Here is a 57,671-nt window from a genome sequence, read left to right as displayed (position 1 = left end):
GGTTGGCTACAGGCGGCACTGGAAAAAACCGCAGCGGATACTGTCAACTTCGTCGTGTACGCTTTGCTGGGCGGTGGGGCTGGTCCGACGCAGACGGCGGGAGTAAGATCAACTGCCGAAAGCGGTACAAAAGCAACTGGTGACGCTGCCGGTAAGGTAGATGATCTTGCGTCAACTAAGGTCAAGTGGGTTGATGAGAATGCAGGTATGAGTTCGCGTGCCCGGGATTACAATGACTCAGCAACCGGTGCTCGCTCCAATCCTGCAACCCAATCTGGCCAAGCTCCTGCGCTAGAAAGAACAATGCCGGATGGATCAACAAGGTTGGTTAAATTCGATGGTGTGGATGGTGAAGTTTTAGTTGATCGCAAGATTTCGGTTGTAACGACAAGCAAATCGAAGGACCAGGCGCTTAGGCAGTCTGACGTGTTAAGTCAGAATGGTTTAACTGCGCGCTGGGAAGTACCTACACAGGCTCAAGCAAATAGAGCTCAGAAAATGTTTGATGAGCTGGGCATTAAAAATATTTCAGTGAAGGTGATTCGTGAGCCAGGAAATCAATAAGCACGTTGCGCGAGCCATTGTTGAGCTTGCTATATTTCTTGAGTTTTCGGGGGATGATGCATTAAATCCAGATGCTGCAATGCAGGGGCTTGAACAATTAGCTTCGACATTGCAAATGATGGACTTGGAATCTAAATCATCTTTGTGCTCACAGTTTAAAAGCATCGCAATAGAGTATTCAGATGAGCAGGCAGAGTTTGTGGAAAGCTTGGGCGAAGCGCTGGGGTTGATCGAGGAGTAGTTTGCTCATCAGTAAAAGCCCCAGATTTTACTGACATGCAATGACTTTGTATCACACTGACACCGGCCTTGCGCCGGTGTTTTTGCACCCTATCTGCACCCTAATTGCACTCTTTTTGCATCCTAATTGCACTCTTTTTGCATCCTATTTGCATCCTTTCTGCAGTCCTTTTGTCTCCTTTTTGTCTACCACCCTGACGACCTACGGTCTACCTGCTCAATACGCCCTTTTTCAACATGAATTTTCGCTCCTTAACAGGAGCAAAATCTCAATACACATCACGCACCTCTCGCGAGGTGGGTATTTTCTATATGTATCAATTAGTTATCCGGTTTCTGTCTGCTGGGTGCTGTTATACATTTGTAATACAAAACGAGTGTTTCACCCAGCAAGCACTGAAGTGAGTTGTATAGCATTTGTTATACACAGCGGCAGCCCCACAGAACTGGTCCTTTTTTCAAGGTTGGCCCGTTTTATTGGCCCGGCAAGCTGTCTCTTTTAGTCGCAGCTTGTGTCCAGCGCTTGGCGTCGTGCATGTGCAATACGCTACTGATCACTGTCTCCAGGGCTTCGCGCTCTTTGTCATCCAGCTTGGAAATGGCCTCAAACTGAAGTTTCAGGCGGTCATCCGGCCCACGTTCTCCCTCATCAAATAGCAGCATATCGGCGCTGACACTCAGAGCCAGAACGGTCCTTCGAAAGACTTCGATGGTCGGTTGTGTTGTGCCTGCTTCATAGCGCCGTAGCTGCGAAATATGCACACCAATGGTGTCAGCCATCTGTTGCTGTGTCAGTCCGCGCTCTTTGCGCAGGGCCGCCAAGCGTTGCGGGAAGCTCATGGGCAGAACCAGCGTTGGGAAATGGACCATGAGTCTATGCCTCGTTTTTTTGCCGCTTGACGGGAGATGGCATATTAGGATTAATTAAATATAGCTAATATGATTGTTGACGCATTTTAGAAGAAACCCGATGGCCCGCATCCCCGAAGCCGAACTGGAGCGCCTCAAGCGTGAGGTGTCGCTGGTTCGGCTGATCCAGTCGCAGGGCCATGAGCTGAAAAAGCGCGGCAAGGACTGGGTCATGTGCTGCGTGTTTCATGACGAAAGCACGCCCAGCCTGTCGGTCTCCGAGGAGAAAAACCTCTATCACTGCTTTGGCTGCGGGGCCGCAGGTTCGGTGATCGATTGGGTGATGAAAACTCAAGGCGTGTCGTTGCCGCACGCGGTTCAACTGCTGCGCAACGACGCGCCACTGGATAGCACGGAAAAAGTCGGTGTGACACGCAGCCATGCTCGACACCTCCCTTCTTTAGCTGCGGGCTCTTCTGATCTTGAAGCCGCAGCGCTGCTGCGTTCGGTGGCCGAGTTCTATCACGCCAATTTCAAACAATCCCCCGAAGCACTGGCCTATCTGGAATCTCGCGGCCTGAACCACCCTGAGCTGATCGAGCATTTCCAACTCGGTTATGCCAATAAAACCCTGACGTATCGCTTGCCCGCAGGCCATACCCAGGCGGGTCGGCAGGTGCGACAGCACCTGCAAGATTTGGGCGTTTTACGCTCTACCGGGCACGAGCATTTGAACGGTTGTCTGGTCGTGCCGGTGCTGGGCCTGGAAAGCGGCGCCCAGCCGGAGCAATCCGGGCGAGTGATGCAGCTTTACGGACGGCGGATGCAGCCGAACAACAAAATTCCCGCCAACCAGTCCCGGCATATGTACTTGGCCACGCCGTTACGCGGGGTTTGGAACGAGGCCGCGTTGCTGGCCAGCCTGGAAATTATTCTCTGTGAATCGCTGATCGACGCCATGACCTTTTGGTGTGCGGGTTTTCGTAACGTCATCAGCGCCTATGGCGTGAACGGTTTTTCTCAAGACCACTGGCAGGCCCTGAAATACCATGGCACGCAGCGGGTGGTGATTGCTTTCGACCGTGATTCAGCGGGAGACACGGCGGCAGAAAAATTGGCCGAGGAACTGCGTTCAGCCGGCATCGAAGTTTTTCGTTTGTTGTTTCCGCAAGGCATGGACGCCAATGCTTTTGCCTTGCAGGTGGAAAATCCGGCCCAGGCGTTGGGCGAGTTGTTGCAACAGGCGCTGTGGCAGGGCAAAGGTGCACCGGTTTCGGTTGAGCCAGACACCTCTTTTTCTTTAGCCGCTGCGCCGCAGGCAGCCGCCGAGTTGCCACCGGTGCCGGGTGTTTCCGATTCGGAAACTTTGCCTCTTGATGGTCCGGTTTCCGAATCGGAAACTTTTAGCGAAAACGCCCAGGGCGATCTTTTGTTGGCCGTTGCCGACCGTCGATGGCGGGTACGTGGCTGGAAAAAGAACCTCGGCCCGGAGCAAATGCGGGTCAATGTGCAGGTGCGCCGCGAGGTCGCCGAAGAGCACGTAATGGGCCGCGAAGCGGCCTATTACGTGGACAGTTTTGATTTGTATGCGGCCAAAGCCCGGTATAGCTATTTGAAACAGGCCAGCATAGAGCTGGGCGTGCCGGAAGAAATTATCAAGCGCGACCTGGGCAAGTTGTTGCTCAAGCTGGAAGGTTTGCAGGAAGCGACAATCCAGGCGGCACTGGCCCCGAAAAATCCCACCCCGACGCTGAGCGCCGAGGATGAGCTGGCCGCATTAAACCTGTTGCGTGCGCCGAATCTGATCGAGCGCATCGAGGCAGATTTGACCCGTTGTGGTGTCGTCGGTGAATCCTACAACCTGCTGGCCGGGTACTTGGCGGCCGTTTCTCGCAAACTTGATCAGCCCTTGGCGGTGTTAATTCAGTCATCAAGCGCGGCCGGTAAATCAAGCCTGATGGACGCAGTTCTAAACCTGATGCCGGAAGAAGAACGCATCCAATACAGCGCCATGACCGGCCAGAGCCTTTTCTATCTTGGCGAAACGGATCTGCAACACCAGATTCTGGCCGTCGCCGAGGAAGAGGGCGTTCGCCAAGCGGCCTATGCCCTGAAATTGCCGCAATCGGACGGCGAATTGACCATTGCCAGCACCGGCAAGGACGAAGCCACCGGCAACCTGGTGACCAAGCAATACAGCGTCAAGGGCCCGGTGATGTTGATGCTCACCACCACGGCCATCGACGTGGACGAAGAACTGCTCAACCGTTGTTTGGTGCTGACCATCAACGAAAGCCGCGAACAAACCGAAGCCATTCACGCAGCCCAACGCAAAAAACAAACCCTCGACGGCCTGCTGGCCGACGCTGAAAAACAGGCGATTACTCGCCTGCACCAGAACGCCCAGCGGCTGATCAAAACCGTGGCCGTGGTCAATCCGTTTGCTGACCAACTGACCTTTCTTTCGGACAAAACCCGGACCCGGCGTGACCACATGAAGTACCTGACGCTGATTCGCTGCATTGCCTTGCTGCATCAGCATCAACGCCCAATCAAACACGTCGAGCATCGCGGCAAATCCCTGGCCTACATCGAGGTCACGAAGGGCGACATTGTGTTGGCCAACCGGCTGGCCCACGACATTCTTGGTCGCACCCTGGACGAACTACCGCCGCAAACGCGGCGGTTGCTGGAGCTGTTGCAAGGCTGGGTCGAGGCCCGAAGTCAGGCGCAGGGACTCAAAGAAAAAGAGTTTCGGTTCGGTCGCAAGGACGTGCGCGAGGCCACTGGCTGGGGAGATACCCAGTTAAAAATCCATTTGGGCCGACTGACCGAACGCTTCGGCATCCAGAGCGGTTAACAGAGCCTCAACGGAGTCGATGTCCGCAAAACCCTGATCAGGGCTGCGCCCCGATACCCCTTTAAGTCCAAAGCCTAACGCGCTGCGCTTGTTGGCCCCCGCCGACACGGCGGCCACGCCACCGCATCGGCAGGGGCTACCGAAAGGGCATCAGCCAGGTACTTCGTTACTGCATGCAGGCTCATCAGCATCGATAGGGCAAACGGTCAACTTCACGCCCAGCGCATGCACGATCACCAGCAGCGCGTCCAAGCGCAGGGTGTCACCGGCGCTGAAAAAACCTTCCAACTGATCGTGTGTAAGCCCTGTTGCTTCGGCGATTACACCGATGCCCTTGGCGCGTGCCGCCATGCCTAATACCTTGCCGACGTAACCTGCATCACCCGTCTGAAGCGCATCCGTGAGAAAGATGGCCACCGCTTGCGGGTCGGTCATGGCGTGCGCTGGATCGTATGGCATAAGTAGCTCGGGCATGGGAAATGGCTCGTGTGACAGAAATTTAAAATAGCGTATTGAGTGTGTTGAAAGGGATTCAAAACCCGCGTCGGGGTGGTTTTGTGGGGTGACAGCGCGCCACCTGATCCGACCGGCGTGCAGGCCGCGCCACGTCTGGCGTTGCGCGTGTAGACAACGAAAATCGCGTCGGGTGATACTGTTGGTGCAAAAGGAATAAATTCCCCTTCAGCGCCTCGCAATGCAAGCGACCTTGCAGGCGGCCCGCTGCAAAACGCAGCCCAGATAAGCGGACGTTTCAAACTTGATGGTGGGCCAGTCAATGGAACGGTGTATAGAGCGGATAACCAAGGGAACATTACCAGCTATGCTGTGTATGATTCGGCGGGAATGATTGTTAAGAGAGTTGACGTTACTGGAGCCGCGCATGCGAATGTGCAAACACCGCATGTAATTGAGTACGGTAGAAATAAATTGCCGGACGGGACGATTAGAGTTCAATCGCCCTCGACAAAATTAGCACCAAGGCCCGCTAAATCTGACGAGATTCCATAATGAAAGTTAGCACAATTCATCCCATGATCGGCTTGGTTCGTTATGACTCTTGGAAGTCAGAGTGGGCGAAAAAAGACGAGATTGATGAACTTTCCTATATAAGTAATAAGTGCAGCCCTGAGGATGTATTGCTATCGTGCAAGCTTTTTTTTCCTGATTTTATTGTTGATGGAGGTGGAGTTTTTTTAGAAAGTAAATATGATGGCGGTGTTGTTGAATCTTGGCTAGAACAATTCGACGGCGATCTGCAAGCGACTGAACGAATGATTAACCACATGCATATTTATGATGTCTTCGAAGGATGTTCTGAGGACGTCGATGATAGGGTGTTCGAACAGTTGGCAGAGGTTATTGCATTATCGTGGCGGTTGGTTTTAAGAGAGAAATTTGCTGATAAGGAATTTAGTGTGCTGGTTTCTAACTCGGATCAGGACTATGGTCCGGTGGTTACATTTTTTCAGATAATTTAATGGTGCAAAAGCGACAGGTGGCGCTGCTGGAAAGGTAGATGATCTTGCCTCTACTGGGACACCTGTTCGTCCCACACCCCAAAAATCTGAAATTGATGTCGGCGCTGATCTTGGTGCTGGAGCTCGCCCACAAGTCAGTTATAAAAATGGACAAGAAGTTCCTTACGGCACTTCGGGTAGTGTTCGTCCAGACTGGTGTGTAGGTAACGTATGCAGTGTTGAAGTGAAAAACTACAACATCGCAAAAAATCAAAGCGGATTGATTAGTAATGTTTCCAAGCAAGCCCTCCAGCGAGCTGAAAATTTACCGCAAGGAAGGCAGCAGCAAGTCGTTATTGATATTCGAGGGCAAGCTGTTACGCCTGTGCAGCGTGCGCAAATCGTTCGTGGAATAGTTGATAAGTCAAATGGGGCAATATCTCCCTCATCCATCAGGTTTAAAGCAGAATGAAAAATGTAGGTGTTCTTGCCGCAATGACAATATCTGTCTTAGGTCCAGCCTCTGACGTTGACTGTTTTTTTAAGTCAGTTGTGTTTTTTCTTGAGGGCGGCAAAAGAGGAAGCAGGTATCCCTTGGTTACAGAGAAGCTTTATTGCCGCTCTTTAAGCAAAAACGAACTGGCTGAGTTAAAGATAGATTTAGAGAGTGTAAGGGCTGAGTTTAATAGCATTCCTGCGGATAGCTTTGATATAAGCGCTTTCGGGGTGGACGAGGAAAATACTCGTTTGCTTTTGAGTGGTAATACTCTGGCTGATATCTTTGCTCGCTTCTTCAAAATTATTTTTGATGCTGTCGAATGTTCAGATGTTTTTTATAAAGAGTTTAATGAGTACGTCCCTTTAAGAATCGGCTTTACCGACGCGCCTGACTATATTTTTGATGTAAATCGTTCCGAAGACTTGTATAGCTCTCTTGCTTCTGACGAGTTACCGTTCTGGCGTCGCTGATCTGTAGAAATTCTATTTTTTATTTAACACCGGCTTAACGTCAGTGTTTTTGCATCCGATTTGCAGCCCTTTTGCTATCTATTTGCTTCCCTTTTGCTACCAGGTTGCATCCTTTCTGCACTCAGGTTGCACCCCTTTTGCACCCATCCTTACGACCTACGGTCTACCTGCTCAATACGCCCTTTTTCAGCATGATTTTTCGCTCCTTAACAGGGGCAAAATCTCAATACACAACACGCGATAAAAGGGGACGAACCCCTTTGTTTATGAGTTACCCAAGGTTTGGGAGTCACTACTCGAAAAGTACTCGAGTAACGCCCGTGTGTATACACAAGCTGAATTTTTCAAGGAGTTCAAAAAATGAAGTTGAACCAGGCAGTCTTTAACGATCTTTGGAATGGAGAAAAAAGTGTCTGCTTTTTTGTACACTTTGGAAAATGTTATTGGATTATAGATGAAAAGTATAATTTCTCTCTTGACGCAGAAAAAGACTATCGTGCCTATCTTGAAGATGGTGATATAACACAAGAGCAATACGAACAATCATGTAAAATTTTCAGGGGCGGCATTTTGAAAATGACGTCGGAAAATTTTCCGCAGTATCTAAATGATTCAAGTGAAAAGATTTTGTCTTCAGGCGATTTGAAAAATTTTATTGCGGCTGATTATGAAGTCTTTGAAAAGGTTGAAAATTATTTTTTAACCGGTGATGGTTTGTCCTCAGCCCTATTTGAAAAGGCCAATATTATTAATTCCAAGCTTCCTAGGTTCTACATAAATTTTGATAGAAAAATTTTTATGCACATGGATGACGTGCGTGGTCATGAAAGTCTAGCTTATTCTGACTGGACTGCTGAATGCTTTGATTTTAGCTTTTTGATCCCTGCTCGCGAGCGGTACTGGATAGTGGCGGGCAATGACTATTGGAAACTTCGGTTTATATAAGCGAGAAAAGTGCAAAAGCGACAGCGGCAGATCCCAAGCTGGCTAGCCTTACCACTATCACGGACGGAATGAGGGCTGATCCTTACCACCCGGACTGGCAGCGTACGTAGGTAAAGAGCCGAGAGCGGTCGCGACGTCACCGTGACCGCCATCGGCGGCGATGTCACCAACGAGCGCAGCGTCACTTCGCTGGACAGCGACGTGCGAGGCCAACTGCACAAGGAGTACGCCGACAACGCAGCGCGCATCGAAGCGGCCAATGACCTGAGCGTCTCTGCCGGGCGAGACATCAACAACATCGGCAGCACCTTGCAAGCCGGCCGCGACATGGCGCTGAACGCCGGCCGAGACGTCAACACCGCCGCAACCCAATTGACTGACAGCCTCGTGCTGAACAGCAAACACACCAGCAGCGACATCACCCAGATCGGCTCGACCGTCAGCGCAGGCCGCGACCTCTCGGTACAAGCCGGACGCGATATCAACGCCATCGCCAGCCAGATCGACGCCAAGCGCGACATCGCCATGGCTGCGACCGAAGACGTGACGATCAGCTCGGCGGCGGATGAAGAGCACTCCTACAGCAAGAGCAAAAAGGTCAAAAAGCAGGAAGACCACGTCAGCCAGGTTCAGACCGAGATCACGGCGGGTGGCAGTGTTGCCGTGAGTGCCGGGCAGGATCTGACACTGATTTCCAGTCGGATCACTGCGGGTGATGAGGCGTACCTCGCCGCCGGAGACAAACTCGGTGTTTTCGCGGCACAGGACAACGACTACTCGCTGTACGACATGAAGAAAAAAGGCTCCTTCGGCGCCAAGAAAACCAAGCACGACGAAGTGACGCAAGTCACCAACGTCAGTAGTGAAATCAGCTCTGGCGGCAACCTGGTGCTCGTCAGCGGCGGTGATCAGCAGTATCAGGTCGCGAAGCTCAATAGCGGTAAAGACCTGACGATTAACAGCGGCGGGGCGATCAACTTCGAGGGTGTAAAAGATCTGCATCAGGAGAATCATGAGAAGAGCAACACCAGCCTCGCGTGGAACTCCATGTCCGGTAAGGGCAAGACCGATGAGACGCTGCGCCAGAGTGAGCTGATCGCCAAAGGCGCTGTGGCAATCAACGCAGTGGACGGCCTGCATATTGAGGTCAAGCAGGTTAATCAGCAGACGGTAAGCCAGGCAATTGATGCAATGGTCAAGGCTGATCCAGAACTGGCCTGGTTGAAGGATGCGGAGAAGCGGGGGGATGTTGACTGGAAGCTGATCAAGGAAACCCACGACGCCTATAAGTACAGCAGCTCGAGTCTGGGCCAGGGCGCGATGCTGGCAATCATCATTATTGTGACTGCCCTGACCGCTGGAGTTGCAAGCGGCGCAGTAGGCGCAATGGCGGGCGCTCAGGCCGGTACGACCATGGCCGCAGCCACTACCGCAACGGCAGGTGTGAGCGCAACGACTGCAGGCCTTGGGAATATGGTAGCCACTGCGGCCTTGACGTCGATGGCTAGCACCGCCGCCGTCAGCGTCATCAATAACAAAGGCAACCTCGGGGCGACGGTAAAAGACATTACGTCCTCCCAGTCAATAAAGGGATATCTCACCTCTGCGGCGATGGCCGGTGTCATGCCTGGCTATGACCCTGCTTCGCTGGGCTTCAACCTCAGCAGCGCTCAAATCGTCTTGATGAAGTCAGCGTCTGATGCGTTCGTTAATACCGTGATCAATGGGGGCAGCTACTCAGACAATCTCGGTAATGCGCTGGTAGGTCAGGCTAGCAATATTGGTATGGCCATCGGCTTCAAGATGGTCGGCGACTGGGCGTTGGGCAAGTACGCCGAAGGCAGCCCTCAAAAAGTGATGGCGCACGCGCTGGTGGGCGGGTTGCTCGCCGAAGCCACCGGCGGGGATTTCAAAACGGGAGCCGCTGCTGCTGGTGCGAACGAGGCACTGATCAATGTACTGAGCAGCATGGTGGGAGGTGACAAACAACTCGAAGTGATGGCCTCGAAGCTGACAGGGCTCGTGGCTGCAGCGGCAGTGGGTGGCGACGTCGCCAAAGGCGCTGAGATTGCACAGTACGCAACGACCTATAACCGTCAACTGCACACGTTTGAGCAAAAGGCGCTGGTCGCAGAAGCTCAGAAACTAGATCAGCAGGGCAAAAGCAATTCAGGGATGTCCTGGCAAACCTTGCTTAACTTCTACGCGAGTGCGGAAGTCGATGCGTCTGACGCCGCGCGTTTGAAAGCCATTCTCGGCACAGCTAGCAACACTAATCCAGAGAAGCTCAATCTGCTGGACGATTTGAAGACTGTCGGCGCGTCGATATCCCGTCTTCAAAGTGAAAAAATAGCGCTTACATGGGCCGATGGAACGCCGATTATCGCCGACGGGGACAAGGTCTACGCGTTCTCGTCGACCTCAAAGCAATATGCAGATTCGGCACTGTTCAGTCCGAGTACTAGCGGTTATTCAGGCGACGGAGCTGCGGCGATACCCACCGACTGGGTGAAACAATTTGGGCCTGGCACCGCGCTCCAGTATCAGAATGAAATCGGCTCGTTGAGCGGCGTGAACATTGGGGCGCAGGAGCAATACCAGCAACTGAGTACCCTGTTGGGAGGGGGCATAGTCCCTCTGATTGATGGCGATCTTGTGCTGGGTATGCTGGGCGGCGTCGGTGCGAAAGGCATGCTGGCCCTCCTCGCGGAGAAACGTGCGGCAACCCTAGCGGCGGCCGAGGCGAAAGCAGGATCAAACGGAGCCGCAGATTTAGCGCAGGCTGGTACGAGCACAAAGGGTTCGACCGGTACGCCTGAGTGGACCACCTCCGAAGGTCCTTATAGTGGACAGCTAACTGGGAATTATCCTTCACCAACTACCACTGTTGGCGGGCAAGCTGTAGATGGCGTTGGTGACGTTGCCGGCGGTCTGGAGTCAAAAGGACTATCTATAACGATTGAGCCCAAAATTGTCGATCAGATGGGTAAGAGAGGCTGGACAGAAAGCTCTATACAGGATGCTATAGATAAACCGATAAAAACGGTTGTGACGAAAGATACTCGGTTTGATACCGTGTCAGGAAGCCGTCTAAATGATCCGGCTACCGGGTATATTGCTAAAGATGGCTCCTACGTAGTGAGGAACGACCGTACAGGCGCTATTGTTCAAGTCTCCAATAAGAATGACCCTAAGTGGGTCGCCCCATGGGATTGATTATGAAAGAAGTTTCTATCAAGGATTTGCCTGTGATTCCTACATTGATATGGGAAGGGGTCCCTTTGTTCGATATCGCAGATGGAATTGGGCTTGTTGAATATTGTGAAAAAAATGATATTGCGGTTTTGGGTATGGAGGGTTTTGAAATCAGGGGTGATCAGCGGATCCCAGATATGGATTGTATTGTAGATTTTTCGGCATCGCTCAGTGACGAGTGCTTTCTTGCTGAATCACTAGCGGCTAGCAAGCGAATATTGAGTGGTTTGCCAAGTCAGAGTCTTTTTCTTGAGTTTGTTCTGGTTAAAGGTTAGTTTGCTAAAAAGGAGAATCAAAGGGGGTGGACCCCATTTTTTATTAATACTGCTCAATATCTCGAAATATCGCGAGTGGAATGTCAAAAGAAGATGCTGCTTTAAAGACTTGGACAGGCCAAATTTCCCAAGGGATAAAAGGGGACGGACCCCTTAATTCAAAGAGGGAGGTCCGTATAGGAAGCCTCCTGATGTGACACACATTCCGGTAGGTTCTTAAATATGAATACCTGTGCTTATTATTCTACATTGCCAGACTCAATGACGGTCGATGAAGTTGAGGCTGAGTTTCAAGGGTTGTTAAATTTTCTAGAAGGCCAAAGATTTGATAGTGTTTGGTTTATTAAGCCATTGATGGAGCTTGCTGAAAGGCAGTGGCATACCTATAGCGTCTTAAGCCCTTGTCTCAAAGCACGGATTGAAGACCATTTAATATCCGCATGGGATGGTGATGATTTAGAGTTGGTTGAAAACTTCATTGGTATTATGGTTAGGTTGGGGCTTGAACGATGTAGCATGTTTCTGAGGTCTTTAAAGGAAACAGATGTGTCGCCGAAAGCTTTTAATGAGGTTTCACTCGCTATTTCCGAGTTTGGTGATTCAGTTTCAGATCCCTACAGCGGTGTGAATTAACGGTTAGCCACATTTTCGCATATTTTGAATTTCAGCTAGGTTGATCGATAGAAAAAAGGGGCAGATGAAAGGGGGCGGGATAAAAGGGGACGGATACCTTTGTTATTAAGTTTAAGTGAGGGAAATATAATAAAAAATGGGACGGACTCCTTAATCTCCCCGTCCGGGTGCTAGCGGTCATTCAGGCGATGGCGCTGCGGCGATTCCCACCGACTGCGATAAATGGTGATGGACCCCTTATATCTACACTGCGAAAAATAGTTGCGCCCTGCGATAGGCTTGTCATAAGTCTGTGAGACACATTCATTTTCTATAACTGTACAAAGAATACACGTGTCGGTCTAACAGACAGGCATGTCGCTGCTGCACGCGAAGTAACAGAGTCGATATCAGCTCGCGTGAACTCTCTAAGCGGGCAGCGACAAGGTAGATAAATTACCAAGCCCTCAGCCTTTAGGATTAGGAAGGCCGGCCGATTTGTTACGTGGGCAATCAAACCCTTAGGGCAGCGAGCTCAAAAACCAAACCCCTCGCCGCGATCTCAGATGAGATGTCAACTAAACAACAGGATGTCAACAAATGCGTCTGCTCCACAAACTAGTAACCCTGGCTCTCTTCACACTCATCATCACCGGCTGCACCAATCAGAAATTCAAACCTGAATACCGCTCCCAGATCCACACCGTCAAAATCCTCCCAGTTGTCTGGTCCACCAAAGACATCACCTACATGGGCCGAGAGCAGGCGTGGGGTGCGGCGCTGGGCGCAGGGGCGGGCGTGGCGGTGGGAGCAGCGACGAATGCCTCTCACCTGGCAACGGCCGCGATGAGCGGCGCCGGTTTTGCGGCGGGCTATAAAGCCGGCGATCTGGCATCGATGTCCACGGTTGAGGCGATCATCTACAACCTCAACACTGCCAACATCGACCTTGGCAGCATGGTGAAACAGCGATTCGAGGAGCAGTTGTCCGGGACCGGCCGTTTCAAGGTGGTTGGCGAGCATGACCCGGCGGACGCGGAGGTTCTTCTGACCGTCAACAACTGGGGCTTTGCGTTAACCCAGGGGTTTAGCAGCGTCGTTTATCCGACGATCACTGTCACCGGCAGCATGAAGCGTGGCAACCAATTGATCTGGCAGCGAACTGAATACATCTCAGCATTCAATGGCGGCAACACGTTCGGCTATCAGCCCAAACGTTACCGCACGGAGCCGGAGCTTTTACGCACTGCTCTGGATGGCATCTCGAAAATCGTCGATGAAGCCATCGTGAAAGACCTGAGCCTCTAAAAGCCTGGATGAATGGCAGGTCTTAATAGCCAACGTCCGAAACAAACCTGGAGCGACGGCATCCCAGCTCGCGTGTAGGCAATTTCCCAACCCCAACGTTTAGCTTTCACGCAAATCCTTCGGAACCGCCCGGCAGAGATTTCCTTCGCGGCGCTTCATCCTTTCGCTCCTTGTTCAGATGCGTGCGGCGCTGGACAAAATTCTTAATAAGAAGAGTGCGGAGTGGGTGATGAAGGGTAGGAAAACGCTGTTGTGGCTCGGGCTGGCTGCATTGGGCACCGAGGCGTTTGCCGAGGCGCAGACGACCCGCGAGGAGCAGTTTCAGCTGGGGGCGGTTGAGGCAACCGTGGGTGTCGGCTTGCTCAACGGGCAGGCGCGGGAAAGGGTTTATGACCCGTACAGTGGAAAGAAGATCAGCCAGCTGAACTGGAGCATGAAGCAGGTGCCGACGCTGCACCTGGGTTTGAACTACCAGCCGGCGAATTGGCTTTCCCTTGATCTGAACGGCTGGACGCGAGTGGCAAAGGGCGATGGCCACATGAAGGATTACGATTGGGTGGACGGTGAGCAGGCCGACTGGAGTGACTATTCGGACCATCCGGACACACGAGTGGCAACAGCCTGGCAAGCTGAATTTGCCGCCACCGCCTGGGCGCTCAAGCGCGATGACTTGGCCTTGGGCGTAATGCTTGGCTATCAGCGTAACCAGTTTGGCTGGCACGCGAGAGGCGGACGCTATACCTATTCGTCGGGCGAAGGGTTCCGCGATGAGTCAGGGGAATTCCCGGCGGGTGAGAAGGCCATTTCCTATCAGCAGACCTACGACACGCCCTATCTCGGACTGGTTGGCATCTATCATTTACGCAACTGGACCCTGGAAAGCCGATTCAAATACAGCCAGTGGGTCAAGGGGCGGGATCAGGATCGCCATCACCTGACGGGTGTGAACTACAAGGGCGAGAACGGCAACAGCGGGCGTATGCACAGCCTGGCTGTAGCGCTGACTTATCACGTCAACCCGCAGCTTTCACTGAAAGCCGGGGTGGATCATCAGGTGTACGCGGAGACTAAAGGCAGCACCCTGATCAACGATACCCAGAGCGGTGATCGCTTCCGTGTGGAGGGCAACGCCAGCAGCCAGTCGGCCAGGACGACGATGTCCACCCTGGCGCTCACTTACGCCTTCTAAGCCCTGCCCCAAACCGTGCTGCGGGCGCGCTGCCCGGCACGGTTTGGGTCTGATTTGATGCTCCACGGCCCAGATGCGCTAGACACGCTGGGTCCGCTCAATCACTCCCAGTGATAACGCGCCAATCAGCGCCCCCTTGCTTAACAAAAGATAACGTCATGTCGATTGTCATACGTTTCCAAAGCTGACTAGGATGGGGTCGCTTCGGTGAGGCCACTTCGTGTGCAGGCTAGAGCGTCTGCGCGGTTGAAACGGCTCTCTGAAGAAACTAATAAAAATAAAGGAAGGGGTTAGCTCCATGCGTGAGCCCGTCATTCGGCGCACTCGGTTTGCGGTCATTCGGGGCCATTTCAGTGCCCGGACGCTTTTCAAGAGCCTGCCTCTCCACGCTGCGCTGTCGCTGCTTATCTCCCCGATCTTTTGCGGCGCAACCCTCGCCGCTGACAGCACGCCCGCTGACGCTCCTGCCAACGCTGGTGATTCCGCCGTCTATGCCCTCGAATCCGCAAAAGCGTCCCGCAGCCTGCTGCTGGACGTGACCCATGCCGGCAAGCGCATGGTCGCGGTGGGAGATCGCGGCCACATTCTCTATTCCGACGACCAGGGCAAAACCTGGACCCAGGCCAAAGTGCCGACGCGCCAGATGCTCACGGCGGTGTACTTCGTCGATGACCAGCACGGCTGGGCCGTGGGCCACGACGCGCAGATCCTCGCCAGCAGCGATGCCGGCGCCACCTGGACCAAGCAGTTCGAAGACCTCAAACGCGAAGCACCGCTGCTGGATGTCTGGTTCAAGGACCTCTCCACCGGGATCGCCGTGGGTGCCTATGGCGCGGTGCTGGAAACCACCGACGGCGGCCAGCACTGGGAAGACATCGGCGACCGTCTGGACAACGAAGACCAGTTCCACTTGAACGGCATTGCGTACGTGAAGGACGCGGGCCTTCTTGTGGTCGGCGAGCAGGGCAGCATGTTCCGCTCCCCGGACGATGGCCAGACCTGGGAGAAACTCGAAGGCCCTTACCAGGGCTCGCTGTTCGGTGCACTCGGCACTGCGGAATCCAACACGCTGCTGGTTTACGGCCTGCGCGGCAACTTGTTTCGTTCAACCGATTTCGGTGCCACCTGGGAGCCCGTTCCGCTTCAGGGCGAGCGCGGCCCCCTGGAATTCAGCATCGCCAATGCCTCGCTGATGCCGGACAACGCCATCGTGCTGGTCGGCAACGGCGGCAGCGTCATGCGCAGTACCGACGACGGCCAAAGCTTCACGGTCGCCAATCGCCCCGACCGGCTTTCGTTGTCCGGGGTGGCTGAAGACGACAAAGGCAATCTGGTTCTGGTGGGACAAGGCGGCGTTCGCGTCACCTCGCCGACGGGCGCTGACAGCGCTCAACAATAAGAACAAGCAGGCGAGGACACGTTTCCATGACCAACCTTCAACACCATCACGACAAGCCGACGCGTCTGGAGCAGTTGATTTTCAACAACCGCAAGACGGTGATCGGCATCTGCCTGCTGGTCAGCGTCTTCCTGTTCTGGCAAGCGACCCTGGTGCGCCCGTCCACCAGCTTCGAAAAGATGATCCCTCTGGGGCATCCGTTCGTTCAGAACATGATGGAGCACCGCAATGACCTGGCGAACCTGGGCAACACCGTGCGTATCTCGGTGGAGGCCAAGCAGGGCGATATCTTCTCCAAGGAGTACATGGAGACCCTGCGGCAGATCAACGATGAGGTGTTCTACATTTCCGGCGTCGACCGCTCCGGGCTCAAGTCGTTGTGGAGCCCCAGCGTCCGCTGGACCGAGGTGACGGAGGAGGGCTTTGCCGGCGGGGAAGTGATTCCGCAGAGCTACGACGGCTCGCAGCAGAGCCTCGACAAGCTGCGCAATAACGTCCTCAAGTCCGGCCAGGTCGGGCGTCTGGTGTCCAACAACTTCAAGTCGAGCATCGTCGATGTGCCGCTGCAGGAGTTCTACCCGGACCCCAGCGACCAGAGCAAACTGCTGCCGCTGGATTACCGTCAGTTCTCCCACCAGCTTGAAGAGAAGATTCGCGACAAGTACGAGGCGCAGAACCCCAACGTCGAGATTCACATCGTCGGTTTCGCCAAGAAGGTCGGCGATCTTATCGATGGCCTGATCATGGTGGTGATGTTCTTCGGCATCGCATTCCTGATCACCCTGGTCCTGCTGATGTGGTTTACCCGCTGCGCCCGCAGCACCATCGCGGTGTTGAGCACCACGTTGATCGCCGTGATCTGGCAGCTGGGCCTGATGCATGTGGTGGGCTTCGGCCTTGATCCCTACTCGATGCTGGTGCCGTTTCTGATCTTCGCCATTGGCATTTCCCACGGCGTGCAGAAGATCAACGGCATCGCTCTGCAATCCAGTGACGCCGACAGCGCGCTCACCGCAGCACGTCGTACCTTCCGCCAGTTGTTCCTGCCGGGAATGATCGCGATCCTCGCGGACGCCGTCGGCTTCATTACGTTGCTGATTATCGACATCGGCGTGATCCGCGAGCTGGCCATCGGCGCGTCCATCGGCGTCGCGGTCATCGTGTTCACCAACCTGATCCTCCTGCCGGTGGCGATTTCCTACGTTGGCATCAGCAAAAAAGCCGTGGTGCGCAGTAAAGAAGATGCCGTGCGCGAGCACCCGTTCTGGCGTCTGCTGTCGAACTTCGCCGCGCCGAAAGTCGCCCGCGTGTCAGTGACGCTGGCTCTTGTAGCCCTGGTGGGCGGCCTCTGGTACGGCCATAACCTGAAGATCGGCGACCTCGATCAAGGCGCGCCGGAACTGCGGCCAGACTCGCGCTACAACCAGGACAACAGCTTCATCATCAACAATTACTCCACCAGCTCCGACGTACTGGTGGTAATGGTCAAGACGCCGCCCGAGGGCTGTTCGGCGTATCAGACCCTGTCGGCGATGAACGAGCTGTCGTGGAAGATGGAGAACACGCCGGGGGTGCAATCGGCGATTTCCCTGGTGACTGTGTCCAAGCAGGTCATTAAGGGGATGAACGAGGGCAACCTGAAATGGGAGTCGCTGTCGCGCAACAAGGACGTGCTCAATAGCTCGATTTCCCGCGCTGACGGTTTGTACAACAACACCTGTTCCCTGGCGCCGTTGCTGATTTTCCTCAACGACCACAAGGCCGAAACCCTGGATCGGGCCGTGCATGCGGTGCAGGAGTTCGCTCAGCAGAACAACAAGGACGGCCTGGAGTTTTTGCTGGCAGCGGGTAACGCCGGGATCGAGGCGGCCACCAACGAAGTGATCAAGCAGGCCGAGCTGACCATTCTGATTCTGGTGTACGTGTGCGTAGCCGTGATGTGCATGATCACCTTCCGCTCCTGGGCGGCGACGCTGTGCATCGTGTTGCCGCTGGTGCTGACGTCCGTGCTGGGTAACGCGCTGATGGCGTTCATGGGGATTGGCGTGAAAGTCGCGACGCTGCCGGTGGTGGCGCTCGGGGTGGGGATCGGGGTCGATTACGGGATTTACATCTACAGCCGACTGGAGAGTTTCCTGCGCGCGGGGCTGCCGTTGCAGGAAGCCTATTACCAGACGCTGAAATCCACGGGCAAAGCGGTGTTGTTCACCGGCCTGTGCCTGGCGATTGGCGTGTGCACCTGGATCTTCTCGGCCATTAAATTCCAGGCCGACATGGGCCTGATGCTGACCTTTATGCTGCTGTGGAACATGTTCGGCGCCCTGTGGCTGTTGCCAGCGTTGGCGCGGTTCCTGATCAAGCCGGAGAAGATGGCGGGCAAGGTCGGGAATTCGCTGTTTTCCCATTGAGCACACGCGAAGCCCTTGTAGGACCGGCTTCAGCCGGGAAGAGGCCGGTAGGGTCACCGCAAAATTTGCGGCGTGGCGACCGACGCCTTCCCGGTTAAAGCCGGTCCTGCCAGATGCGCGCGGTTGTCCTGTAGGACCGGCTTCAGCCGGGAAGAGGCCGGTGTTGTCACCGCAAAATTTGCGGCGTGGCGACCGACGCCTTCCTGGCTAAAGCCGGTCCCACATGTGAGTTCGCCTCCAATCTCAGTGCTGCACGCAATGCCATCCGATTGTTGGGGATTACCGGCCTCAGTTATAGGTAAAAAACCCACGCCCGGTCTTGCGCCCCAGGTACCCCGCCGCGACCATTTCCTTGAGCAGCGGAGCGGGGCGGTATTTGCTGTCGTTGAAGCCTTCGTTGAACGCTTCGACAATCGCCAGCAAGGTGTCCAGCCCGATCAGGTCAGCCAGCGCCAGCGGGCCGATGGGCTGGTTGCAGCCCAGGCGCATGCCGTCGTCGATGTCCTGGGCGGTGGCCAGACCTTCCTGCAGCACCAGAATTGCTTCATTAATCATCGGCACCAGAATCCGGTTGACCACAAAGCCCGGGCGGTTGCCGGCGGTAATCGCGGTCTTGTTCAACCGCTCTGCCAGCTTGATCGCCGCGATGTGGGTGGTGTCCGCCGTCTGCAAACCGCGAATGACCTCGATCAGGTTCATCATCGGCACCGGGTTGAAGAAGTGCAGCCCAATGAATCGATCCGGATGCTCGACGCTGGCCGCCAGTTGCGTGATGGACAGCGACGAAGTATTTGACGCAATCACGCACTCGCGGTCGACATGGCTGGCAATCTGCTTGAGCAGGCGCAGCTTCAGCTCCAGGTTCTCGGTGGCCGCTTCGATCACCAGCTGCGCGCCATTCAACTGGTCGTAGTCCGTGGTGACGCTGATGCGCCGAAGGGCCGCTTCGGCGACATCGGCCGCCACCGTTTGCTTGGTCACCTGCCGCTCGAGGTTTTTGCGCACGGTCGCCATGCCGCGCTCCAGTGCCGTGTCGGAAATGTCCAGCAGGGTCACGTCGAAACCGGCTACCGCGCAGACCTGCGCGATGCCGTTGCCCATGGTGCCGGCGCCGATCACGGCGATGTGTTGCATGCTCATCGACAAGCCTCCTTACACACGTTCGAAGATGACAGCGATGCCCTGACCGCCGCCGATGCACATGGTCACCAGCGCGTAGCGGCCCTGAATCCGGTGCAGCTCATGAATCGCCTTGGTGGCGATGATCGCGCCCGTCGCGCCCACCGGGTGGCCGAGGGAAATGCCCGAGCCGTTCGGGTTGACCCTGGCCGGATCAAAGCCTAGCTCACGGGCGACGGCGCAGGCCTGGGCGGCGAAGGCTTCGTTGGATTCGATGACGTCCAGGTCCGCCACTGTGAGGCCGGCGCGTTCCAGCACTTTGCGGCTGGCTGGAATCGGCCCCAGCCCCATCATCGACGGGTCAACCCCGGCATGGGCATACGCCACCAGACGCGCCATCGGCTTGAGGCCGTGCGCGCGGACCATGTCGCCATTGGCCATGACCAGCGCCGCTGCGCCATCGTTCAGGCCGGACGCGTTGCCGGCGGTGACGGTGCCGTCCTTCTTGAACGCAGTTTTCATCTTCTCCAGCTGTTCGGCCGTCACATCGCCACGCACATGCTCGTCCTGGGCGAAGGTCACGGTGCCTCTGCGCGTGGCGATCTCGATCGGCACGATCTGGCCCTCGAAACGGCCCTCGGCGATGGCGTGGGCGGCGCGCTGCTGACTGGTCAGCGCCAGGGCGTCCTGATCGGCGCGGGTGATGCCGTAATGCTCGGCGATGTTCTCGGCGGTGATGCCCATGTGAATATTGGCGAAGGGGTCGTGCAACGCGCCGAGCATGTAGTCGTACGCCTGCACGTTACCCATGCGCGCGCCCCAGCGGGCCTGGGGCATGATATACGCGCCACGGCTCATGGATTCGGCGCCACCGGCCAACACGGCCTGGGCGTCGCCGAGCATCAGCGACTGTGCGGCCGACACGATGGCCTGCAGGCCCGAGCCGCAGAGGCGGTTGACGTTCATGGCGGGGGTGTCCTGGGTCAGGCCGGCTTCCAGGGCGATAACGCGGGAAAGATAGGCGTCGCGCACTTCGGTAGGAATCACGTGGCCCATGACCACATGGCCGATGTGTTCCGGTGCGACCCCCGATTTGGCCAGTGCGGCGCGGCTGACCTGGGTGCCCAGTTCGATGGGCGAGACCTCCTTGAGGGAACCGCCGAATCCGCCGATGGCGGTACGCAGTGCGCTGACGACGAAAACTTCGGGTGTGCTCATGGCGACTCCTGACATGTATTGGAATTATGGGGGCGGCACCGCGAAACGGGTTTCGGCCGGTGCTGACTGCGGGCAAGTCTAGATCGGCGTTCGGGACGGGCCTATGCCGAAACTGTCCAGATGGGCTGGCGTTCTTTACCATCAGCGCCTGATCCGTGGTGCACCATTCAAAAAGGGAAAGGCGGTCATGCGGGAAAAGGATTCAGTGTCGATCTACTTCGTCCAGTTGATCGTCCACGGGCTGCGCGACCAGCCGCTGCGTTTGCAGTCCGTGCTGCAAGCAGCGGACATCGACATGGCGCTGCTCGACGACCCCACGGCGCGGGTGTCGGCCAGCGCGTTTGCGGCGTTGTGGCTGATTCAGATCAAGGAACTGGGCGATGAATTTTTCGGCCTCGATTCCCACGGCATGCCCTTGGGCAGCTTCGCCCTGATTTGCCGGGGGCTGATTCAGGAGCCCAATCTGGAAAAGGCTCTGCGCCAGTGCTTGAGCAATTTCGGCCTGTTTCTGCGCGACTTTCGTGGCAGCCTCATCATTCGCGGCTCGCGCGCCGTGCTTGCGGTGGACACCACCACGGACGACCCGGTCCGCCAGCGCTTCGGTGAAGAGACATTTCTGCTGTTGATGATCAGCTTGCTGTGCTGGCTCGGCGGGCGCCGCATCAGCATCGACCGCGCGCAGTTTCGCCAGCGCCGTCAGCGTCTCAGCGACGACTCACTGCTGTGGGGGTTTAACCTGAGCTTTGGCGAGCAGCGCACTGAGATCGAGTTTTCCAGCCACTGCCTGCGTCTGCCAGTGGTGCAGACGTTGCCCTCGCTGAAATCGTTTTTACGCACTGCGCCGCAGTGGCTGGTCATTCGCTACCGCAACCAGCGCGGGCTGGCGGCGCAGGTCTATCAGCGCTTGCGCAACAGCCATTACGGACACTGGCCGACGCTACTGGAAATGGCCGATGAACTGAAACTCAGCGCCACCACCTTCCGCCGTCGGCTGGAGCGTGAGGGCTGTGCGTTTCAGGGCATCAAGGACGACGTGCGACGCGGCATCGCCCAGCAGCAGCTGCGCGACACCGAGCTGAGCGTGGTCGAGATCGCGTCCTTGGTAGGGTTTCAGGAGCCCAGCGCGTTTCACCGGGCATTCAAGAAATGGACGGGGGAGAGTCCGGGCGGCTACCGCAAGAAGCAAACCGCCAGCAACTCAATGAAGGCGGACTGATGAGCCGCCGCTTGCCTCAGGGCAACCACGCCTCGCGCCAGGCCTGAACAGCCCCGTCGTCGAGCATCCAGTCGCGAAGCACTTGTTTGCGCAAGTCGTCGCCGAGCAGCGCCGCGCTGGCCAGATCCATCGTGTGGGCACGAATCAGGTTGACCCAGGCTTCCAGCGTGTTGGGCACCCGCGTCACCGGCAAATCACCCGCGTAGGCGCGAACGTCGCTGCAAATCACCGGCACACCACAGGCGCCGAGTTGCAGCAGGGTGATGTTGTTCTTGCAGGCGCCGAACAAGTTATCCACCGCGGGCAGCAGCGCCAGGTCGAGGTTCAGGTCGGCGACGGCTGTGGCGTAGTGCTCGGCGGATGGCCGGTCGTGGGATTCATGGGCATGACTGCGCAGCACGCCCTGGTCATCGCCCATCACGATCCACTCCACCTCTTCTGCCAAGGCCTCGACCACGGCGAGGATCAGGTGCAGATCCTGCGGCTGCCAGCGGTCACTGACCAACCCGACCCTGGGCTTGCTGCCGACTCCACGGCGCGAGACGAGGTTGCCCCAGACCTGCGGCGACAACCGCGACGGCAGCAATCGAACGTCCGCGTGAAACTCCCCGGCGATGTCGGCCAGCACTTGGGTCGAAGCGATTACACGATGGGCCTGATGCAGGCTCTTCTGCAGCAGGTCAACGCACTCGGCATCGAAGGCGAACGGGTCTTCGCCCGGTGTCCGGGAACCCAGCTGCAGGTCATTGATGTCGAGCACGACGAAGGCATCCGGCAACAGCTGAGCACGGGCGATGGTCTGCAGGTGATCCGCGTCGAGCCGGGCCTGAAACACCACGACATTCGGCTTGAAGCGTCCTTCCTGAGGAATCGACAGCGGCTGGCTGCTGAGCATGCCGTCCACCACACCGGCGGCTTGCAGCGTCTCGAACGGCGCGATCACCCGCTCATGGGGCGAGGCCCAAAGGCCGGCGGGGTAGGCCAGCACCACCGGATCCCGGCGCCAGGCCATCGGTCGCCAGACCAGCGGCATGTTGAGTTCGAGCTCGACCGATTGCAGGTCGAACGAAAGATTGCTGTTGAAGGCGGGGTCGTTCGCCAGCGTCGGCAGCCATTTGCGGTACATCGCCAGTTGCTCACCGACGAAGCGCTTACGCTTGGCTTGGTGCGTGGCGGTGTCAACGTGGGTCTGGCTGACGCTGCCCTCGTGGATCAGCACCGAATGGGGCGTCCAGACATTCAGGTAGCCGAGGGCGTCGACTTTCATGCACAGATCGACGTCGTTGTAGGACACGACGAACGCCTCTTCGTCCAGCCCGCCGACCTCCTCGTAAATCGAGCGGCGGACCATCAGGCACGCCGCCGTCACGGCGCTCAAATCCTGATCCACCTGCACGCGCTGCATGTAGCCCTGAATGTGCCCGGGCTCACCGATGTGCTGATGACCGGCCGGGCCGTCCATGCCCAGACGCACGCCGGCATGCTGCATCCGCCCGTTGGGGAACAGCAGCTTGGCGCCGACCACGCCGACTTCAGGGCGTAGCGCATGATTGAGCAATTCATCGAGCCAACGGCTGTGGACAATGGCGGTGTCGTTGTTCAGTAGCACCAGGTACTCGCCCTTGGCCTGGGCCGCAGCGACGTTGTTGATGCGCGAATAGTTGAACGGGTGCGGGTAGCGCAGCACGCGCACCTGCGCCGAGCCCAATGCGTCGATGCGCGCCAGCCATTCCAGGGCTTCGGGGGTTTCGCTGTTGTTGTCGACGATCAGCAGTTCGTAATTCAGGTAACGGGTGGTGTGCAGCAGGGTTTCGACGCATCGCTGCAGAAACGGCAGCTGATCCTTGGTCGGGACAATGATCGACACCAACGGTTGTTCGGTGTGGCCGTAGTGCACGTGGTAGCGGCGGGGCAGGGTGTGTTCGATGACCGCCTTCGGGTAGCCGCGCACCTGTAGATGGCGCTGCAGCGCTTCGGTTTCGTGAGGGTTATCCACCGCTTCGGGCAGGTCACAGACCAGCAGGGGCTCGCTGATATGGATGATCTGCCCGGCGCCTTCACGCTCGTATAAACGCAGAATGAGGTCGAATTCAGCGGCATCGGCGAAGCGTTCGTCGAAGCCGCCGACGTCCATCAGCGTCTGCCGTCGGAACAGCCAATGACCCGCCGTCAGCAGCGGGTAGCTCAGCAGGTAGTCGAGGTTGAAGTCCGGGCGCATGGCCGAACTCAAGCCGCCCCTTGGCCGTCGATGCATTTCATCGGCGAAGGCGGCCCGGGCGTCAGGGGATTCGAGCAGCTTGAGCGCGCTGGCAGCCAGGCCGAACGGCGTGAATTGCGTGCCGGCGTCGATCACGATCAGCCAGTCGAAACGATGGTTTTCGACCACCTGGTTCAGCAGCGCGGCAGGGTTCACAGCGCCGATGGCAAGGGTGGTCAGCCGAGGGCTGACTAACGTGGCCGGCACCTCGGTCGAGTCGGTCAACACCACCACGTTCATGGCCGCGTGCAGGGCGCCGTGGGAGGCGAGGCTGTCGAGGCTGCGCTGAATCTTGTCCGGGGCGTTGCCGAAATCCTTGATCACCACCAACAGCGAAGGCACGTCGACCTCGGCCAGGTGCCGGTCGATCTGCGTTTGCTGTTCGGCCGTCGGCACGCGATGACCGAGCCAGGCCTCGACCTGCTGCGGGTTGAGCCGTTGCGGCAGCGGCGCGGACAACTGCGCGAGCAGGTTGAAATCGGTGAAGCCCTGCGGCGATGACAAAGGGCGAGCGCCAACCCAGCCGTTGTCCAGCGACGTGCTGGCCCAGCCGGCTTCACGGATCAGCCGATGAAACGCGGGCAAATGATCACTGTCCGTGCCGACGATTTCGATGCCTTGTTCGGTCAACTGCTGCGGCGCGATGCGCGTGCCCGTCAGCGTGGCCGGCAGCAGGATCAGCTCGGCGTCGTGCAGCAATCTGGCGTACAGCGCCAGATTCCCGAGCGGGCCGACGGACTCGCCGTTGAGGGCGAACAGATCGGCGCCCAACGCCAGCAGGTCGTCGCGGCGACACAGCACGCTGCTCAGCTCACCGATGAAATGGCAGGTGAACTCCCCCAGCAGCCCGACGATGTCTGGGCCATGGAAAACCGTGGGCTCGGTGACGCGGAAACGGGTCGCCAGATTCTCTTGCAGCGCCGCGCCCTCGGCGTTCAACCACTGGCGGTGCGCAGCCACCAGTGAGGCCTGCGGATTGACCTCCAGCGCCGCGACCATCTGCTCAATGCAGTCCGGCGCGAGCACGGCGTCACCCGACATGAATTTGATGTACTGCCCGCAAGCATCGGCAACGCCGCGGTTGAAACAGGCGTCGGCGCCCCGTGGAGACTCACTGCGCAGGTAGCGAATCGGCCAGCGGCACGACGCCCGGTACAGGTCCGTCACGGTTTCTGCCAGACCGTCGGTGGCGTCGTCGCAGATCACGATTTCGATTGCATCGTGGGTCTGCCCGATCACGCTGCGCAGCGCGGTTTCAAAAAACTCGGTGCGGCAGACAGCGAGGACGACACTGACCAGTCGTTGAGAATCCATGGGGGTATCCGGTAATTGAAAAAATCTGCCATGAAAATGACGCGCGCGGCATGAGCGACGGTTGAAGCAATATCCCGGCCAAGGGTCGCCCGGCTCCCGTTCCGAAAATACGGAATGAAGAAGTTTGCGCCAGCCCAACATTCGCCCTCGACGCGTATCCAGTGTAGGCGCGCGCTTGCCCGCGAAGGCGTCGGTACAGTCGATAGAGGTGTGTCGGATGTACAGGCCTCTTCGCGGGCAAGCGCGCTCCTACACGGATCGGGGATTGACCCGGTTTCGGCGGCGGATGCAGTGGACGTAGCCGTCACCGCAGAACTACATCCCGCCCGCGCCGTTTTTTTGTCTCCTGCCGATTCTGCCAACGCTCTCCGAAATCGCTGTGGCCCATAAGATCCGTGGCCTGGCGCCTGCTTTTCAGTCTTTGGTTCGGAACTTGCTTCTGCATGAACACGTATCGGCGAAGGCGTCCGATCAAGTTCTGTGGAGTGGCGAGTGATGGAAGACCAAGCAGTGGCACTGGAAGAGCAAGTCGTCGCGCTGATCGAAGAAGCGATGGAAGCCGATGAGGGCACCCTCAAGGTCGACCAGCCGCTGGACTGGGATTCGATTGCCCTGGTGACCTTCATGGCCCTGGTCGACGAGCGCCTGGAGAAAACCATTTCGGCTTCTCGTCTGAACAAGTGCGTCACCGTCAGGGACGTCATTACCCTGGTTGCCGATTGAGGGTTTCCGTGCACGACAATCCGTTTTCGCTGGAGGGTATGTCCATCCTCGTGACCGGGGCGTCTTCCGGTATTGGCCGTGAAGTCGCTGTGTGGCTAAGCCGGCAGGGCGCGAGAATTGTCGCCGTTGCCCGTGATACTCAGCGGCTGGAAGAAACCCTGGGCCAGTTGCACGGCCAGGGGCATTCGATCGAGGTGTTTGATTTTCTGGGTGGCACCGATGCCTCGGCCTGGATGAAAGCACTGGCGCGCAACAGCTCGCCTTTCGACGGTCTGGTGCATGCCGCCGGTGTGCAGTTGCCGCTGCCGATTCGCGCCATGGGCCTGGATCACTGGGAAACCATTTTCGCCATCAACGTCACCTCAGGCTTTTCTTTGATCAAGGCGTTCAGGCAAAAAGGCGTGTGCCGCAATCCCTCGAGCATCGTCCTGCTGTCGTCGGTCATGGCTCAGGTGGCCCAGCCCGCGTTGATGGGTTACTGCGCGAGCAAAGGCGCAGTTGAATCGATGGTCCGCGCCGCCGCACTTGAGCTGGCCCGCGAGGGGATTCGCGTCAACGCCGTCGCGCCCGGCGTGGTCAGGACCGAGATGGCACAGCGGCTCGAAGGCCTTGTGGGCGAAGATTCGATGGCGACCATTGAGCGCCAGCATCCGCTGGGCCTTGGCGAGCCCCGTGATGTCGCTTATGCCGTCAACTATTTACTGTCTCCCGCTGCACGTTGGGTGACAGGCACGTCGCTGGTTGTTGATGGGGGTTATCTGGCCTGATGCACATAAAAAAACTCATCATCGCAGGCGCGGGTGGCTTGGGCCGAGAGGTCCATGCGTGGATGAAGGATTGGGTCGAGCACAATCCCGGCTACGTCATCGCCGGCTTCATTGATGACGGCGGTTTGTCACTCAATGGCTTTCACCATTACGCCGATATTCTGGGCACCATCGACGGCTACCAGCCGGCTGCAGATGAACTGGTCATTTGCGCTATCGGCAAACCGTCCGATAAAAAATACGTGGTGGATAAACTGCTGGCCAAGGGCGCAGCGTTTTTCAGCCTGGTCCACCCCACAGCCGTGGTTGGCGACAATGTCAAACTGGGCCGCGGCGTGTTGGTCTGTCCGCGCGTGGTGCTGTCGGTTGATTTGGTGATTGGTGATTTCGTCACCATCAACTCCGCCTGCACGGTTGGGCACGATGCGCATATCGGCGATTTCTCTACGTTGAGCTGCCATTGCGATGTCACCGGTGGCGCTGTGCTGGAAGATGAAGTGTTCATGGGCTCACGCGCGTCAGTACTGCCTAAAGTGCGCGTCGGCAAAGGGGCTGTGGTCGGCGCTGGCAGCGTGGTGCTGCGAGCGGTCAAACCCGGCAGTGTGGTTTTCGGTGTGCCGGCCAAGCGCATCTCAGGATAAGAATGACATGCCTACCTACGCTCGAATTGCCGAAATAGAATACGAATTGCCCGAACGCGTACTGGACAACCAGATGCTGGCCGAGGCATTTCCGGAGTGGGACGTCGACAAGATTTTCCAGAAGACCGGGATCAGCCAGCGGCACATCGTTGCCGAGGGCGAGACCGCGTCGGACCTGGCGTTTCGCGCCTGCGAGAAACTCTTCGCCAACAGCGCCACGCCGCGCGAGCAGATCGACTGCCTGATCTACTGCACACAAAGCCCCGATCATATGTTGCCGGCGACCGCCTGCATTTTGCAGCATCGCCTGCAACTGCCGCAGCACTGCGCCGCGTTCGATTTCAATCAGGGCTGTTCGGGGTTTATCTACGGGCTGGGCATTGCCAAAGGCTTCATCGAATCCGGCCAGTGCAAGAACGTGCTGCTGATCACCGCCGAGACCTATAGCCGCTACATCAACCCCCGGGACAAGAGCGTGCGCACGCTGTTTGGCGATGCGGCGGCCGCCACGCTGATCAAGGCGTCGGACGAGGAGGGGCCTTGCCTTGATCGTTTCCGTTACGGCAGCGACGGCGCCGGCGCGAATAACCTGATCGTGCCCATGGGCGCGGCGCGCCGGCCGTTCGACGCAGAACACATGCCCGTCGAGTACGAAGACGACAGCGGCAATGTTCGTTCGGACGCGGACCTGTACATGAACGGCCCGGCGATCTTCGAATTCTCCATGACCCGGGTGCCGGCCTTGTTCGCCTCGCTGTTCGACGAGCAGTTCACGGTCGAGCATTCCGACCTGTTCGTCTTTCACCAGGCCAACCAATTCATGCTCGAAGCCCTGCGCCGCCGACTGAAGCTGGCGCCGGAGAAATTCATCACCGAATTCAAACACTGCGGCAACACGGTGTCGTGCAGCATTCCCATCGCGCTGAAAGAGTCCCTGAAGAAGGGGGTGGTGCAGCCTGGTAGCGTGATCACAGCAGTGGGTTTCGGCGTGGGGTATTCGTGGGGCGGCTGTGTTATTCGCTGGTGAGTAAACAGGGCCTCTTCGAAGCGGATAAAACCGATAACCAAAAGGGCTCCATGAAGGAGCCCTTTTTAGTTCAGCGTTCCAGCAGTACCTGACACCAGCGCTGCAGATACGCCTCGTCGATCATCCAGTCACTTAGCACCCGCTGCTTTAATGCCTCGCCGAGTCGTTTCGATTCGTCCGGATCGTTGAGGTGTCGGGCGATGGCGTCAGTCCAGGCGGCTGTTGTGTTCTGCACCCGCGTCAGCGGCAGGTTGTTACGCAGGCCCTGCACGTCAGTGGCAATCACCGGATAGCCACAGGCGCCGAACTCCAGCGCCAGGCGGCAGCTTCTGTGTTCGCCATACACGTCGTGTCGGGCGGGCATCAGGGCGACGGCAAGATCCAGAGACGCGACCACGCCGGGGTACAACTCGCCTTGCACGGGGCTGCGCCATTCATGAACGTAAGGGCGCAGCGCCCGCGGGCAGGGGCCCATGATGATCCACTCGACCTGGTCGGCGAGGGCTTTGATCACGTCGGAGATCAACGCCAGCGCAGGCAGATCCGCCACGCTGCCCACCCAGCCAACCCGGGGTTTGCGGTGGGGCAGCGAGACACACTGCACCGCTTTCCAGCCCTCGGCCAGGCGGGTTTCGATGATGTAAATGTTTTCGTGACAGGCGCTCAGCTCATCGGCCAGCCCGGCGCTGGAAACCACCACCCTGTCCATCAGCGCAAGCCCTGCCGCAAGGTCGGCGCGGACCTGCTGCAGAGAAGGGGCATCCGGCAGTTGTTCGGCTGAGGGCGGGTATTCATCCATGTCATAGAGGCGCAGCGCATCGGCGTGTGACTTGATGGTCGTCACGTCCCTGATCGCCGCCTGGTTCCAAGGCTTCTGGAGGATGACCGTCTGCGGACCCAGCCTGGCGAACTCGCCAAGGGTCAGTGTTTCAGGAACTGACACAGGCTCGATCAGCAGCGTTGCTGCCAGCTTTTCCAGCGGCCCTGTGAGGCGTTGGCTCGCCGGGCAGAGGTCGTTCAGGTGCGACAGCACGATCGGCACGGGGCGCCAGGTGAGCGGTCGCCACGTCAGCGCGGTGTCGGTTTCCAGTTGCAAGCCCTGGGCGCGCGCCGAGAAGTTGTCGTTGTACGCAGGGTCATGGGCGATGTACTTCAGCCATTTGTTGTACAGCGCGTGCTTTCCTTTTTCATCCGGCGCTTGGGCCACGACCGCTTCGTGAAGCAGCACCACGTGGGGCGTCCAGATGATCAAACGACCGGATTCCTTCACCCGCAGGCACAGGTCGACGCCGCGATAACGGTTATTCAGCGCGCCCTCGTCCAGCCCGTCCGCCGCTTCGAACAAGGCCCGACTGATCATCAGGCAGGCCTCACTGACCGCGCTGTAGTTCTGATCCACCGCCAATCGCTGCATGTAGCCTTCACTGGCGCCGCTCTGGCCGCTGAAGATCGGGGTGACAGGCTCGTGCAGCCCGAGGATCAGCCCTGCGTGGCCGATCGTGTTGTCCGGCGCCAGAAGCTTCGCGCCGACGATGCCGACTTCGGGTCGCTGCGCATGATTGAGCAGGTTGTCGAGCCAGTCGCCGTGCAACACGGCGCTGCGGTTGTCGAGCAGCAACAGATAGTCGCCGGTCGCCTGGTGTGCCGCGCTGTTGTAGAGGACCGAGCGGTCGAATTCGCCGGATTGGCGCAGCACACGCACCTGATCCAGCCCCATTGCCGCAACGCCGTTCAGCCAGTCAATGGCTTCCGGCGTTCGGCTGTCATTGTCGACGATGAGGATCTCGTAGTTCGGGTACGTGGTCTTTTCCAGAATGCTTTCGACGCAGCGCTGCAGCAGCAGGAGTTGATCCCGGGTGGCGATGATGATCGATACCTTGGGCTGGCCGGCGTGGCCGTACTTGATCCGGTATTGGCGTGGGCTCGTCTCGATCACCTGGCCGTTTTCATAGCCGCGGGAGCGCAAGTGGCGCTGCAGCGTTCGTGCTTCATCAGGGTTCGGCTCGCGGGCTTCCGGGCGATAGGTGACGAGGGGCTCGGCAATGTGCTCAAGGCCGCCCATGCCGTCGTGCTCGATCAGGCGAAGGATCAGGTCCAGTTCAAGGGCCTGGGGGTAGTGCGCATCGAACCGACCGGAGTCGATGACCGAATAACGGTTGAAGATCCAGTGCTTGCTGGTCACGGCGGGGCAGCTGAGCAGATAGTCGAGACTGAAGTCCGGCCGCAGCATGACTTCGAAGGTGTCGTCCGGGGTCTGGGCGATTTCATCGGCGAACAGGGCACGGGTGGTCGGCCCCTCGCTGATCTTGATCGCTGCCTTGAACAGCCCGGCGACATTCACCGTCGCGCCCGCATCAAGCATCAGGAACCAGTCGAAACCCTGCTCATCCATCAGCCGGTTGAGCTGCGCCGCGCGGTTGTGACCGGAGACCGGCAGGTAAACGGCGGTGCCCTCGCTCTCGGGGCGCGGAGCGTCGACAGATCCGTCGTACAGCACGAAGACCTTCGGCGGCATCCAGCCTCGGGTGGCGGCCTCGACACTCACCAGCGTCTTGATCAGCGCCTGCTGCCGGTTATGCAGATCCGAAATGATAACCGCCAGGGCCGGCGCGCCATTGTGCTGCTGAAAATACTGCACGATGTGCGGCTTTTGCGGCCCGGTGGGGCGACGCTTGCCGGCCCAGTCCAGAATCTGGTCATTGCGCAGGTCGGCAGCCGACTTCTGCAAGAACCAGGCACGCAGATTGAAATTGGAGAAGTTCTCGCGATCGCGCAGGGGGGCTATCTTCACGTCGCCGTTGCGGCTGGATTCCCGGCGCCACTCCAGCGCCTGGGTGATGCGGTAAAAGTGGGCGTGGCCTTCTTTGGCGATCTGCGGCGCTGCACGGGTGATGCTGCTGCTCTGGGTGTCGGTCATGCGAAAGCGCGACAGCGGGCGCCCCAGCATGGCCAGGTTGCCCGCTCGCAACAGCTTGACGTACAGACTGACGTCGCCGAGCCAGAAGATCAGCTGACCCTTGAGCGACATGATGTCGTCGCCATGGGCCAGCACGTCATCGCGACGGCACATCACCGAACTGGGTTCGCCCATGAAGGTCAGCGGAATTTCCGACAGTAACGACACCAGTTCGGGGCCGTGAATGACCACGTCTTCCTTGAACGGGAAGACCGTCACCAGGGTGTCAGGGAGAAAGTCGCCGTTTTCGTCAATCAGCCGCCGCGTGGAGGCGGCGAGGGTGATGTCCGGCTGGTCCAGCAGCAGCGCGACCAGCGCACTGACGCAGTCAGGCTCCAGCAGGTCGTCATCGTACAGAAACTTGATGTACTCGCCCCGGGCCTCCCTGACCCCGCGCGCAACGTTGAGCGCCTCGCCCAGGGAATCTTCGTTGTAAAAATACCGAACGGGAAACGGGCTGTCCGGAGTCAGTTGATCCACCAGTACGCGAATGCCGCCATCACGACAGTCGTCGCAGATCACGATCTCCACCTGATCGTAGTCCTGAGCAAACGCGCTGCGCAGCGCCAGCTCGAAGTACGTGGTTTTGTAGGCGGGAATGACGATGCTGACCAGGCGTGAAGCGCTCATCGGATTACCTTGCGACGGATGACGGGCGCCGGTTTGCGCTCAATGGGCGCGGACCGGCGATGTGAATGTGGACGCGGCTCAGCGGTGCTCGGCCAGCACCGTCTGCATGACCGCGATGACCCTGGCGAATTCATCCGGGGTGAGGCTATCGAAGATCGGCAGGCACAGCACCCGATTCGACACGTCGCTGGCCACTTGCAGGCGGCCCGGTCTGGCGGATTCCAGGCTGCGGTACATCGGGAATGACGAGATCAACGGGTAAAAATAACGCCGGACCAGGATGTCCTGCTCGCGAAAGCGCTCGAACAGGGCGTCACGACTGATCGGGAATGCATCGCCCACCAGCACCGGGAAGTAGGAATAGTTGTGGTGCTCGCCGGGGCTCCAGAGCAAATCGATGCCGGGTATTTGCGTCAGGGCTTCGCGGTACATCGAGTCGATCTGCTTGCGTCGGTCCAGCGCGCCGTCGATGTAGTTGAGTTGCAGCAGACCAAACGCGGCGTTGATCTCGCTCATCTTGCCGTTGATGCCGGGGGCGACGACCGTCACCTCATCGGCGAAACCGAAGTTCTTCAGGTAATCGATGCGTTTTTTGGTCTTCGCGTCCGGGCAGACAATCGCGCCGCCCTCGAAGGTGTTGAAGACTTTGGTGGCGTGGAAGCTGAGCACCGACAGGTCACCGTTGCGCAGCAGGCTCTGCCCTTGATGCTGCACACCGAAGGCGTGGGCGGCGTCGTAAATCACTTTCAGGCCATAACGGTCGGCGATCTGCTGAATACGGTCGACGTCACACGGCATGCCATAGCAATGCACCGGCATGATGGCCGTGGTCGCCGGGGTGATGGCTTCTTCGATCCGGTCGGGGTCAAGGTTGAAGGTGCCCGGCGCGATGTCGACGAACACCGGTTTCAGCCCGTTCCACAGCAACGAATGGGCAGTGGCGACGAATGAGTAGGGCGTGGTGATGACTTCGCCGGTCACACGCAAGGCCTGCAACGCCGTGAGCAGCGCCAGCGTGCCGTTGGAAAACAGGCACAGGTGCTCGACGCCCAGGTACTCGGCCAGGTCTTTCTCCAGCTTTTCATGGAAAGGCCCGGCGTTGGTCAGGCGCTTGCTGTCCCATATCTGCTGCAGATAGGGCATGAACTCTTCCAGCGGAGGCAGCAGAGGCTGGGTGACCGGGATCGTTTTACTCATAAGCTTCCTGTGCTCTCTTACGCCCTGCGGGCTGTGCGCGTTGACGCACGGCGGAACGCCCGCCCGGTGATGGCTGGCGTTGTCGAACGCTCGCCGTCATCGAAATGGCGTTTGCGGCGCTATGGCACCGAAAAAGCAAGAAGCCGGCCAACCCGCCGGGCTGCGAAGATGCGCTTGATATTCCGAACGCCTGACGCTTATTTTGTACGCCTTGCCGCCCTGCGGCGTGCCCAACGAAAAAGGATTTGAGTCATGAGTAGCGATGACCACCATTCACTCGCGCAGCGACTGATGGGCATTGATGAAATTGAATGCGTCACGCCGGATCTGAACGGCGTGCCACGAGGGAAGGTGATGACCGGCGAGGGCTTTCTGGAAGGCCGTCGGTTGCAGCTGGCGCGGGGCGTGCTGTTGCAATGCATCATGGGCGGCTACCCGCCGTCGAAGTTCTACGGCAGCGACGACGGCGACCTGGCCTTGATCGCCGACCCGCAGCAGATCCATCGTCTGCCGTGGAGCGACGAGCCCCGCGCCCTGGCGATCTGCGACGCCGACGAGCTCGACGGCCAGCCGTCGCCGCTGTCCACCCGCGGCCAGCTCAAATCGGTGATTGCCCGTTTCGCCCGGCGTGGCTGGTCGCCGGTGGTGGCCACCGAACTGGAGTTCTTCGTCTTCGCGGCGAACCCCGATCCGAGCCAGCCCTTCCAGCCGCCGGTCGGTCTGGACGGCCGTCGCGAAGACGGCCAGTCGGCGTTCAGCATCAGCTCCCACAACGGGCTGCGACCGTTCTTCAAAGAAGTCTATGCCTGCATGGCCGCCCTGGGCCTGCCCCGCGACACGGTCATGCACGAGATGGGCGTCAGCCAGTTCGAGATCAACCTGCTGCACGGCGATCCGCTGTTGCTGGCCGACCAGACCTTTCTGTTCAAACACATGCTCAAGGAAGTCGCGCTCAAGCACGGCCTGATCGTGGTGTGCATGGCCAAGCCGTTGGCGCACACGCCCGGCAGTTCGATGCACATTCACCAGAGTGTGGTCGACACCCGCACCGGCCAGAACATCTTCAGCGACGATGATGGCGAGGCGACCGAGCTGTTTCATCACTTCATCGGCGGACAGCAGGCGGCGATGGCTGACTTCACCGCGTTGTTCGCGCCTAACGTCAATTCCTACCAGCGCCTGTGCCATCCGTTCGCCTCGCCCAATAACGCTTGCTGGTCCCACGACAATCGTTCGGCGGGCCTGCGCATTCCGGCCAGCGCACCGGTCGCCCGTCGGGTCGAGAACCGTCTGCCCGGTGCCGACGCCAACCCGTATCTGGCCATTGCGGCCAGTCTGGCTGCGGGGCTTCATGGCATCGAGCATGCGCTGGAACCGTCGTCAGCGATTCAAGGTGAGTTCATCGTGCCCGATAATCTGACGTTGCCATGTACCCTGCACGCTGCCCTGGAACGTCTGACTCGCAGCACGTTGGCCAAGGAACTGTTTGGTGCCGAATTCATCGAAGGCTACGTCGCGTCGAAGACCCTGGAACTGACCAGCTTCTTCAACGAAATCACCCCCTGGGAGCGCCGCGTTCTGGCCGCTCAGGCTTAAGAATCGCTGTTCGGAAATCCTCTGAAGCCGGGGATTTCCGTTTTTTGGAAAGCTATGCGCCAAATCTGGAAGTCCTTTCGAGCGCTCTACTTTGCCTCGCTGATGATGTTGATCGGCTCGGGCCTGCTGAGCACCTACCTTGCCTTGCGTCTGGCCGCCGATCAGGTCGATGGCCTGTGGGTCGGCGCATTGATGGCCGCGAACTACGTCGGCCTGGCCCTGGGCGGCAAGATCGGCCACCGGCTGATTGGCCGGATCGGGCACATTCGTGCGTACGCGACGTGCGCGGGCATTGTCGGCGCGGCGGTGCTGGGCCATGGGCTGTTCGACTACCTGCCGGCGTGGATCTTCCTGCGGATGATCGTCGGTCTGGGGATGATGTGCCAGTACATGGTCATCGAGAGCTGGCTCAACGAGCAGGCCTCGCCCAAGCAGCGCGGCACAGTGTTCAGCCTCTACATGATCGCGTCGTACCTGGGGCTGGTGCTCGGCCAGCTGATTCTGGTCATCCACCCGCAGCTCGGCCCTGAACTGCTGATGCTTGTGGCGATGTGCTTCGCCCTTTGCCTCGTGCCCGTGGCAATGACCCGCAGCATTCACCCGGCGCCCATGCACCCGGCCCCGCTGGAGCCGCTGTTCTTCATGCGCCGCGTGCCGCAATCCCTGACCACAGTATTGAGCGCCGGCATGATCATCGGCTCCTTCTACGGTCTGGCGCCGCTCTATGCCGCGCAACAGGGGCTGTCCACCGAGCATGTCGGTCTGTTCATGGCCAGTTGCATCGGCGCGGGCCTTATCGTGCAAGGCCCGCTGGGCAAATTGTCGGACCGCTACGACCGCGCCTGGCTCATCCGCGGCGTTGCGGTACTGCTGGTGCTGGCATCGCTGCCGCTGGCGATCCTCCCCAACGTGCCGATGGAAGTGCTGCTGGTGGTGGGCTTTCTTGCCTCGCTGCTGCAGTTTTCCCTTTACCCGCTGGCGGTGGCGTTCTCCAACGACCACGTCGAAGGCGAACGCCGCGTCTCTCTGACCGCCATGCTGCTGATGACCTACGGTGTCGGCGCCAGTATCGGCCCGCTGGTGTCCGGCGTGCTGATGAAGATGTTCGGCAGCAACATGCTCTACGCGTTTGTCTGCTTTGTGGCGCTGGTGCTGGTCACCCGTATTCGTCCCAAAGCCGTCACCAACCTGCACCAGGTCGAAGACGCCCCGCTGCACCACGTCGCCATGCCCGACAGCATGTCCAGCTCGCCGCTGGTGGTCGCCCTTGACCCGCGCGTGGATGAACAGGTGGTGCAGGATCAGATGCAGGACGTTGAGCCTGAGCCTGATGCTTCGGCAGATGTCGTGCCGGATGTGGCGGCTGAGACTGACGTGCAGCCAGAGATGGTAGAGCGGGTTGTGGCGTCAGGCGAAGGCGTTGTGCGGCCGGTGGCGATTATGGATGAGGAAGTGGCTGCTGAACCTGATGCGGCTGGGCCGGAGGAGGCAGTTGAAGTGCGGCGGGATGTCGGGGTGGATCGGCCTTTGTGATGCGGCCTGGCTGTCCGGGCTCCCACAGGTCTGTTGTCTCACGCAGACAGCCCGAGCACCGCGAAATCCTGTAGGAGCGCGCTTGCCCGCGAAGGCGGTGTGTCTGTGAAATGGATGTCGGCTGACCCACCGCCTTCGCCAGCAAGCTGCCTGCCACAGATTCAGTGCCTGACTCCGAAATTTTTGCTGAGGCAAAACCGGTAGGAGCGCGCTTGCCCGCGAAGGCGATCTGTCTGCGAAATGGTTTTCGTCTGACCCAACGCATTCGCCAGCACGCTGCCTGCCAAAGCTTCAGTGCCTGACCCCGAAATGTCGACCGATGCAAAACCTGTAGGAGCGCGCTTGCCCGCGATGGCGGTGTGTCTATGAAATGGATGTCGGCTGGCCCACCGCCTTCGCCAGCACGCTGCCCGCCAAAGCTTCAGTGCCTGACCCCGAAATGTTGACCGATGCAACACCTGTAGGAGCGCGCTTGCCCGCGAAGGCGACCTGGCTACGAAATGGATTTCGTCTGGCTGACCCCATTCGCGGGCAAGGTGGAGCGCCACCCCGGTCGCTCCTACAGTTGGTCTCCATTCAACCGCCGATCTGCCGCGGGCCGCTGGACCTGCGGGGAGCTTGCTCTCGAATGCGGGCATCAGCCGGCAAAACTCTATGGGGTAGATCCGGCCTCCAGCAGCCACTGCAGGAATGAATCCCAAGGGCTTTCCTCGTATTCCCCGAATGTTTGTCTGTTACGTTCAGCGCAGTCACGCAGCGTTTTGGCAAACTGCGGCTCGCCTTCACGCAGCAGCAGGTCTGCCATTTTCGATAAAGCATCTGGATCGCCACTGAGAGCGGCCCGCCATCTGAGTGAAGTTCCAAGACCCGCCGGATCAAACTCCGGTCCCTCAGAATGCGTGACTAAAATATCCGCCAGTAGGTTGTGTCCCGCTGGAACCTTGTTTTGTAGGAGCCAGGCCACCAGCGGGACGGCGTAGAGAGGGTAGCCTTCGTCAAGATTCAAAGTCACCAGGCGCGCAGCTGCTCGCCAATAACCTGCTCGAGCCGCCTCAACATAGTAGAATTTGGCCATAGGCCCGGAATCGGGTTTATCCGCTTCGTTGAACGCGGCCAATGCGAATTTGCTTGGTTTCTTCAGGCTGATAGGGGTGCAGGAGAAGTATTTATCGTCAACCGTGGCGTCAGGTGTCCTCATCCAGATTTCTTGATCCCGGATGGCGTCCCTAATCACGTCCGACACCGCTTGCTCGCTGATGGATTCGAAAACCCACTCCGCGCTTGCATAGTCTAGATCGAGAAGCGGATTCCAGTTAAAGACGTAAGAAGGAGCGCTGGGTGATTTACTAATAAATGGGTGGTTACCGAATTGGCTTATCGCAAGAAAGCTAATCACTAAGATTGACGCAAGCACGCAGCCCACGAGTTTGTTCGATCCTTTATTCATGAATTTTAATCCCAGCTACGCCATTGCAATTTCTTTCTGATAGCCTTGAGCTTTAGTCTTAACGGGCTCAACCGCAATCCGGTTGTTGGATTGAGATCTTTTCGTCTGCTCATTTCATCAACCGTCAACTTACTTGGCGTTAACGGCGTAGTGGCTGCATCGCGAGCACGTTTCCATTGAAACGTCTCGTCCCAGACGGGAAGTTTTGTCGGGGGAAGGGGAACGATTTCGTCGATATCCAGCACTTGGGGATCAAGATTTTTGTACCTGGTTAGAAAGCGTGCAATCAGTTTGTATCGCCGATCTCCCTCAACACGTTCGTCCGGATTAAACATCCTGGAGTCCCTCTCAAGTCCGCTGCCGTAATCAGTGCTCGCTAAAGCAGATGCGCTTTCGAGGTCTCCAAATTTAGTGGCGGTGCGAAGGGCGAGCAGCGCTTGTTCATGGTTATCTTTGTGTGCGCTGATTTCAAAGTAGAGATTTGCGGCATCCACGCTGCCCTGATCCATAGCACAGCGCAGCATGGATAATGCAACAAAGCTGTTTTTAGACGATTGAAGTAGTGATTTTGCTGTCAGGAATTGCGCTTCCGGATTGCCCAAGTCAGCCGCGCGTCTGATGTAGTAGCGCGCAGCCGAACTGTCCTGTTGCACTCCATATCCGGACTCAAGATAAAGCCCCATATCGTAATACCCCCTAGGGTTGCCATGGGCTAATAGGTGTTTCACTAGACCTATAGCTTCTTCGGCTGGCTTCTCGGTAGTGGTTTTGCCCTGTATTAGCAAAGCTTGCAAGCTCCTCGCTGCACGATAATCACCATAGGCAGCGGCAATTCGATAGTAACGTGCAATTTGATCGAAATCCTTCGGACCTCTCACTTGGGAGAGGTGCCGTCCATATTGGTAAAAGGCATCCTCGTGTGGACTGATGTGTTGTAGCCTGTCCGGCTCCTGCATGCACTCAAACTTCGGGTTTCTGGACACAGCGTTGTAATCAGTGAATTCAGGGACGAAGCTTTTTGATTCTTCAACTTTGCTGTCGCAGCCGCTCAGAGATAGCGCTATTAGAAAGCCTGCTGATCCGATGTAGTTCATATCAGTCCTTGTATTTGCTATTTGCTATTTGCTTGAGTACTCATGCATCGAGGGGGCATTACTTCAACCCACTCAACGGCCAGCCTGTGGCTGGATCAAGTCCTTTCTCCTCACACATCCGCGCGATCAATTCTTCGCTGGGTGGCGACGGAGGCACGGCGGCGTCGCGCTTGCGCTTCCATTCGAATGTTTCGTCCCAATCGGGCAGTTTGGCTGGGGGGAGGGGTACGATTTGGTCGATGTCGGGAACTTTGGCGCCGAGGTGTTCGTATTTATTCAAAAAGTTAGTTATAAGGCTATATCGTCGTGATCTTTCGCTATCAATATCGGCTGCTAAGTAATAGGTTTCGTTGCTTGTCTTGCTGTAGTTAAATGCCTCTCTAAGTCTGCGCGCTCCAGCGGGATTTCCGAATTTAGATGCTGATTGATAAGCTTCAAGAGCTTCAATGAATAGACCTTCATTCTTTCTCGATACGCCGTATCTCAGCGCCGCCTCGCGATGTCCCTGTTCCATGGAGCAGCGCATCATCGCAAGTGGGATGGCTCCAGCTTTACCAGTCTTCGCCAATAAATTAGCTACGTAATATTGAGCCTCCGGATTTCCATAGTCAGCCGCGCGTCTGAAATAGTAGCGAGCTGCTTCAGCATCCTGCCTCACACCATATCCGAGTTCAAGATAGTGACCCATATCATAGTAAGCTCCTGGGATGCCCCGGTTAATCAAATCTTCTACCAAGTCAATAGTCTCTTTCGCGGGGCGCGGGGCGTTTGTTAGGCCCTGTGATAGCAGCGCTTGCAAGTTTGTCGCAGCACGATAGTGATCATGCGCGGCGGCGATCCGATAGTAGCGCGCCGTCTGATCGAAATCCTTTGGCCCGGAAAGTTGGGATAGGTGTAATCCATATTGATATAGGCGATGTGCATCTGGGTCCAGTGGGGGCAGACGATCTTTTTCATGAATACATTCAAACTCTAATCGTTTTGACACGACTTCCCAATCTGCTTTTTCTGGAACGAATGATGTCATTGGTTTGTCTCCATAATCACAACCAGCTAGGGATAAAATAAGTGCGAACAATGATCTCCGATAAAAATTGCATTTAGTCAACATTTTTGCGGCTCGGGCTGAGTCGTAAGAATTCCACGAGCGAACAAGCGGGTGTCCGTAGTTTGGCTTGACTCATCGGGTCTCGACGGTCATTGTTTTCAGTCAGCACATCACTCCATTTCTGATATTCCGTTGATATGTCCTCACTCGAGCTGTTGTACCCGGTATGCAACTCCCACAACTGCCTCCTCAACGGCTTCGCCACCGCCGGATCCTCGACACATATATTCAGTTCACTGTCCGAACTCATACTCCGCTCATTAATATTCGCCGAGCCCAACGTGGTAAACACGTCGTCGACAATCATCAATTTGCTATGGATATACACTTCCAGCCAGTTATCGGGCGGGGAGTCCGGGGCAACAAGTGTGCAGATGTGGACTTTTAAACCAGGCACATCAATCGGGGTGATGGGGGCGCTTTTCTCGCTCTTGAGCTGTTTTTTCAGTTCTGCGTACTGTTTGGCCAATTCATCGCGTTCGATTTCCAACCGTTCGATGGGTCCATCGAGCTTGCCCATCGCGTCCACACGGTTGTAGTAGGCGGCCAGTTTGACTTGCGCGGCAATGTACTCCTCGTGCAGCGCATCGAGCTTCGCTTGCCAGTAATCATCGTGTTCGAGACGCGCCACAGAGGGCATGACTTCACTGCGGCCCAACTGTCGGAGCATGCGGAAGGTCCCGAGTGCGCCGTCGGCCATGCCTTCGTCGGAGGAGTTGGTGACGACGAACAGGTGCAGGTAGCCATGTTCGCCGGGATCGCGGCCGCCTTCGGCATGGCGGCGGGCGATGTCGACAACGGCGTCGGCGAACGGCTTCCAGCGGAAGTACTGGTTCTCGATGTAGATGAACTGGGTCGCGTTCTTGACCGCTTGCAGGTACATGGTCCGGATGTCGCGTTTACCTGCCTCGGTCTGGGTGCGCAGCACTTGCGCCATCATCGGCGGCCCAAAGCCTTTGCGCGGTTTCAGGTGGGCGGCGAGGGGCTCGCGGGCGGTCTGCAGGTCAATGCCGGTCGCCCTCAGCCAGGCCTGGGTAAAGTTGGCGTTCAGGTCCTGAAGCACCGGGCCGGTGACGCGGCTGGATATGTCCTGCCTCGGCGTAAAACCGTTGCGCCCGTACACGTCATCAGAACGAGCATGGGCGTGGTCGTCGCGGTCCCAATAGGGGTCAAGCATGTTGTGCCCCATGACGAAGCCGACTGCCCGGTCAGCGTGTTCGTAGTCCACCAGCACCATTTTCTGGTGATGAGTGGGGATCACCGACATCGCTGCTGCCTTGCCGGCGGCCTCAAGTTCTGCCGCGCCTTGCTCCCGGGAGCGGGTCCATATTTGATAGGCAATCTCGGCACGGTCGGCCAGCCCCAGGTCGCGGACCGCAAACTCGATGTTTTCGAAAGGCCGCGCGCCCGCCTTGAACAGTTCTTGTGCCTGCAACGTGATCCATCGGAAGCCCTTGAGTGCGGGAAACATCTGTTCCACCAGCGAACTGGCGCGGGTGTCAGGCGTTGAGGCGCGGCGGTACCATTCCCAGTCATACGCTTGCTGCCACGTGGAGCGCCAGTCGCCGGCGTGCGATACGAAAGAGGCCAGGTTCCGCCCCGGCGTCATGTTCTCCGCGAACATCGCAGTGAGGTGAACGCTGTCGGACCAGCACAGCACCCGCACCTTCACACCGAGGGAGGCTTTATTGACCAGCAATTCGCCGATGCACTGCGCCTGACCACCGCCGCGCTTGAAATGCATCGACGGCTGAAACCCCCAGCAGATGATCTCGACCGAATGTTTTGCCGCCATGATCGCGTCGTGGACGGCGCCAAAGGCGCGCTCGCCATTGACCAGCGGCTCGAACGTCGCAGGCTTGGGCGAATACTCGCTGCACTCGACCATCCAGCGCTGGTTCATGACGGCCGATGAAGTCTGGCGGGTGGCGATGGGGCAGGTGATGCTGGGTGTGTTCATCTTCAGGCTTCCGTGTCCGGGTCGTTGAGGCGGTCGTAGTCTTCGCGGTACTGGCTGGGTGCGGCGCCCGAACCGGGCGTCAGGCTGTGTTGATGGCGGTGGAGGCCGCGGTTGGCGCGGGCGCCGTTGTCCTGGTCGCCGAGATAATCGCCGCTGACCGGGATGTCGTAGCTGGCGCCGTTGGCCAGTTCGACGCGGTAGCGCGAGCGCGATACGCGGTGCTCGACGCTGATTTTCCCGTCGCTCGACATCACGCCCTTCTCAATCTCAACCCCGTCGGCGAACACCGTGTAAGGCATGCCGGTCCACGGCTGATGACTGGCGGCGCTGCTTTGTCCGGCCAGCAGGGTCAGCGTCTGGCCCGCCGTGCTTTGCGGCCACGGCGTCTGTTCGCGGTCCATCTGGCTGGCGCCGCCGATGTTTTTCTTCGCCGCCTTGATGTCGATGGTGCCGGGCGCGTGAATCTGGATATCGCCGCTCTTGAGGCGGATGTAGGCGCCGCCGCAGGTCAGCAGAATTTCTTCCTGTGCAGCGATCTCGATGGTTCGCGCGGTGGACGTGATGCGCACGCTGTCTTTGGCGGTCAGCTCGATGGCGTCGTCCTGGGCCTGAATCTCCACCTTGCCCTTCGCGGCGAACAGCTTCGCCCCGGCGTCGCGGGCAAACAGGCTGATGCTGCGACCCACACTGATCAGCAGCGAGCGTGCACTGGCGAGGTTGATGTCTTCACCGCTGGAAAGGCTGGTGTGGCGGCCGCTGTGCAGCTGGATGTTCTCCGGCGTGACAGCGACGATGTCGGCGGGGGCCGAGGCGACGATCAGCGGTGCGTCATAGCCCTGCGACGTCGCATTGCCCTGGCGGTGGGAATGCGTGGCGGCCTGATGCAGGCGGTTCAGGTTGTCGACCCCTTCCTCCAGCGACAGGGCATTGTGCTGACTGGCTTGGTCGGACAGCGCCGTCATGCGCTGCAAGGCGTCGCTCAACTGCTGGCCAGCTTCGCTGCTGTCCAGATGCCCACTTTGTGCCTTGGTGCGGCGCCAGGTGCTGAGGTACAAGCCCTGCGGTGCGCGAATGGCGCCGGAGGCTTCGGTGCGCAACTCAAAACCGTCACCGCGCCAGGCGCCACGGTCATTGCCCTGTTGATCCACCAAGCAACCGAGGTTCAGTTGGCTGTGGCCGTGACTGCTGTGGATCTGCGTGCGCAACTGCGCAGTAGTGTCGTCCATGACCCACTGGTTGTAACCGAGCCCGTCGATTTCCTGGCTTTTGTAGCCGCTCATCCGGCCCGTGGAATGCCACGCCGGTTTGTCGCCGCCGTAGACCTGGCCGAGGATCAGCGGGCGGTCGATGTCGTTGTCGAGAAAGGTGACCACCACTTCTTCGCCCGCGCGTGGCACATAGACACTGCCCCAACCGGCGCCGCTGCTGTTTTGCAGCATGCGCAGCCAGCAACTGGGCGCTTTTTCCGGCGATCTGAGCCGGTCCCAGTGAAAGCGCACGCACACCCGATTCAGCGCGTCGGTCTGCACAGGCCCGCCGTTGGGCGCCACGACCACGGCGGTCTGCGGCCCGGGGTTAGCAGGCTTTTGGTGTTCGAAGGCGCTGCGGTACGGGACGTCCTGGCGTTGAGCCTCGAACGCGTTGCAATAGAAGCCTTCGCCTTTCTCGGACGGTTTGTCGGCGCCTAGACCTTTGAGCTGCGATTGCAGGCTGCCGGGCCGCTCGCGACAGGTCAGTGCAACGGGCAGGTTGCTTTGCGCGAAGAACTCGACGGCGATCAGCATGAACGCCCGGCGGTCGCGCGGGCCAGCGTCGTACAACGGGTGCCCGCGCAGCTCGAATGTGTGGCCCGGCAGCATATGCCGGACGCCGCCATTGCCGGTGATGCGCCGCGCGGCGGACTCCACCTGCTCGATCTGCACCCGTGTCTGCCAATTGCCGTCTTCATCGCTGTGCCACGCGTATTGGCCTCGGTATTCGTAGCGTTCCAGCGTCTTCGCCGCCCCCGGTGGATTAAGGCCCATGGAGCGGACAGACAGCGGCTGGCGGTGCGCCCGGTAATTGTTGCTGCTCCACAGAACGTGGCCATTGAGCAGCGTGTCGGCCTGACTCCACTCCACGATGCTGTCGTGATCCAGCGCGGCCGTCTGGGTGTGAAAAGGCAGCGCTTGCGGCTCCAGCGCAGGCAGGTCAAGGACGCTGTCGACGAAGACGATCCTGTGCTGGTCAGCCTCATGAACGACGTACCAATAAATGCCCGCGTGCTCGCACCAGCGCTGCACGAAGTGGGCGTCGCTCTCGTTGAACTGGGTGACGTAGGACAGCGCCGGTTGCTCGTGGCGTAAGTCGAATGTGTAACGCCCCTGCGCCTGGGGATGCCCCCGGAATACCTCGGTGAAGATGTCGATCAACGTCATGTCTTGCCAAATGCGACAATCCTGGCGGTATTCCAGCAGGCTGAACCAGGGCGCGAATTCAAGCTGCCAGTCCTGCAAACTGCCGTCGCTGCCGAGGTAGCGCACGCTGCCCACGAAGCCGTGTTTGTAACTGTGGCTGCCGTCGGCCAGCTTGATGGCCAGACGCACCGGCTCGCCGATCAGTGGGTGGGGGTCGATGCGTGTCGACTCGCTGACGACGTCCACGCAGTAACGCGGGATTCGGCCGAGCCGTTCGACGCCGTGGACGCGCACGGCCAGTAACGGCTCGGTCAGTGGCGTCTTGAGTTCGAGCAGGCGTCCTTCCTGGCGGATACCGGCGAAGTTCAAGGGGGAGGGGGTTGCGAAGGTCATGTCGGACTTCCTGTCGGGGCAGTGGGCGCGGCGTGAGGTTCAGCGATGATGCATCCGCCGCTTGAATCGCTGTCGGTGAGGTCCAGCACCCATTGGGCGTGGCCGGGGGAAGCGCGAGCGGCCAGGCAGCCGAGGGCCGTCCGCGTCCATTCGGCAGCAACGGTCCCGACCTGGCCGCACAGCGACAGGTCCTGAACCTGCTGATTGAAGGTCTGCTCGGGGGCGGTGTTCGGGGTATCGGTTCGCGCGTCCCGTTTGAGCGAAACGAGGGATACCACCTCACCCAGGGGCGCCGGATCCGCAGCGTGTGCGTTGGCCGGCAGAGTGGCCCAGCTGTCGATGCTCAGGCACAGATGATTGGGCATGCTCAGGTTGCTGGACAGCAATTCGGCAAGCCACGGCCCCGGTGCCTGGCCGGCGATACGGAAACCGCCGCCGGGCAGCAACGCCTGGGGCCACACACTCACCACGGTCTCGAACCAGACCAGTGGATCGACATGGGACGGCGGGAACAGATGCACTTCAACCTGCGTCCAGTCCGCGACTCGGTCGAACAGCGGGCACTGGGTCAGCGTCGCCCGCAGCAGTTCGATGGCGCGGGTGAGTGGCTCGGTCGATGGCAGGGGGATCGTGTCGATCTCGATCCGCCGCAACAGTCGGCGCGAGCCATCGGCAGCCATTAGCCTGGAATCGTGGCTCAGCGCGTTCGCGTGCCTGGGGATGTCCTGGACAGGTAACCGCTGATCCAGGGAATGCCCGGGCAATCGAAGCCAGACGTCCTCGACGCTGACGCTTTGCGGGCAGAAATTACCTCGGGGCTTGGCCCGGTCCAGCAGGCGCTGGGCGGCTTCTTGTGCCAGTCGCTTCTCGGAAATCCGGTCGTACATGCTGCGCGGTGGCGCCTCGTACTGCCGCGGGAAGGCAGGGGGTGGCAGCGGCGCAGGTTTGCCGAGCAGCCGGTTCAAAAAGGAATGTTTCATGACGACCCCTACAGAATGCAGCAGTCATCGTGGGTCGCCACAAGGGTGTCGCCGCACAGAAGGCGGTCCCCGTCGCGGGCAATGGGCCGGTCATCGACGAGGCAGGTTTCATCCCCTTCGGCGATGGCACAGGGGCCGTGAAAGCAGAGCACGCCGTCACCGTGGCGGGCGACTTCGAGACCGTGCAGGAACGTGGAGGGCGAGCCTTGAATGACTCGACCGCCTTTGAGGGTGGGGTCGTTGAGAACGATGATGGGGCGCATGACGTAACTTCCCTGAGATGTGGCCGCGGCGAGCGTCCATGCTCTGCTGCGTTTGAGCGGCGAAATTAACACAGGGTCAGGGGCTTGAAAGTGGCACAGATTATTTCAAGACGCATCCCACACTGGTGCGGTAAAGAGTCCTACACGCGGGCGTGATGAGGTGCACATTTTGATCGAGCAGGCGTGATTTGGAGGGGGGTAGAGCGGGGCGGGAGGCGTTGTGGGAGCGGATCAAGAAGCGCTATTTGATGTGCCCACTATCGGGGAGGCAATAGCAGCGGATGTCGGCAACCGGCCAGCACGCGCCGAAGCGCGCCAGCCGGTCACCACCAACGATCAGAAATCGTCGTCTTTGTCGAAGCGTCGCGCTTCGCGCTGCAGCTGATACACGAAACGCTCGACCTGACGCTGCACCAATCCACTCATGTTGTGGAAGCGCACACCGGCGAACGTGGTGTTGATCCTTTCTTCGAAGTGCAGATAACGCAGTTCCACCGGCGTGGTCATGTTGCCGAAGGGCAGGGAGGCGATGAATCGCTCATAGACCTGACCCAGCTGCATGCGCTCGGAGATATCGCCCTCAAAGCGCAGCTTGCAGCCAGTGGCGGAGACATCCAGCAGTTTGCCGCGCAACGGGAATTTGAGCCGGTCGCCGCCGATCTCGACATCAATCAGGGATGCCAGCTTCAGCGCCGCGCGAAACGCGTTGCGGCGCTGGTGATAGACGACTTCCTGGGGGAGAGGGCCGCGATAGCTGCGCGGCGCTTCGATCACCGTCATTTGGGCTTTGCTTTCCCACGCGATGCGCACGCCGTCGTGAAAGCCTTCGACCCGGTAAGGTTCACCGCTGGCCAGAAAACGCTCACCGTCACGGGGGATCATCTCGTCGAGAATCATCTCGTTGGTGTCGCGGTTGACGTCGATCACGTAGCTCTGAAACCGCTGGCTGCGTTCGTGAAAGGTGATGATCAACGGGTCATGACTTTCCATCAGCAGCCGCAGATTGGCGGCGATTTCCAACGGGGTGGTCAGTACCTTCGGGGGCTGCGGAACATCTTCCGCGCTTGAGGCATTCACGGTTTATCCATCTCCAGGCAAATAACGGCAGCGTGCGGCATATTGCCATCACGTTGCGCACCTTGATACAAGAACTCACGCCTGGCTGAGCGGACGAGGCCTGGCCTTGCCGGACGTCGAACCGCGGCTGTCATACAGCGTCGGGGTGTCGCCGCCGTTGAGAATTCTCAACTGCTGTGCCGTGGTGAGTTGCTGGAGCTGGATAAGGCTGCCGTTCTGTTCATTGGCCGCCTGGCATTCACCCATCAGTGCGCTGAGTTCATCGCCTGCGGTCAACAAGGCTTCACCCACTGACGAATGTTTCGCCACTTCTTCGAGTCCCGCGCGATTGGCGGGCAGACCCAGGCTGGTCATCAGCTGGGTACGTCGGCGTCCATGCTGCTCAAGCACAATCACCAGCGCCTGTTTCTGCGCCAGGATGTGTTCCATCTCGACCATATTGCGCCCGTGAAGCGCCACTGACTCGGCCTTCAGGATGTCCAGCAGATGCCGGGTCGGCGCAATGTCGTCCGTGATCAGTTGAAGCAATGTAGTGTCTTGCATCGCATGCCCTGGTGTTTAAGCGTCCAGAAGCCCCTGCGCAGACCGGGGGCTAGCGCTGGGCTTCGAAGTTAAGCAGTTTGCTGGCAACACGATTGCTGTCGACCTTATAGCTGCCGTCGGCGACCGCCTGCTTCAACTCAGCCACACGGGCGCTGTTGACGACAGGCTGATCACGCAACGAGTCACTGATCTTCTGCAACTGTTGAGCTTCGCTGCTCAAATGTACTGCCTCACCACTACCGGGCACGCTCGAGGTGCCGCTGACCGCTGCCGTAGCTTCGGTTTTGCTGGCTTCCTTGGTGCTGGCCGTACGTGTTGTACCGCCAACGGGAGTGGAGCTGTTCAAACGATTGAAGTCGATGACCATGATTGAAAAACCTCTGGGTTCTAGGACGCTTGCCTTGGTTTCGGCCAGACCCGGAATAACTTTAGGGTCCGTGCGAAAACAGTCTCGAATGGACTTCGCACGGAGCACAGGGGTTCCGAGTGTAGGAAAAGCGCAAGCGCAGCGCCAGAGGTCTTACCTTCACATGTCAGTTACATAGCGACCTCAACTTGCCCGGGCGCAACGATATTGGCCTTGATCACCCGTTGAGAGTTGAGGTTCTTCACCCGTATTTGCTCGTTGAAACCGCCGTCCGACAGGGCTTCGCCCGGCATCCGCACGCTCATCGAACCGCTGCGTGCGCTGATCACCACTTGATCGCCCTTGTGAACCATTTGCGGTTGTTCGAGGTGGACGGGCGTCAGGATCTGGTCGATGACCGTTGGTCGGACGACTTTCTGCCCAACTGCCTGATCCAGCGAATCCAGGAAGCCTTGCCCCAGCAGGCTCACGTCACGTTCGCGCAGCGCCACATCGTTTTCAGTCACGATCGCGTCGCGCTTCATAGGTCGCACGCCCGTGACTACATTGCGGTAAAGATGGACCTGGGCCGGCACAAACACCGTCCACGGGGACGTGCCTTCGCAGCGTATCTTCACGGTGACGCGGCCGATGGGCTGCCCGGGGCTTTCCAGTGACGCTGTCAAATCCTTGTCGCACAGCGGCATGCGCATGCGCGGATCCAGCTGCTTGACCTCGATCTCGTAACGGCCGGCGGTTTGGTTGGTCGCCATGTAGTCTTCAACTGTGAATTCAAGAAAGCCCTGGGTCACGCCGATAAGTGTTTCAGGCAGGGTCATGTTGTCCGCGCGGCTCAGGCTGGCGGCACACAACAGACACAGCGCGACCAGCACGCAGAGAAAGCTGCGGGTTGCGGGTGCCGGGCGTCGGGATACTGTCATTTGTGTGTTCATGATGTGTAAATAGCAAGGGCCGTGCCGCTTACCGATCCGGTAGCGCAATTGGTCGTTTTGGGAGGAGTGGTGCATGGCTGGTGTGATGGATTCAGTAAACCAGCGCACTCAACTGGTAGGGCAGAACCGCCTTGAACTGTTGCTGTTCCGGTTGGACGGCAAGCAGTTGTATGGGATCAACGTGTTCAAGGTAAAAGAGGTGCTTCAGTGCCCGAAACTTACCCACATGCCCAAATCCAGTCCGATTGTGCGCGGTGTGGCAAGTATTCGTGGCGGGACCATCCCGATCCTCGATCTGGCGTTGGCGACCGGTGGCAAGCCGCTGGCTGACATTACCAATTCATTCGTGATCATCACGGAATACAACACCAAGATTCAGGGCTTTCTGGTGCATGCGGTCGAACGCATCGTCAACATGAACTGGGAAGACATTCATCCGCCACCCAAGGGCACGGGTCGCGACCACTACCTCACGGCAGTGACGCGTCTGGACAACCAGTTGGTGGAAATCATCGACGTCGAGAAGATCCTCGCCGAGGTGGCGCCGGTTTCCGAGAACATCTCGGTCGGCGTGGTCACGGCTGAGGTGCAGCACAAGGCGCTGTCGTTGCGCGTGCTGACGGTCGATGATTCCTCGGTGGCGCGCAAACAGGTGACGCGTTGCCTGCAAACCGTCGGCGTGGAAGTCACGGCGTTGAATGACGGTCGTCAGGCTCTCGATTTCCTGCGCAAACTGGTGGACGAAGGCAAAAAGCCGGAAGAAGAATTCCTGATGATGATTTCCGACATTGAAATGCCGGAGATGGATGGCTATACCCTCACTGCGGAGATTCGCAGCGACCCGCGGATGCAGAAGTTGCACATTGTGTTGCACACCTCGTTGTCCGGCGTGTTCAACCAGGCGATGGTCAAGAAGGTCGGCGCTGATGATTTCCTGGCCAAGTTCCGGCCGGACGATCTGGCGGCGAGGGTAGTAGATCGTATCAAGGCGGCAGATATCAGCTGAGGAGGGGTGTTCCTCCTTGCTGTTCACATGATTTGAGAGGCGGCATGTCTACAGGTAATTTGGATTTTGATCAGTTCCGGGTATTCCTGGAAAAAGCCTGTGGCATTTTGCTGGGTGAAAATAAGCAGTACCTGGTGTCCAGCCGCCTCAACAAGTTGATGGAGCAGCAGTCCATCAAGTCGTTGGGCGAGCTGATCCAGCGTATCCAGACTCAGCCGCGCAGTGGTTTGCGCGAGCAGGTGGTCGATGCGATGACGACCAACGAAACGTTGTGGTTTCGCGATACATACCCCTTCGAGGTGATGAAGAACAAGGTCTTGCCCGAGGCGATCAAGGCCAGCCCCAACCAGCGTTTGCGTATCTGGTCGGCGGCGTGTTCGTCGGGTCAGGAACCGTATTCGCTGTCGATGACGATCGATGAGTTCGAGCGCAGTAACCCGGGGCAGTTGAAGTCCGGTGCGCAGATTGTGGCGACGGATTTGTCGGGTTTGATGTTGAACAATTGCAAGACGGGTGAGTACGACAGTCTGGCCATCGGCCGGGGTCTGTCGCCGGATCGTCTGCAGCGTTTCTTCGATCAGAAGACGCCGGGGCGCTGGACGGTGAAGGCGCCGATCAAGAGCCGTGTGGAGTTTCGTTCGTTCAATCTGTTGGACAGTTATGCGGCATTGGGCAAGTTCGATATCGTGTTCTGTCGCAACGTGCTGATTTATTTTTCGGCGGATGTGAAGAAGGATATTTTGTTGCGCATTCATTCGACGTTGAAGCCAGGGGGGTATTTGTTCCTTGGGGCGTCGGAGGCGTTGAACGGGCTGCCGGATCATTATCAGATGGTGCAGTGCAGTCCCGGGATTATTTATCAGGCCAAGTGATTGGCTGCGCTTTTGATTTGATGAGAACCCCGCTTAGGCGGGGTTTTTTGTTTTGTGTTGGCGCTGGTAGGGCATCTGCCTAACGGCAGATATTTCGCCTTCGGCGAGTTACTTGATAAAGCCCCAAGTAACCAAGGGCTTTGTGCTTCTGGTTGGGCCCTTCCTTCGTCAGGGTTCCTTCACTCCGGTCTCGCTCCGTGGGTCCGCGCCGAACGGACATCCATGTCCTGACGGCGCTCTCGCCGCATCCATGCGGCTCGGCCCACTCCGCGAGACCTACGTTCAGCCTGCACCCATGTCGCGTTTTGTGTCGTTTGAACTTTCTGCGTAGGAAGATCAAAAGCGCGTTTAAACCAGATCAACAGCTTCCCGGCTAAAGCCAGTCCTACAGGTATTCGCGCACGGTCCCAATGGAGGTACGCGATATTTTCTGATCGTTCCCACGCTCTGCGTGGTAATGCATCCCTTGACGCTCTGCGTCATCTAACGCAGGGCTCGTAATCCGCGGCGACAGCAGGACGCAGAGCGTCCGGGGCGGCATTCCCACGCGGAGCGAGGGAACGATCATCACAGGTATTCGCGCACGGTCGGTAGGACCGGCTTTAGCCGGGAAGCTGTTGATCTTGATCTTCATACACAGCTAGCCCAGACGACACCTATCGCGACTTGGGTGCAGGCTGAACGTAGACGACGCGGAGTGGGCCGAGCGGCATGGATGCCGCGAGAGCGCCGTCAGGACATGGATGTCCGTTCGGCGCGGGCCCACGGAGCGTCGTCGGAGTGAGGGAACCCCGAGGTACGAGGGGCCTAACCAGGAGCAAGCACCCTTGGTTACTTGGGGTGCTTTTCCAAGTAACTCGCCGAAGGCGAAATATCTGCCGTTAGGCAGATGCTGTTAACCGGTCATCAGGTCCGAGCACGGACCCACGTAACGGCAAAAAAACGGCACCGCTCTTGCCGCTTTCCTCCCATCGAGCGGAAATCCCTTGCCGCTTTTCTGTCATCCCTCCCCACCAACACCCCTGCAGCCCCCGTAAATCCGTGCTTTCAGAAAGTGGCACACACCTTGCTATAACTCCTGCACGTACATCTGGTCAGCCCTCAAAGGTCCCGACATGAGCATCAGTTTTGAAAACGCCCTCGGCATCCACGAAAAAGCACTCAACTTCCGCGCCCAGCGTGCCGAAGTGCTGGCCAACAACATCACCAACGCCGACACCCCTAACTACAAAGCCCGTGACCTGGACTTCTCCAAAGTCCTGGCCGCTGAAAGCGACAAAAGCAAAAACGGCCACTTCGCCCTCGACATGACCAACAACCGTCACATCGAAGCCGAAGGCATGGGCGATGGCGAAGCCAGTCTGCTCTACCGCACCCCGTCGCAGCCGTCGCTTGACCAGAACACCGTCGACTCCCAGGTCGAAAACGCCAACTACGCCGAAAACGCCATCGGTTTTCAGGCCAGCTTCACCTTGCTCAACAGCAAATTCAAAGGGCTGGTTGCAGCCCTGCGCGGAGAGTAATCCATGTCCCTGTCCAGTGTTTTCAATATTGCCGGTAGCGGCATGAGTGCCCAGAACACTCGCCTCAACACCGTGGCCAGCAACATCGCCAACGCCGAAACCGTGTCCTCCAGCATGGACAAGACCTACCGCGCCCGCCATCCGGTGTTCGCCACGGTCTTCCAGGGTCAGGAGTCCGGCGGCAGCGCCTCGCTGTTCGAAGATCAGGGCCAGGCCGGCACCGGCGTACAGGTTTCCGGCATCGTCGAAGACGCCTCAAACCTCGAAGCACGTTACGAGCCAAATCACCCGTCAGCCGACAAGAACGGCTACGTGTATTACCCGAACGTCAACGTCGTAAACGAGATGGCCGACATGATCTCGGCCAGCCGTTCGTTCCAGACCAATGCGGAAATCATGAACACCGCGAAAACAATGATGCAGAAGGTCCTGACCCTCGGTCAGTGATAAAGGGCGAAATCCATGACGGTCTCAAGCACAGACGCTACCTCGACGTTCCTCAAAGGCCTGCAAAGCACGACCTCCGGAACCACAGGCACCAGCACCAAATCCAGCACCAGCACCAGCAGCCTCACCGGCTCAAGTTCCCTGGGCAAGGATTCGTTCCTGCAGTTGCTGGTCACGCAAATGCAGAATCAGAACCCGCTCGATCCTCAGGACAACAGCGAGTTCGTGGCCCAGCTGGCTCAGTTCAGCAGCCTGGAAACCATGCAGAACCTGAGCACCTCGGTCGACTCGATCAGCACCATGTATCAGTCGTCCCAGGCATTGCAGGCTTCCTCGCTGGTCGGCCGCTCGGTCACCGTGGACGCCGGTTCGACCTACGTCGACACCAGCAAGGCCATGGCCGGTTCGGTGGTGCTGCCATCGTCCAGCACCGACACCACGGTGAAGATCTACGACAGCACCGGCACCAACGTCGTGCGCACCATCGACCTGGGTACTCAGGCGGCGGGCACCACATCCTTTAGCTGGGATGGCAAGGACGACAGCGGCACAGCGCTGGCAGCGGGCAATTACAGCTTCGTCGCCAACGGCAGCCTTAACGGCACCGCCACGACGTTGAGCACCTACCTGCCGGCGACCGTGAACAGCGTGACCATGGGCACAACGGGCTCTGACATGACGTTGAACCTCGCCGGCGGCACCCAGGTGGCACTGGCAAAAATCAAGCAAATCGGAATTTAGAGCCGACTAGACGGCGCAGGAGTTAATCATGTCTTTCAATGTTGGTCTTAGTGGGCTCTACGCCGCAAACAAAAGTCTCGACGTTACCGGCAACAACATTGCCAACGTCGCGACCACCGGTTTCAAATCTTCCCGTGCGGAGTTTGCTGACCAGTACGCCCAATCGATTCGCGGCACGTCCGGCAGCACCAACACCGGCAGTGGCGTCACCACCGCCGCCGTTTCTCAGCAGTTCACACAGGGCACGCTGAACACCGGCACCGGTCGCAGCCTGGATCTGGCGATCAACGGCAACGGCTTCTTCATGATGAGCAACAACGGCGAGAAGCTCTACACCCGTGCCGGCGCGTTTCACACCGACTCCGCCGGCTACATCGTCAACGAAGCGGGCAACAATCTGCAGGGCTACAGCGTTGACGGTCAGGGCAATGTCGCCACGGGCGTGCTGAGCAACCTGCGTGTCGATTCGTCGAACCTGGCGCCGAAAAGCACCAGTTTGATCACCGTCGCTTCCAACCTGAACTCTTCGTCCACCGTGCCGACGGTTTCGACCTTCTCGCCGTCGGACACCAGCAGCTACACCACGACCTACAGCACGCCGCTGTACGACAGTCAGGGTAATGAGCACACCCTCGATCAGTATTTTTCGAAGACGGGCACCAATACCTGGACGATGTACAGCCTGGTCGACGGCCGCAGCATCAGCGATCCAAACTCCACTACTGCTGACGCGACCGCCGTGACCTTCGATTCGTCGGGTGGCTTGATCACCAGCGGCACCGGCGCCCCTGATACCACCAATTCGCCAAACGTGAGCGTGGGTACTGACGGCGTCTTCTCGATCAACAACTGGGTACCGGCGGCCAAGACGACCGTTGGCAGCACCACTACCTGGGCGAGCAACGGCGCGGCCGCGAATGCGGGCGGCATCAAGCTCAATATGCTGGCGACCACCCAGACCAACGCGGTGTCGGGTGCAATCACCAAGACCCAGGACGGTTACGCCACCGGCCAGATCACAGCGATGAACATCGACGCCACCGGTAACATGTTCGCGACCTACACCAACGGTCAGTCCAAAGTGATCGGTCAGGTGTCGCTGACCAACTTCGCCAACGTTCAGGGCCTGTCCCCGGCGGGCGGCACCAACTGGCGTGAATCGGCTTCGTCGGGTATCCCGGTCACGGGCGCTCCACAGTCGGGTACGCTGGGTTACCTGACCGGGCAGGCGCTGGAAGAATCCAACGTCGACCTGACCGGTGAGCTGGTGAACCTGATCAAGGCGCAAAGCAACTACCAGGCGAACGCCAAGACCATTTCGACACAAAGCACCATCATGCAGACCATCATTCAGATGACCTGATCACGGTCGCTGGATACGCTTGATCAAGCCCCTCTCGGAGGGGCTTTTTTTTTGCCTTTTTTTCGGGATGAAATATCGAGAGCCGTCCCACTCTACAACTGGAAACTTCCTACTTTCGTCTTTGCGAGAATCAAGTTCGCTGACAAATAAATGCCATTGAGCAGTGCCGTCCACGCGGTCCGTTCGATTGCATTCCTTTGCCCGCGATCTCGATGCATCGACGAGCGTGTCGTTGAACAACGACTCAGGGAGTGTTCATGTCATTCAACACAGCGGTTTCAGGTTTGCACGCGGCGCACAAGCGCATGGAAGTGGCCGGCAACAACATCGCCAACGTCCACACCTCAGGTTTCAAATCCTCTCGCGCTGAGTTCTCGGCGGTCTATTCCTCTTCCATGCTCGGCGGCAGCCGGACGGCTTCCGGCGACGGGGTGCAGGTGGCCAACGTTTCGCAGAATTTTGCGCCCGGCGGGGTCATCACCAGCGAGGGGAGGGCGCTCGACATGCGCATTCAGGGCAACGGTTTTTTTGTCACGAGTGACGCCGGTTCCATCAGTTACGGTCGGTCAGGGGCCTTCATCAAGGATGCGCAGAATTTTGTCGTGGACTCCCGCGGCAGCCGCTTGCAAGGCTATGGGGTGACAGACGACGGAAAGGTAATCAGCGGCGTGCGCACGGATCTGAAGATTGACGCGGCCGACATGTCGCCCAAGGCCACCGGCAAGATGGAGCAGACCCTCAACCTGAATGCGGGGTCGGCGTCACTCGGGGCTATTCCGAGGTTCGACCCCGGCGACCCGACCACCTACAGCCGGGTGACGGGGAGGGTGATTCAGGACGCCGGCGCTCCGCCGCAGGATCACGAGCTCAAGCAGTACTTCGTCAAGACCGAAGACAACAACTGGACGTCGTACATTCTCATCGACGGTGTCAATCCGCTGGACCCGACCAGCACCGCGCCGCTGGAGGTCGGTTTGCAAGTGTCTGCGGCCGGCAAGCTTTCACTCACCGGCTCGACGGCAGCGGTGAAGATGATCTCCGACACCGAGTTGTCCCTGCAGACATGGCGCCCGGCGGTCAAGGTCAACGGCAGCTGGACGGCAAGCCCGGCGCCCGCCCCGGGACCGATCTCACTGCCGCTGCTGGACGGCGGCCTTCCCGTGCTCGACCCGGCCGATCCGCTCATGCCGCGGCCGGTGCCGACGTTCAATCCGTCGGACATCACCACCTTCAACAAGGCGTCCACCTTTGGGGTGTTCGACAGCCTCGGCATGCGCCACGAGATGACCCAGTACTTTGTCAAAGACGGCAGCAACAGCTGGAAGATGCATACGCTGATCGACGGGCGCAACCCGCAGGACCCGACCAGCACGGCGCCGTCGACGGCGAGCATGCTGTTTGACTCCAGCGGCTCGTTGCAATCGCTGATCGGCAGTCAATGGCTGACCGCCGCCAACAACACCCTGACCCTCAGCGGCTGGGTGCCGGCCAAACCGCTGGACGGCAACAAGCCGGGCGGGCGCTGGGGCGCGAATGGCGCCGTGGGAAATGCCGACGGCATTGTCATGGATTTCAACAAGATCAGTCAGCACAACGCCGCCACCGGCAGCAGCAACATCGTCATCGACGGGCACGCGGCCGGGCAGGCCACCCAGTTGACCATCGACAAGAGCGGCATGCTGATGATCGGCTTCAGCAATGGCGAGCATCGCAACGTCGGCCAGGTCATGCTCGCCAGTTTCGCCAACAATCAGGGGCTGCAGCCGGTGAGCGACACCCGCTGGGTCGAAACCCTGGCCTCAGGCGTCGCCAATTACGACTCGCCGGGTGTCGGCACCTTGGGCAGCGTCATCGGGCACTCGCTGGAGGGCTCCAACGTCACGCTGACCAATGAGCTGGTCGAGCTGATCCAGGCGCAAACGGCGTATCAGGCGAACTCGAAAACCCTGTCGACGGAGGCAGAATTGATGCAGACGTTGATACGCGCGACTTGATCCGGGATTTAGCGTGAATGCGAATGTGGGACCGGCTTTAGCCGGGAAGGCGGCGTGTCAGGCGATTGATTCATCACGGACACACCGCCTTCGCGGGCAAGCGCGCTCCTACACCTGGATCTCGGCATGGCAGGTATTTTTTGGCGTACCCAGAATCCGTAGGAGCCGGCTTGCTGGCGAATGCGGCGTGTCAGGCGATTGATACGTGACAGGCACACCGCCTTCGCGGGCAAGCGCGCTCCTACAGTGGACCTCGGCATGGCAGGTATTTTTTGGCGTACCCAGAATCCGTAGGAGCCGGCTTGCTGGCGAAGGCGGCGTGTCAGGCGATTGATACGTGACAGGCAAACCGCTTTCGCGAGCAAGCGCGCTCCTACAGTGGACCTCGGCATGGCAGGTATTTTTTGGCGTACCCAGCATCCGTAGGAGCCGGCTTGCTGGCGAATGCGGCGTGTCAGGCGATTGATACGTGACAGGCACACCGCCTTCGCGGGCAAGCGCTCCTACAGTGGATCTCGGCATGGCAGGTATTTTTTGGCGTACCCAGAATCCGTAGGAGCCGGCTTGCTGGCGAATGCGGCGTGTCAGGCGATTGATACGTGACAGGCACACCGCCTTCGCGGGCAAGCGCGCTCCTACAG

At 58.6% G+C, this 57,671-nt stretch carries 46 protein-coding genes and 1 pseudogene (1 of these 47 running past the window's edge); 29 read left to right on the top strand and 18 right to left on the bottom strand.

Features of this window, described 5'->3' with window-relative positions; all coding sequences use genetic code 11:
* Nucleotides 1–564, top strand: partial view of a hemagglutinin repeat-containing protein gene (locus EC919_RS19155; protein ID WP_243842294.1) — the 3' portion only. The gene continues 15,231 nt to the left of window position 1, outside the view; the window shows 564 of its 15,795 coding nt (coding positions 15,232–15,795); its start codon lies beyond the left edge, outside the window; the stop codon is at nt 562–564.
* Nucleotides 545–805: a hypothetical protein gene (locus EC919_RS19150; protein ID WP_078731018.1), complete on the top strand. Its 261-nt coding sequence runs from the start codon at nt 545–547 to the stop codon at nt 803–805. The genes EC919_RS19155 and EC919_RS19150 overlap by 20 nt, the downstream gene beginning before the upstream one ends.
* A gap of 473 nt (nt 806–1,278) precedes the next feature.
* Here EC919_RS19150 and EC919_RS19145 read toward each other — a convergent pair whose 3' ends face one another.
* Nucleotides 1,279–1,644, bottom strand: a complete 366-nt coding sequence (locus EC919_RS19145) for a helix-turn-helix domain-containing protein (RefSeq protein ID WP_133775961.1) — start codon at nt 1,642–1,644, stop codon at nt 1,279–1,281.
* 130 nt (nt 1,645–1,774) lie between these two features.
* On the opposite strand from EC919_RS19145, the gene EC919_RS19140 reads away from it, so the two are divergent.
* Nucleotides 1,775–4,513 carry a CHC2 zinc finger domain-containing protein gene (locus tag EC919_RS19140; protein WP_133775960.1) on the top strand — a complete coding sequence of 913 codons (2,739 nt, stop codon included), beginning with the start codon at nt 1,775–1,777 and terminating at the stop codon, nt 4,511–4,513.
* Between the two features lie 150 nt (nt 4,514–4,663).
* Here the strand turns inward: EC919_RS19140 and EC919_RS19135 are convergent, their stop codons facing one another.
* Nucleotides 4,664–4,987 (bottom strand): addiction module antidote protein, encoded by a 324-nt coding sequence (locus EC919_RS19135; RefSeq protein ID WP_133775959.1) that lies wholly within the window; start codon nt 4,985–4,987, stop codon nt 4,664–4,666.
* 162 nt (nt 4,988–5,149) lie between these two features.
* Here EC919_RS19135 and EC919_RS27915 point away from each other — a divergent pair, with 162 nt between their 5' ends.
* The 12 genes and pseudogenes from EC919_RS27915 (at nt 5,150) to EC919_RS19075 (ending at nt 18,330) form a co-directional block, all read left to right on the top strand.
* A complete protein-coding gene (locus EC919_RS27915) occupies nt 5,150–5,521 on the top strand; it encodes a polymorphic toxin type 24 domain-containing protein (protein ID WP_133775989.1) in 372 nt (123 codons plus the stop codon).
* The gene (locus EC919_RS19125; protein ID WP_243842293.1) at nt 5,521–5,991 is read left to right on the top strand and encodes a hypothetical protein; all 471 of its coding nucleotides are present in this window, start codon (nt 5,521–5,523) and stop codon (nt 5,989–5,991) included. Before EC919_RS27915 ends, EC919_RS19125 begins: the two co-directional genes overlap by 1 nt.
* 223 nt (nt 5,992–6,214) lie before the next feature.
* Nucleotides 6,215–6,442, top strand: a complete 228-nt coding sequence (locus EC919_RS19120; protein WP_133775958.1) for a hypothetical protein — start codon at nt 6,215–6,217, stop codon at nt 6,440–6,442.
* Nucleotides 6,439–6,939, top strand: coding sequence for an Imm70 family immunity protein (locus EC919_RS19115; RefSeq protein WP_133775957.1), 501 nt, complete (start codon nt 6,439–6,441; stop codon nt 6,937–6,939). The genes EC919_RS19120 and EC919_RS19115 overlap by 4 nt, the downstream gene beginning before the upstream one ends.
* Nucleotides 6,940–7,299: 360 nt before the next feature.
* Entirely contained in the window at nt 7,300–7,884 is a 585-nt protein-coding gene (locus EC919_RS19110; RefSeq protein ID WP_133775956.1) for a hypothetical protein, read from the top strand.
* Nucleotides 7,885–8,007: 123 nt separating this feature from the next.
* Nucleotides 8,008–11,100, top strand: a pseudogene (locus EC919_RS19105) (colicin E5-related ribonuclease); the annotation flags it as partial.
* Nucleotides 11,101–11,102: 2 nt separating this feature from the next.
* On the top strand, nt 11,103–11,414 hold the full coding sequence (locus EC919_RS19100) for a hypothetical protein (RefSeq protein ID WP_208294996.1): 312 nt from the start codon (nt 11,103–11,105) through the stop codon (nt 11,412–11,414).
* 222 nt (nt 11,415–11,636) lie between these two features.
* Nucleotides 11,637–12,047: a hypothetical protein gene (locus EC919_RS19095; RefSeq protein ID WP_133775954.1), complete on the top strand. Its 411-nt coding sequence runs from the start codon at nt 11,637–11,639 to the stop codon at nt 12,045–12,047.
* Between the two features lie 579 nt (nt 12,048–12,626).
* Complete coding sequence (locus tag EC919_RS19090; protein ID WP_133775953.1) at nt 12,627–13,334, top strand: hypothetical protein; 708 nt, start codon at nt 12,627–12,629, stop codon at nt 13,332–13,334.
* Between the two features lie 229 nt (nt 13,335–13,563).
* Nucleotides 13,564–14,523 carry an omptin family outer membrane protease gene (locus tag EC919_RS19085; RefSeq protein WP_166650586.1) on the top strand — a complete coding sequence of 320 codons (960 nt, stop codon included), beginning with the start codon at nt 13,564–13,566 and terminating at the stop codon, nt 14,521–14,523.
* A 298-nt stretch (nt 14,524–14,821) separates the two neighbouring features.
* On the top strand, nt 14,822–15,922 hold the full coding sequence (locus tag EC919_RS19080) for a WD40/YVTN/BNR-like repeat-containing protein (protein ID WP_133775951.1): 1,101 nt from the start codon (nt 14,822–14,824) through the stop codon (nt 15,920–15,922).
* Between the two features lie 26 nt (nt 15,923–15,948).
* Entirely contained in the window at nt 15,949–18,330 is a 2,382-nt protein-coding gene (locus tag EC919_RS19075; RefSeq protein ID WP_133775950.1) for an efflux RND transporter permease subunit, read from the top strand.
* A gap of 288 nt (nt 18,331–18,618) precedes the next feature.
* Here the strand turns inward: EC919_RS19075 and EC919_RS19070 are convergent, their stop codons facing one another.
* Both EC919_RS19070 and EC919_RS19065 read right to left on the bottom strand, forming a co-directional pair.
* The gene (locus tag EC919_RS19070) at nt 18,619–19,470 is read right to left on the bottom strand and encodes a 3-hydroxybutyryl-CoA dehydrogenase (RefSeq protein ID WP_133775949.1); all 852 of its coding nucleotides are present in this window, start codon (nt 19,468–19,470) and stop codon (nt 18,619–18,621) included.
* A gap of 12 nt (nt 19,471–19,482) precedes the next feature.
* A complete protein-coding gene (locus tag EC919_RS19065) occupies nt 19,483–20,667 on the bottom strand; it encodes an acetyl-CoA C-acyltransferase family protein (protein ID WP_133775948.1) in 1,185 nt (394 codons plus the stop codon).
* A 187-nt stretch (nt 20,668–20,854) separates the two neighbouring features.
* Here EC919_RS19065 and EC919_RS19060 point away from each other — a divergent pair, with 187 nt between their 5' ends.
* Nucleotides 20,855–21,883: an AraC family transcriptional regulator gene (locus EC919_RS19060; RefSeq protein ID WP_133775947.1), complete on the top strand. Its 1,029-nt coding sequence runs from the start codon at nt 20,855–20,857 to the stop codon at nt 21,881–21,883.
* 16 nt (nt 21,884–21,899) lie between these two features.
* Here the strand turns inward: EC919_RS19060 and EC919_RS19055 are convergent, their stop codons facing one another.
* Entirely contained in the window at nt 21,900–25,454 is a 3,555-nt protein-coding gene (locus tag EC919_RS19055; protein ID WP_166650585.1) for a glycosyltransferase, read from the bottom strand.
* Between the two features lie 495 nt (nt 25,455–25,949).
* Between EC919_RS19055 and EC919_RS19050 the strand changes: the two genes are divergently transcribed.
* From EC919_RS19050 to EC919_RS19035, 4 genes are read left to right on the top strand one after another with little or no spacing between them, the layout of a single operon-like run.
* Nucleotides 25,950–26,177: an acyl carrier protein gene (locus EC919_RS19050; RefSeq protein WP_243842292.1), complete on the top strand. Its 228-nt coding sequence runs from the start codon at nt 25,950–25,952 to the stop codon at nt 26,175–26,177.
* Between the two features lie 8 nt (nt 26,178–26,185).
* Nucleotides 26,186–26,944 carry an SDR family NAD(P)-dependent oxidoreductase gene (locus EC919_RS19045; protein ID WP_166650584.1) on the top strand — a complete coding sequence of 253 codons (759 nt, stop codon included), beginning with the start codon at nt 26,186–26,188 and terminating at the stop codon, nt 26,942–26,944.
* Complete coding sequence (locus EC919_RS19040; RefSeq protein ID WP_133775945.1) at nt 26,944–27,585, top strand: acetyltransferase; 642 nt, start codon at nt 26,944–26,946, stop codon at nt 27,583–27,585. The genes EC919_RS19045 and EC919_RS19040 overlap by 1 nt, the downstream gene beginning before the upstream one ends.
* 7 nt (nt 27,586–27,592) lie before the next feature.
* Complete coding sequence (locus tag EC919_RS19035; protein WP_133775944.1) at nt 27,593–28,612, top strand: ketoacyl-ACP synthase III; 1,020 nt, start codon at nt 27,593–27,595, stop codon at nt 28,610–28,612.
* Between the two features lie 70 nt (nt 28,613–28,682).
* On the opposite strand, the gene EC919_RS19030 is transcribed toward EC919_RS19035, so the two are convergent.
* Both EC919_RS19030 and vioA read right to left on the bottom strand, forming a co-directional pair.
* A complete protein-coding gene (locus tag EC919_RS19030) occupies nt 28,683–32,198 on the bottom strand; it encodes a glycosyltransferase (RefSeq protein ID WP_133775943.1) in 3,516 nt (1,171 codons plus the stop codon).
* A 78-nt stretch (nt 32,199–32,276) separates the two neighbouring features.
* Entirely contained in the window at nt 32,277–33,395 is a 1,119-nt protein-coding gene (vioA, locus tag EC919_RS19025; RefSeq protein ID WP_133775942.1) for a dTDP-4-amino-4,6-dideoxy-D-glucose aminotransferase VioA, read from the bottom strand.
* Between the two features lie 354 nt (nt 33,396–33,749).
* Between vioA and EC919_RS19020 the strand changes: the two genes are divergently transcribed.
* Together EC919_RS19020 and EC919_RS19015 are read left to right on the top strand one after the other, a co-directional pair.
* Nucleotides 33,750–34,991, top strand: a complete 1,242-nt coding sequence (locus EC919_RS19020; RefSeq protein WP_208294997.1) for a glutamine synthetase family protein — start codon at nt 33,750–33,752, stop codon at nt 34,989–34,991.
* Nucleotides 34,992–35,045: 54 nt separating this feature from the next.
* On the top strand, nt 35,046–36,524 hold the full coding sequence (locus EC919_RS19015) for an MFS transporter (protein WP_133775940.1): 1,479 nt from the start codon (nt 35,046–35,048) through the stop codon (nt 36,522–36,524).
* A 652-nt stretch (nt 36,525–37,176) separates the two neighbouring features.
* Here the strand turns inward: EC919_RS19015 and EC919_RS19010 are convergent.
* From EC919_RS19010 to flgA, 11 genes are all read right to left on the bottom strand, one after another.
* Nucleotides 37,177–37,971 (bottom strand): hypothetical protein, encoded by a 795-nt coding sequence (locus EC919_RS19010; RefSeq protein WP_133775939.1) that lies wholly within the window; start codon nt 37,969–37,971, stop codon nt 37,177–37,179.
* Nucleotides 37,972–37,976: 5 nt separating this feature from the next.
* Nucleotides 37,977–39,065, bottom strand: coding sequence for an SEL1-like repeat protein (locus EC919_RS19005; protein WP_133775938.1), 1,089 nt, complete (start codon nt 39,063–39,065; stop codon nt 37,977–37,979).
* Nucleotides 39,066–39,123: 58 nt separating this feature from the next.
* Nucleotides 39,124–40,092 carry an SEL1-like repeat protein gene (locus EC919_RS19000; RefSeq protein WP_133775937.1) on the bottom strand — a complete coding sequence of 323 codons (969 nt, stop codon included), beginning with the start codon at nt 40,090–40,092 and terminating at the stop codon, nt 39,124–39,126.
* Nucleotides 40,093–40,165: 73 nt separating this feature from the next.
* Complete coding sequence (locus EC919_RS18995; RefSeq protein WP_133775936.1) at nt 40,166–42,133, bottom strand: phospholipase D-like domain-containing protein; 1,968 nt, start codon at nt 42,131–42,133, stop codon at nt 40,166–40,168.
* A gap of 2 nt (nt 42,134–42,135) precedes the next feature.
* The gene (locus EC919_RS18990) at nt 42,136–44,922 is read right to left on the bottom strand and encodes a type VI secretion system Vgr family protein (protein ID WP_133775935.1); all 2,787 of its coding nucleotides are present in this window, start codon (nt 44,920–44,922) and stop codon (nt 42,136–42,138) included.
* Nucleotides 44,919–45,902 carry a hypothetical protein gene (locus EC919_RS18985; RefSeq protein ID WP_133775934.1) on the bottom strand — a complete coding sequence of 328 codons (984 nt, stop codon included), beginning with the start codon at nt 45,900–45,902 and terminating at the stop codon, nt 44,919–44,921. The genes EC919_RS18990 and EC919_RS18985 overlap by 4 nt, the downstream gene beginning before the upstream one ends.
* 8 nt (nt 45,903–45,910) lie before the next feature.
* Nucleotides 45,911–46,165, bottom strand: coding sequence for a PAAR domain-containing protein (locus EC919_RS18980; RefSeq protein WP_133775933.1), 255 nt, complete (start codon nt 46,163–46,165; stop codon nt 45,911–45,913).
* 336 nt (nt 46,166–46,501) lie between these two features.
* Nucleotides 46,502–47,242 (bottom strand): flagellar brake protein, encoded by a 741-nt coding sequence (locus EC919_RS18975; protein WP_133775932.1) that lies wholly within the window; start codon nt 47,240–47,242, stop codon nt 46,502–46,504.
* A 75-nt stretch (nt 47,243–47,317) separates the two neighbouring features.
* Nucleotides 47,318–47,785: a flagella synthesis protein FlgN gene (locus tag EC919_RS18970; protein WP_133775931.1), complete on the bottom strand. Its 468-nt coding sequence runs from the start codon at nt 47,783–47,785 to the stop codon at nt 47,318–47,320.
* Between the two features lie 49 nt (nt 47,786–47,834).
* Nucleotides 47,835–48,152: a flagellar biosynthesis anti-sigma factor FlgM gene (flgM, locus tag EC919_RS18965; RefSeq protein WP_065987255.1), complete on the bottom strand. Its 318-nt coding sequence runs from the start codon at nt 48,150–48,152 to the stop codon at nt 47,835–47,837.
* A 170-nt stretch (nt 48,153–48,322) separates the two neighbouring features.
* Nucleotides 48,323–49,084: a flagellar basal body P-ring formation chaperone FlgA gene (flgA, locus tag EC919_RS18960; RefSeq protein WP_133775930.1), complete on the bottom strand. Its 762-nt coding sequence runs from the start codon at nt 49,082–49,084 to the stop codon at nt 48,323–48,325.
* Between the two features lie 73 nt (nt 49,085–49,157).
* Between flgA and EC919_RS18955 the strand changes: the two genes are divergently transcribed.
* From EC919_RS18955 to EC919_RS18920, 7 genes are all read left to right on the top strand, one after another.
* Entirely contained in the window at nt 49,158–50,090 is a 933-nt protein-coding gene (locus EC919_RS18955; protein WP_133775929.1) for a chemotaxis protein CheV, read from the top strand.
* A gap of 44 nt (nt 50,091–50,134) precedes the next feature.
* Nucleotides 50,135–50,962 (top strand): protein-glutamate O-methyltransferase CheR, encoded by an 828-nt coding sequence (gene cheR / locus EC919_RS18950; RefSeq protein WP_133775928.1) that lies wholly within the window; start codon nt 50,135–50,137, stop codon nt 50,960–50,962.
* 1,115 nt (nt 50,963–52,077) lie between these two features.
* Nucleotides 52,078–52,485, top strand: a complete 408-nt coding sequence (gene flgB / locus EC919_RS18940) for a flagellar basal body rod protein FlgB (protein WP_133775927.1) — start codon at nt 52,078–52,080, stop codon at nt 52,483–52,485.
* 3 nt (nt 52,486–52,488) lie between these two features.
* A complete protein-coding gene (gene flgC, locus EC919_RS18935; RefSeq protein ID WP_133775926.1) occupies nt 52,489–52,932 on the top strand; it encodes a flagellar basal body rod protein FlgC in 444 nt (147 codons plus the stop codon).
* Nucleotides 52,933–52,947: 15 nt separating this feature from the next.
* Nucleotides 52,948–53,673, top strand: coding sequence for a flagellar hook assembly protein FlgD (locus EC919_RS18930; protein WP_133775925.1), 726 nt, complete (start codon nt 52,948–52,950; stop codon nt 53,671–53,673).
* A 28-nt stretch (nt 53,674–53,701) separates the two neighbouring features.
* The gene (flgE, locus tag EC919_RS18925) at nt 53,702–55,036 is read left to right on the top strand and encodes a flagellar hook protein FlgE (RefSeq protein WP_133775924.1); all 1,335 of its coding nucleotides are present in this window, start codon (nt 53,702–53,704) and stop codon (nt 55,034–55,036) included.
* Between the two features lie 257 nt (nt 55,037–55,293).
* Complete coding sequence (locus tag EC919_RS18920; protein WP_133775923.1) at nt 55,294–57,030, top strand: flagellar hook protein FlgE; 1,737 nt, start codon at nt 55,294–55,296, stop codon at nt 57,028–57,030.
* The last annotated feature ends 641 nt before the right edge of the window (nt 57,031–57,671 follow it).

The sequence above is a fragment of the Pseudomonas graminis genome (assembly GCF_004364335.1).
Taxonomy (GTDB): domain Bacteria; phylum Pseudomonadota; class Gammaproteobacteria; order Pseudomonadales; family Pseudomonadaceae; genus Aquipseudomonas; species Aquipseudomonas graminis_D.
This window is presented reverse-complemented; position numbering and strand designations above follow the sequence as displayed.

Bases quoted from the DNA above. Each gene is read 5' to 3' on its own strand.
- EC919_RS19145 (WP_133775961.1), bottom strand. From the start codon at position 1,644: ATGAGCTTCCCGCAACGCTTGGCGGCCCTGCGCAAAGAGCGCGGACTG.
- EC919_RS19140 (WP_133775960.1), top strand. From the start codon at position 1,775: ATGGCCCGCATCCCCGAAGCCGAACTGGAGCGCCTCAAGCGTGAGGTG.
- EC919_RS19135 (WP_133775959.1), bottom strand. From the start codon at position 4,987: ATGCCCGAGCTACTTATGCCATACGATCCAGCGCACGCCATGACCGAC.
- EC919_RS19125 (WP_243842293.1), top strand. From the start codon at position 5,521: ATGAAAGTTAGCACAATTCATCCCATGATCGGCTTGGTTCGTTATGAC.
- EC919_RS19115 (WP_133775957.1), top strand. From the start codon at position 6,439: ATGAAAAATGTAGGTGTTCTTGCCGCAATGACAATATCTGTCTTAGGT.
- EC919_RS19110 (WP_133775956.1), top strand. From the start codon at position 7,300: ATGAAGTTGAACCAGGCAGTCTTTAACGATCTTTGGAATGGAGAAAAA.
- EC919_RS19100 (WP_208294996.1), top strand. From the start codon at position 11,103: ATGAAAGAAGTTTCTATCAAGGATTTGCCTGTGATTCCTACATTGATA.
- EC919_RS19095 (WP_133775954.1), top strand. From the start codon at position 11,637: ATGAATACCTGTGCTTATTATTCTACATTGCCAGACTCAATGACGGTC.
- EC919_RS19090 (WP_133775953.1), top strand. From the start codon at position 12,627: ATGCGTCTGCTCCACAAACTAGTAACCCTGGCTCTCTTCACACTCATC.
- EC919_RS19085 (WP_166650586.1), top strand. From the start codon at position 13,564: ATGAAGGGTAGGAAAACGCTGTTGTGGCTCGGGCTGGCTGCATTGGGC.
- EC919_RS19080 (WP_133775951.1), top strand. From the start codon at position 14,822: ATGCGTGAGCCCGTCATTCGGCGCACTCGGTTTGCGGTCATTCGGGGC.
- EC919_RS19075 (WP_133775950.1), top strand. From the start codon at position 15,949: ATGACCAACCTTCAACACCATCACGACAAGCCGACGCGTCTGGAGCAG.
- EC919_RS19070 (WP_133775949.1), bottom strand. From the start codon at position 19,470: ATGAGCATGCAACACATCGCCGTGATCGGCGCCGGCACCATGGGCAAC.
- EC919_RS19065 (WP_133775948.1), bottom strand. From the start codon at position 20,667: ATGAGCACACCCGAAGTTTTCGTCGTCAGCGCACTGCGTACCGCCATC.
- EC919_RS19060 (WP_133775947.1), top strand. From the start codon at position 20,855: ATGCGGGAAAAGGATTCAGTGTCGATCTACTTCGTCCAGTTGATCGTC.
- EC919_RS19055 (WP_166650585.1), bottom strand. From the start codon at position 25,454: ATGGATTCTCAACGACTGGTCAGTGTCGTCCTCGCTGTCTGCCGCACC.
- EC919_RS19050 (WP_243842292.1), top strand. From the start codon at position 25,950: ATGGAAGACCAAGCAGTGGCACTGGAAGAGCAAGTCGTCGCGCTGATC.
- EC919_RS19040 (WP_133775945.1), top strand. From the start codon at position 26,944: ATGCACATAAAAAAACTCATCATCGCAGGCGCGGGTGGCTTGGGCCGA.
- EC919_RS19035 (WP_133775944.1), top strand. From the start codon at position 27,593: ATGCCTACCTACGCTCGAATTGCCGAAATAGAATACGAATTGCCCGAA.
- EC919_RS19030 (WP_133775943.1), bottom strand. From the start codon at position 32,198: ATGAGCGCTTCACGCCTGGTCAGCATCGTCATTCCCGCCTACAAAACC.
- vioA (WP_133775942.1), bottom strand. From the start codon at position 33,395: ATGAGTAAAACGATCCCGGTCACCCAGCCTCTGCTGCCTCCGCTGGAA.
- EC919_RS19020 (WP_208294997.1), top strand. From the start codon at position 33,750: ATGACCGGCGAGGGCTTTCTGGAAGGCCGTCGGTTGCAGCTGGCGCGG.
- EC919_RS19015 (WP_133775940.1), top strand. From the start codon at position 35,046: ATGCGCCAAATCTGGAAGTCCTTTCGAGCGCTCTACTTTGCCTCGCTG.
- EC919_RS19010 (WP_133775939.1), bottom strand. From the start codon at position 37,971: ATGAATAAAGGATCGAACAAACTCGTGGGCTGCGTGCTTGCGTCAATC.
- EC919_RS19005 (WP_133775938.1), bottom strand. From the start codon at position 39,065: ATGAACTACATCGGATCAGCAGGCTTTCTAATAGCGCTATCTCTGAGC.
- EC919_RS19000 (WP_133775937.1), bottom strand. From the start codon at position 40,092: ATGACATCATTCGTTCCAGAAAAAGCAGATTGGGAAGTCGTGTCAAAA.
- EC919_RS18995 (WP_133775936.1), bottom strand. From the start codon at position 42,133: ATGAACACACCCAGCATCACCTGCCCCATCGCCACCCGCCAGACTTCA.
- EC919_RS18990 (WP_133775935.1), bottom strand. From the start codon at position 44,922: ATGACCTTCGCAACCCCCTCCCCCTTGAACTTCGCCGGTATCCGCCAG.
- EC919_RS18985 (WP_133775934.1), bottom strand. From the start codon at position 45,902: ATGAAACATTCCTTTTTGAACCGGCTGCTCGGCAAACCTGCGCCGCTG.
- EC919_RS18980 (WP_133775933.1), bottom strand. From the start codon at position 46,165: ATGCGCCCCATCATCGTTCTCAACGACCCCACCCTCAAAGGCGGTCGA.
- EC919_RS18970 (WP_133775931.1), bottom strand. From the start codon at position 47,785: ATGCAAGACACTACATTGCTTCAACTGATCACGGACGACATTGCGCCG.
- flgM (WP_065987255.1), bottom strand. From the start codon at position 48,152: ATGGTCATCGACTTCAATCGTTTGAACAGCTCCACTCCCGTTGGCGGT.
- flgA (WP_133775930.1), bottom strand. From the start codon at position 49,084: ATGAACACACAAATGACAGTATCCCGACGCCCGGCACCCGCAACCCGC.
- EC919_RS18955 (WP_133775929.1), top strand. From the start codon at position 49,158: ATGGCTGGTGTGATGGATTCAGTAAACCAGCGCACTCAACTGGTAGGG.
- cheR (WP_133775928.1), top strand. From the start codon at position 50,135: ATGTCTACAGGTAATTTGGATTTTGATCAGTTCCGGGTATTCCTGGAA.
- flgB (WP_133775927.1), top strand. From the start codon at position 52,078: ATGAGCATCAGTTTTGAAAACGCCCTCGGCATCCACGAAAAAGCACTC.
- flgC (WP_133775926.1), top strand. From the start codon at position 52,489: ATGTCCCTGTCCAGTGTTTTCAATATTGCCGGTAGCGGCATGAGTGCC.
- EC919_RS18930 (WP_133775925.1), top strand. From the start codon at position 52,948: ATGACGGTCTCAAGCACAGACGCTACCTCGACGTTCCTCAAAGGCCTG.
- flgE (WP_133775924.1), top strand. From the start codon at position 53,702: ATGTCTTTCAATGTTGGTCTTAGTGGGCTCTACGCCGCAAACAAAAGT.
- EC919_RS18920 (WP_133775923.1), top strand. From the start codon at position 55,294: ATGTCATTCAACACAGCGGTTTCAGGTTTGCACGCGGCGCACAAGCGC.